We start from the raw sequence: 53,843 nt of genomic DNA, 5'->3' as shown, positions 1-53,843 counted from the left end.
CAGGCGGTCGTGGTGAGCGCCAGGCCGAGGTGGGTGAGCGTCTCGATGACCAGGCCGGCGCGCATCAGCGCGGCGAGGCTGGTGTGCCGGGCCAGCCAGTCGTAGGAGGCGGTGCCGAGGACGCCGCCCACGGCCGTCACCGTCGTCAGCAGCCCGAAGCCGACGGCGCCGAGGCCCAGCCGGTCGGTCGCGTAGAGCACCAGCACCGACCACGCGGCCCCGTAGGTGACGTTGAACGAGACGATCGTCAGCGTCAGGGTGCGCACCGGCCCGTTCCCCCACGTCCAGCGCAGCCCCTCGACGACCTCCCGGCCGACGTGCCGCTCACCGGCCGCGGCGGGCAGCGGCGGCAGCGCCATCCGGGAGACGAGCAGCGCCCCCAGCGCCACGCAGACCGCCTGCACGAGGAACGGCCAGGCCGTGCCGGCGGCGAACAGCACCGCCCCGACCGCCGGGCCGGCCATCTGGTTCATCGTCAGCGCCCCGGCCATGAGCCGGGCGTTGCCGATGCCGAGGTCGGCGCGGCCGACCACCATCGGCAGCAGCGTGCCGGTGGTGGTGTCGGCGAACACCTCCGCCGTCCCCAGCAGGAACATCGCACCCAGGACGACGCCGATGTCCGCCGCCCCGGCGACCAGCACGACGGCGAGGACGGCGAGGACGGCGGTGCGCAGCAGGTTCACCGCGACGACGAGCAGCCGGCGGTCGACCCGGTCGGCGAGCACCCCGGCGTAGAGCCCGAAGAGCAGCCACGGCAGCCGCTGGAGCAGCCCCGCGAGGGCCACCAGGAACGGGTCGGAGGTCTGCGCGGCGACCAGCAGCGGCCCTGCGGCCAGGGCGATGCCGTCGCCGAGGTTGGTCACCCACGAGGAGCCGACCAGCCAGCGGAACGACGTCCCCATGCGGGCCGGCAGCACTGCCTCGACGACCCGGCCCACGAGGAGGGGAGCTTACGGGTGGTTCCCGGCCGGGGCGTCGCCGCGCGCCCGTCCGGGGCTGGTCAGGCGAGCCGGGCGCGCAGGAGCGGTACGCCCTCGCCGTCGAGGCGGTCCAGGGCGGAGGTGCGGCCGGTCATCGCCAGCAGGAGGGCCTCGGCGTCCCCGCGCACGGGCGGGCCGCTGCCGTGCGCCCAGTCGAGGTCGGCCGCCTCGAACCGGAGCCCGCGGAGCGCGCCCTTGCCGACGAAGCCGCCGGCGGCCACGAAGGTCAGCGACGTGCGCAGGCGCGCCTCCGGGATGCGGCGGGGGATGCCCAGCGGCCGGCGGATGTCCAGGCCGTGCACGAGCAGGTCGGTGAGGGGCGCCTCCGGGCCCGCGCCGGGTGGGGTGAACCGCGAGCCGGCCTTCCGGTGCAGCACCTCGACGAGCTCGGCGAAGGGCCGGCGGGCCTGCTCGCGGGTCACCCGGACGTTCGCCCGGTCGAAGTTCCCGCGGCAGGCGAGCATCGCCAGCAGGAACTTCGGGGTGCTCACCTCCAGGGGCACGACCAGGTGCGCGGTGACGTCGTGCACGGTCCACGCGCTGCACAGGCTGGGCGCCGCCTGCTGCTCGGCGCTCAGCCCCGACAGCAGCGCGGCCAGCTCGCGACGCTCCTCGGCGATCTCGGCGAAGGTGTCCACGCGGTGATCATGGCAGCGACCGGGCCGGATCGGGGCCGGCCGCTGCCCGCGCCGGCCGCCCGGCGCGGAGCAGGAGCCACAGGGCCAGCAGCACCTCGCCGACGAAGGTGAACTGCGCGACGGTGGGCCACGAGCCTCCCGAGAGCACCGCGCCGGCGCTGTCGAACGCGTAGCCCAGGCCGGCCACGACGAGGAGCGTGCCCAGCAGCCGCGGGCTCCAGGCCGAGCGGGCGGCCAGCACACCGACGAGCACCAGGTGGACGCCGAACAGCAGCAGGCCGGTGCTCCACACCGCCTCGAACCGGTCGATCTGGGCCGCGCCGAGCACCGGGTCGGTGGCGAGCAGGTCGGCCGCGGCCGCCAGGTGGCCGATCGCGACGAGGAACACCGCCGCGTAGACCAGCCGGAACGTCGCGGCGAGCAGCGACAGCCCGGCGTCGACCGGTGCGAAGAGGCGGTGGAGGGCCCAGGCGACGACGACGTCGAGCGCGACCACCCCGGCCAGGCAGACGATGCCGGCGCGGAACAGGCCCTCGGCGGCGAGGACGTCGGCGGCGGTCCGCGCCGGGTCGCCCGGGGTCACCAGGCCTCCGACGGCTGCGCCGTAACCGACGCCGGCGAGCGCCGCCATCAGCAGGAGGGACGCGCCGGCGACCAGCCCCGCGCGGCGGTCCGGCTCCGGCGGCGCCACCGGGAGCTCCGTCGTCGTCACCGGCCGACCTCCGCGACGTGCAGGAAGTCGACGACGCCGAAGACCCGGTGCATCCGCTGCTCACGCGGCGGGAAGAACCGGTTCGCCTCACTCTCGTCGACCAGCCGCGGTCGCTGCACCTCGACCGACCGGCCCTCGTGCTCGACCGTGGCCGTGCCGGCCGCCAGCACGTTGCGCACCCAGTCGGCGCCGGGGCCGTAGGGAAGGGCGAACACGAACCCGTCGCCGGCGGGCACCGCGACGGCCGGCGTCCGGTAGGCGGTACCGCTGACCCGGCCGCGGTGGTGCACCACCGCCGCGTACGCCCCCGGTCGGCCGGCCGTCGCGAGCTGGCGGGGGTTGGTGACGTCGCGGTTGAAGCGGCGGACGGCGCGCTGCACCGGCCCCCACTTCGCCCGGAACGACTGCACGAACAGCGCAGCCAGCAGCACGACCGCTGCCGCGCTGATCCCGAGGACGTGCATGACCACTCCCTTACGTCGTAAGGCTCCTTACGACGTAAGGTAGCGGGCGGATGGACGGGTGTCCAGACCATCGGGAGCGGGCGCTCAGCCCCGGGCGAGGCGCCGGTCGAGGCCGTCGAGCAGCAGGTCCAGGGCGAACTCGAACTCCGCCTGGTCGTCGCACCAGCCGAGCACGCCGTCGTCCTGGTGCGCGGTGTCGGCGAGCATGCCGGCCAGGTGCGGGTAGGTGCCGGCCAGCTGCTCGAGCGTCGCCATCGCCTCCGCGCCCCCCGTCTCCGGATCGGCCGGGGAGAACAGCTCGCGGGTGAACCCCAGGGCCCGGGAACCGAGGGCGTGCATGCCGTGGTGGGCCAGGTCGTAGGAGAACCCGCCCGCCCGCAGGATGCCGAGCAGCCCGTCGAAGTAGCCGACGATCTCGGCGTTCATGGCGGTCCGCGTCTCGATGACCTCCGGTGCCCAGGGGTGCCGCAGCAGCACCTGGCGGGCGGTGAGGATGCGGGCCCGCAGCGCCCCCTGCCAGTCCTCCGCCGGGTCCGGGCCGACGCCCGCCACTGCGGTGACGATCTCGCCGACCACCACCTCGACGACGCCGTCGAGGACGGCCTCCTTGTTCGCGACGTGGTGGTAGAGCGACATCGCCTCCACCTCGAGCTCCTGGGCCAGCCGGCGCATGGTCAGCGCGGCCAGCCCCTCGCGGTCGGCGAGGTCGACCGCGGCCAGCAGCACCCGGCGGCGGGTCAGCGCCGAGCGGGCGGCGAGGTCGGTACGGGGAGCCATGGACCACCTGTCCGCGGAGGAGTGACCCGTACAGCGTAAGGAGCCTGGGGATTCGGAGCGTTGCCCCTCAGGGGGACATTTCGCCGGCCCGGATGTCCGGTGGAGGAGCAACGCCTGGTCAGGACCGGGCGCGGCCCGCTCACGGCAGGCGCAGGACCCGGGCCTCCCACGGGCGCAGCTCGGCCGGGTCGTCGTCGGGCAGGTTGCCCAGCACCAGCTCCGCCGCCGGCGCCTCGGGGAGCAGCTCGGCCAGCCGGTACGTCGTCCGGCCGACGTTGCAGACGACCAGCAGCGTCTCCCCGGCGAGCGAGCGGGTGAACGCGTAGACCTCGTCGTGGTCGGGGAGCAGCATCGTGAAGTCGCCCAGCGCCACGACGTCGTCGGTGTGCCGCAGGGCGATCAGCCGCCGGTGGTGGGCGAGCACCGAGGTCTCGTCGTCCCGCTGGGCGGCGACGTTCCACTCGGCGTGGTCGGGGTTGACCGCGATCCACGGGGTGCCGGTGGTGAAGCCGGCGTGCGGCGAGTCGTCCCACTGGACCGGGGTGCGGGCGTTGTCCCGGCTCATCGCCCGCAGGCCGGCCAGCACGGAGGCACCGTCCGCCCCCGCGGAGACCGCCTGCACGTGGTGGTTCAGCGACTCGACGTCCCGGAACTGCTCCAGCGCCTCGAACGGGAAGTTCGCCATCCCGATCTCCTCGCCCTGGTACACGTACGGCGTTCCCCGGTGCAGGTGCAGCAGCGTGGCCAGGCAGGTGGCGGAGTCCCGGCGGAACTCGGGGGAGTCGTCGCCGAAGCGGGAGACCGCGCGCGGCTGGTCGTGGTTGTCCCAGTAGAGGGAGTTCCAGCCGACGTCGGCCAGCCCGGCCTGCCAGCGGTTGAACGACGCCTTGAGGTCGCGCAGCCGCAGCGGGTGCAGATCCCACTTCGACGTCCCCTGGTCCAGGCCGACGTGCTCGAACTGGAACACCATGTCCACCTCGCCGCGGGCCGGGTCGGTGAACAGCCGGGCCTGCTCCACGGTCACGCCGGGCATCTCGCCCACGGTGAGCAGGGCGCCGTCGCGGCCGGCGAAGACCTCGCGGTGCATCTCCTGCAGGAACTCGTGGATCCGCGGCCCGCACAGGTAGGACGCCGAGCCGTCGCCCAGCGCGGAGCCCGGCAGCGGCGGCCCGTCGTGCAGGTGGCCGTCCTCGGCCCCGTCCCTGCCTCGGAGGTCCTTGCTGATCATGTTGATGACGTCCATGCGGAAGCCGTCGACCCCGCGGTCGAGCCACCACCGCATCATCTCGTACACCGCCTGCCTGACCTGCGGGTTCTCCCAGTTGAGATCGGGCTGGCGGCGGTCGAACAGGTGCAGGTAGTACTCGCCGCTGGCCTGGTCGAGCTCCCAGACCGGGCCGGAGAAGAACGACTGCCAGTTCGTCGGCTCCGCGCCCGGATCGCCGGGCGCCATGCCCCCGCGCGGCGGCCGCCACCAGTACCAGTCCCGCTTGGGGTCGTCCGTCGACGACCGCGACTCGACGAACCAGGGGTGCGCGTCGCTGGTGTGGTTCACGACCAGGTCCATGAGCAGCTTCATCCCGCGGGCGTGCAGCGCCTCGACCAGCTCGTCGAGCTGCGCCAGCGAGCCGAACAGCGGGTCGATGTCCTGGTAGTCGCTGATGTCGTAGCCGTTGTCGGCCTGCGGCGAGGGGTAGACCGGCGAGAGCCAGACGACGTCGACGCCGAGGTCGGCCAGGTGGTCCAGCCGGAGCAGGAGGCCGCCGAGGTCGCCGATCCCGTCGCCGTCGGAGTCCATGAAGGAGCGCGGGTAGACCTGGTAGACGACGGCGCGGGTCCACCACGCGGGCTGTTCGACGGGCATGGCCCCAGCCCAGCACGCCGGGGCAGCCCCCGCACGGTCAGGGCGCCATCGACGGACGGCGCGGCTACGCCCTCGGGAAAACCGGGAGCGGATCGTCGTACCCGTCGTCGAGGATGGCGGTACGAGACCTGGGAGGAGTTCCATGACCGCCGTGCCGCGGGCACTGTCGCCGCTGCGGCACCCCCACTACCGGTGGCTGGCCACCTCGCTGGCCCTGTCGCTGTTCGGCCACGGGCTCTGGGCGGTCGCGGTGGTGTGGCAGGTGGTGGCCCTCGGTGGCGGCCCGGCGGCGCTGTCGCTGGTCACCGCCCTCTCGGCGGGCGGCATGCTGGTGAGCACGCTGGTCGGCGGGGCGCTGGCCGACCGGCTCCCGCAGCGGCACATCCTGCTGGGGGTGACGCTCACCGAGGGCGTCACCGTCGGGGCCGTCGCGGTGCTGTCGCTCACCGGCGTCCTGGCGCTCGGGCACCTGGCGGCGGTCGGGCTCGCCGGCGGCATCGCCCTGGGCTTCTACTACCCGGCGTACTCCGCGCTGGTGCCGGTGCTCGTCCCGCCCGGCGACCTGCTGGCCGCCAACGGGCTGGAGGGCGTCGTCCGGCCGGTGCTCGCCCATGCCGCCGGGCCGGCCGCGGCCGGTTTCCTGGTCGCCGCGATCTCGCCGGGCGCCGCGCTGGCGGCGGCCGCGCTCGCGGCGTTCGGTGCGGCCGTGTGCGTGACGGGCCTCCCGGTCCGCGCGGCCGTGCCGCGCGACGGGGGAGCCCGCTCGCCCGTGACCGGCCTCCTGGCCGACGTCCGCGAGGGGTTCGGCTACATGGTGCGGACGCCGTGGCTGCTGGCCACCCTGCTGTTCGCCGCCACGATGCTGCTCGCCTTCATCGGGCCCTTCGAGGTGCTCGTCCCGTTCGCCATCCAGGCGGCCGGTGGCGGGCCGACCCAGCACGCCTACGTGCTCGCCGCCTTCGGGATCGGCGGCGCGGTGGGCTCGCTGGTCGTGGCCTCGCTCCGGCTGCCGCGCCGCTACCTCACGGTGATGGTCCTGCTGTGGGGGCTGGGTTGCGTCCCGCTGGTGGTCTTCGGGTTCACCACCGACCTCTGGGTCATGCTCGTGGCCGGTGCGGTCATGGGCGCCACGTTCCAGGCCGGCATGGTCATCTGGGGCACGCTGCTGCAGCGGCGGGTGCCGGCCGGCCTGCTGGGGCGGGTCTCGAGCCTGGACTTCTTCCTGTCGCTGTCCTTCATGCCGCTGTCCATGGCGCTGGCCGGGCCGGTCAGCGAGCTGATCGGGCTCACCGCCACCTTCGTCGTCGGCGGCCTCGCACCGGCGGTGCTCGCCGTCGTCACCATCGTGGTGGCGCGGATGCCGGCCGACGAGCTCGCCCACCCGCTGGACGTCCTCCCGGAGGCGCCGCCGCTCGCGCCGTCGGCCGGAGAGCGGCTCGACCTCGTCTGAGCGGGCTCCGCCGGCCGCTGCTTGGATGGGTGCGGTGCCGGGAGAGCCCCGGCGCGGGGAGGAGAACCGTGGCCGAGTTGACCCGACCGGACGTCGAGCCGCCCACCGGGCCGGCACCCGACGACCTGGTGATCGAGGACCTCGTCGTCGGCGACGGCGCGGAGGCGAAGGCCGGCGACCTGGTGAGCGCCCACTACGTCGGCGTCACCCACGACGGCGGCGAGCAGTTCGACGCCTCCTGGGACCGCGGCGACCCGCTGGAGTTCCGGGTCGGCGTCGGCATGGTCATCCAGGGCTGGGACGAGGGCATCGTCGGCATGAAGGTCGGCGGCCGTCGCCGGCTCACCATCCCGTCGCACAAGGCCTACGGCGAGCGCGGCGCCGGTGGCGTCATCAAGCCCGGCGCGACGCTGGTCTTCGTCGTCGACCTCGTCGGCGTCCGCTGATCCCCTGCGCCGGGGACGGCACGCCGTCCCCGGCGCATGAGCCCGCCGCGACGCCCGGCGACGGCCGGGCCCGCGTCGGCGTCCACCCGCCGGTCAGGTGACGCCGACCGCCGGCGTCAGGCGGTCGTCGGGGCGTAGAACTCGCGGGGGTCGGCGGCCAGTGCGGCCTTGACGCCCCGGCTCCAGTCGTCGACCAGCACCTCCCACGCGCCGGCCTCGACGCCGTCGAGCGCGGCCCGGACGACGTCGGCCGGGGCGGTCATCGGGCCGGTGTAGCCGGCCATCATGTCGGTGTCGGCCGCGCCCAGCACGATCCCGGTGACCGACGTGCCCTGCCCGGTGAGCTCGATCCGGACGCCGTTGGTCAGGCTCCACTCCGCCGCCTTGGCCGCGGCGTAGGCGTTGGCGCCGGCGGTGGAGAACCAGGACAGCGCGGACAGCACGTTGGCGATCGCGCCCCCGCCGTTGCGGGCGAGCACCGGCGCGAACGCCCGGATGACGCCCAGCGTGCCGAAGAAGTGCGTCTCCATCTCCCGCCGGATCTCGGTCAGGTCGCCGGTGACCAGGTTCGAGCCGGTGGTGATGCCGGCGTTGTTGACCAGCAGGGTCACGTCACCGGCGGCCGCGACCGCGGCGGCGACCGACTCCGGGTCGGTGACGTCCAGCGGCAGCACCGCCACCCCGGGGACGTCGACGAGCTCGGGACGGCGGGAGGTCGCGTAGACCTTCGCCGCCCCGCGCTCGAGCAGCTGCTGGGCGAAGGCGCGGCCCAGGCCGCGGTTCGCGCCGGTGACGAGAGCGACCGATCCGGTGATGTCCATGGTTGTTCTCCTTGTGTCCTGGCGGGTCGGCGAGGACGCTAGGACCTGACGTTGACGTCAGAGGCAAGTGTGAGCCCCATGACCCGAGGAGGTCCGGTGCTGCGCATCGGTGAGGTGGCCGCGCGTTCGGGCGTGAGCGTCCGGGCGCTGCGCTACTACGAGGAGCAGGGGCTCCTGGCGGCGCCGCGCAGCCCGAGCGGGCAGCGCAGGTACCCCGAGGACGCCGTCGACCGGGTGCACTTCATCCAGCTGCTCTATGCCGCCGGGTTGACCAGCAAGGACGTCCTCGAACTCCTGCCGTGCGTGCACACGGGCACCGCCACGCCCGCGATGATGGCCCGGCTGCTGGAGCAGCGGGACCGGATCGACGGGCAGATCGCCGAGCTCACCCGGGCCCGGGAGCGGCTGGACGAGGTCATCCGCGTCGGCCGCGAGCACGTCGTCGCCGACGCTTCCTGACGCCCGGAATGCTCGAGAGAGCATGGAGGTTGTCGCGCGGCATGCAGGTAGAGGTGTGGTCCGACGTCGTGTGCCCGTGGTGCTACATCGGCAAGCGCCGCCTGGAGTCCGCGTTGGAGATGTTCCCGCACCGCGACCAGGTCGAGGTCGTGTGGCGCTCCTTCCAGCTCGACCCGTCGGTCCCCGAGGGCGAGACGCACCCGACGCTGCCGGCGCTGGCTGCCAAGTACGGCAGCGGCGTGGAGCAGATGCGCGAGAACATGGCGCAGGTCGAGCAGGTCGCCGCGGGTGAGGGGCTGGAGTACTCCCTGGCCGACGCCGTCAGCGGCAACACGCTGCTCGCCCACGAGCTGCTGCACCTGGCCGCGGAGCACGGCAGGCGGAACGAGCTCAAGGAGCTCCTGCTGCACGCCTACTTCGAGGAGGGTCGCCCGGTCTTCGACGTCGAGTCCCTCGTCCCGTTCGGCGTCCAGGTCGGGCTCGACGAGGCCGAGGTGCGCGCGGCGCTGACCGACCGGCGCTACCTGGCCGCGGTCCGCCAGGACGGCGCCACCGCGCAGGCACTGGGCGCCACCGGCGTCCCGTTCTTCGTCGTGGACCGCAAGTACGGCGCCGCCGGCGCCCAGCCGGCCGAGCTGCTGCTGCAGATACTCGAGCGGGCCTGGGCCGACGCGAACCCGCTGATCACGGTCCCCGCCGCCGAAGGCTGCGCCGACGGCACCTGCTCGGTCTAGCCGAGCAGGGTCGCCACCGCCCGGAGCGCCCCCTCCGCCTCCGCGGTCATCTCCCGGACGACCTCGGTGGCGGAGCGCTCGACGGTGACCAGGCCGACGGCCTCACCGGCGTAGAGCGGCTGCTGCTCGAGGTCGTCGGTGCGCCGCGCCTCGGCCACCCGCGCGCACGCCTCGGGATCGGCGCGCAGCTCCGCCTCCCGGCCGTGCCACGTCCGGGAGAAGTCGTTGACGAGGGCGCGCCCCGGCCACCGCTCGGGCCAGGCCAGCCCCTGCGCCACGTCGAACGCCCGGGTCAGCACCGTCTGCTCACCGGCGGCCGCGCGCACCCGGGCCCGGGCGGCGGGGGAGTTCAGCGCCTCCGGGCAGGCCAGCAGCGCGGTGCCGATCCACACGCCGGCGGCCCCGGCGGCGAGGGCGGCGGCCATGCCGCGCCCGGTCGCGATCCCGCCGGCGGCGACCACCGGCCGGTCGGCGAGGGCCAGCACCTCCTGCAGCAGCGGCAGGGTGGCGCGGTGCCCGGTGTGCCCGCCGGCCTCGCTGCCCTGGGCCACCAGCAGGTCCACCCCCGCCGCCTGGGCGCGGTGCCCGTCGTCGATCGTGTTCACCTGGCCGGCCACGGCGATGCCGGCGTCGCGCAGCGGGCCGACGTAGGGCGCCGGGTCGCCGAACGACACCGACACCAGGTCCGGGCGGGCGGCGATCGTCGCCGCCAGGAGGTCGGGTCGGTCGGGCAGCGCCCACGCCATCAGGCCGACGCCGAAGCGCAGCCCCCGCCCCCGGGGGAGGGCGCACTCCTGCTCCACGAACTCGGCGGTCGCGGCGCTCCCGACGCCGATCATCCCCAGGCCGCCCGCGGCCGAGACCGCGGCGGCGAGCTCGCCTCCCCCCACGCCGGCCATGGGTGCACCGATGACCGGCGTGGTGAGGCCGAAGTGCGAGGTCAGCGGGGTCGAGATCATCCCCGCATCATGGCCCGGCTACTGCCCGGCGGGGCCTGTCCCCTGCGTGACGGCGGACTGCAGCATCGCCGGGACGATCCGGCGGTGGAAGGGGCGGATGAGCGCGAAGTACAGCCGGCCGAGCGGGCCGTGGAAGGTCACCGTCGTCGTGAGCAGCAGGGCGTCGTCCGCATCGTCGGACCGCCGCAGGCGCACGCTGACGCGGAAGTCCAGGTGCCGGTCGTCGAGACCCATGAGCACCTCGTCCTCCCGGCGGCCCAGCACCGGGAAGCCCTCGAGCGGGTCGGACCCGGAGGCCGCGCGCAGCCCCAGGGGGCGTACCAGGAGGTCGCGCAGCCGCAGCAGTCGTCGGACGATCCGCGGTGGGGACGCGAAGATGCGTCGTCGCCAGACCTCGACGTCGGTGGGTGCGCCGGGGTGCAGCGCGACGGCGAACGAGTCGGCGACGTCCGGCGCGAGCCCGGCGAGCAGGCCGTCCGTGGGCGGTGCCACGGCCCGTACGTGGCCGGCGCCGCGGGTGAGGCCGGCCATCCGGCGGAGCAGCCGGACGTAGGGCGACCAGGGTGTGCGCTGCCGTCCGGGCACGAACCGCTCGTGCACGCGGTCGAACGCGTCCTCGACGACGGCGTCGTGGACCGCGCGGATCGCCAACGGCCACAGCAGGCGGGTCGTGCCGACGGTGCGGCCCGTCAGGTCGTGGCGCAGCAGCGCGCCGCCCGGCCGGGGCTGCACGTCGAACGTGTGCGTGCCTTCGATCCCGCAGGCGGGATCGAAGCGGAACACGACGCGGCGGCCGGGCTCGTACGTCTGGACGGCGTAGCGGATGTCGCTGTGCCCGCCCACGGCGCCTTCGCTCAACGGGCGGTCGAGCTCCATCGGCCACCAGTGGTCGCGGGGCCAGATCGCGTCGTCGGCTCCGCCGAGGGTGTCGAGGGCGGCTCCCACCGCTTCGGGCGCAGCCGGGACGAAGCGTTCGTGGACGTTGTGGAGGTGCATGGCGACCGCCTTCCATACGGGACCGTATGGTCCCGTCCGTACGGTACCGTACGGATGTGGTGCGGGAACAGCGGCTCGACCGGGACAGCTGGTCGCGAGCAGCACTGGAGGTCCTCGGTGAGCGCGGCGTGGCGGGGCTTGCCATCGAACCGTTGGCGAAGTCGCTCGGCACCACGAAGGGCAGCTTCTACTGGCACTTCCGCGACCGCGAGGAGCTCATCAGCGCGGCGCTCGAACGGTGGGAGAACGAGGAGACCGACGCCGTCATCGCCATGCTGGGGCCGCTGGCCGGCGGTCGCTCCCGCCTGCGGGAGCTCATCACGGCGATCTTCGTGACGCATGGGGAAGTGCCCGACCGCAGCATCGGGCTGGCTGCCGCCGCCGGTCATCCAGCGGTGGAGGAAGTCCTCGAGAGGGTGACGCGCCGCCGCATCGACTACCTCGCCGAGGAGCTGGTGGCCGCCGGCCTCGGCGAGGGGGAGGCCCGGCACCGCGCGGTCCTGGCGTACACGTCGTACCTCGGGTACTCGACGCTCGTGCGGAGCACTCCGGGCGCGCTTCCCCGGGGAGAGCAGGCCGCGGCGTTCGTCGACTCCATGATGCGCCTGCTCACCAGCTGAGCCGGTCCTCCCGCCCGACAGGTCGGACGGGAGGTGGCTCCGGATGACGCGGGCGCGGCATCCGGAGCCTGGGTCCTACTGGGCCGCCGGGCCCCCCTGCTCGGTGCCCTGCAGGCGGCCGAGGAACTCGTGGCAGCGCCGGGCGCGGGCGGAGTCCTGCTCCATGACCTCGCGGAAGAAGCTCGCCACGTCGTCCAGCCCCGCGTTCTCGGCGTCCCGGACGTACTGGCCGTAGTCGTGCCCGGCCTTCAGCGAGTGGTACTGGACGGAGATGAGGTCGTAGTAGACGTCCTCGAAGCCGGTCTCACCGGTGGCCATGGTGCCTCCTCGCGTCGGGTGGTGCGGTCGCCCTGCCCGCTACCCGGGTCGGACCGATCCGTCACATGACGGTTCAGGGTTTCGGGCCCTCGGAGAACGCGCCGCCGGTGACGTCGCCGCCCCCGGCCTCGTCGGAGAGCGTCCGGCTGGTGGCCAGCTCCTCCTCGCCGGTGGCGGCCGGGTCGTCCACGGTCGACGCCAGGTCGGCGCCCTCGCCGTAGGCGCCGGGGTCGGCCTGGGTGGTGCGCGGATCGTTCAGCGGGTCGGGCACGTCGGGGTCGGTGACGGTCATGCCGCACTCCTTTCCCGTCGCGCGGCGCCCGAACCCCTGGACGAATGCGTAACCCAGGTGTTACGCATTACCCGTGGAGGCGCTGCAGGTGCTCGGGGACGAGACCCGTCGGGAGCTGGTCGCCCTGCTCGCGGCGGGGGAGGTGCCCGCCGGTGAGCTGGCGGCCCGCTTCCCGGTGAGCCGGCCGGCCATCAGCCGGCACCTGCGGGTGCTGCGGGAGGCGGGCCTGGTCCGGGTGCGCAGCGACGGCCGGCAGCGGCTCTACGCGCTGGATCCCCGGCCGCTGCGCGAGCTCGACGAGTGGCTGGAGCCCTACCGCGACCTGTGGGCCCAGCGCCTGGACGCACTGGACACCGAGATCGCCCGCGGTCGGCGGGCGCGACGCAAGGGAGACCCGGCATGACCGAAGACCTGGACACCCGGCGGGGAACCGTCACCACGGAGGCGGACGGGCGGCAGCGGCTGGAGTTCCGCCGCTCCTGGCCCGATCCGATCGAGGACGTGTGGGCGGCCCTCACCGAGCCCGACCGCCTGGCCCGCTGGATCGGCCGGTACGACGGCGTACGGGCCGTCGGCGCGACCGGGACCTTCGTCATGACCCACGAGGAGGGCGAGCCGGTCGGCGAGCCGATGACGATCCTCGAGTGCGACCCGCCCCGCCGGCTGGTGGTCGAGTGGACCCAGCAGGAGACCGAGGACTGGCGGGTGGACCTCGACCTCCGGAGCGAGGACGGGCGGACCCACCTCCGGTTCGTCCAGGTCTTCCCCGCGGATGCCGACGTCACCGACTTCGCCATGGGCTGGCACTGGTACCTGGCGAAGCTCGGTGCCGAGCTGGGCGACCCGCCCCCGCCGCCGGACTGGGACGCCTTTCTCGCCGAGGTCGGCCCCGCCTACGGCCGCGGCTGAGGGCGGGCGAGCACCGCCATCGCGACCGAGCCGGCCCATCCGGCCAGGACGACGGGGGTCTCCACCGGGTCGAAGCCGCCCGGGGTCACCCGTCGCCGGCAGAGCCGCTCGGACAGGTAGCCGCAGACCATCCCCGATCCGAGCAGGCGGAGGACCTGCCGCGCCCGCAGGTCCGCGGGGTCGCGGAGCAGGCGGGCGAGGGCCCAGGCCTGTGCGCCGATCATGTAGGACGGCGCGCTGATCGCCGAGCCGAACCACCAGGAGTCGCGGGCGACGTGGTCCGGGCTGCCGGTCATGAAGGGGACGTCGTAGTGGCGACGCCGGCGGAGCGCGACCACCTGGCCGACCAGGCCGGCGGCGAGCTGGACCGCGGAGACGGCGACGAGCGCGCGACGGTCCTGCGTCACGGCCGCGGAGACCAGCTCCGTCGGCCCCCGTCCAGGGGCCCACGCCGAGCGGGCGAAGGCTGGGGGGAGCGGGGGTCGTCCGTCTGCACCGGGTCGGGCCCGGTCCAGGGCCCCAGCCGGTCGAGCAGCCGGTCGCGGGAGGCCAGCCGCGGCCCGGCCTGCACCGGGTAGGCGTCGTGGCCGCCGGTCAGCTCCCGGATCGCGTGGACGGCGAAGTTCGGGTCGTCCTGGGCCTCGCGCGCCAGGGCGACGAGGTCCGCGTGCCCGTCGGCGACGACCGCCTCGGCCTGCCGCGGGTCGACGATCAGCCCCACCGCCATCGTCGGGATGCCGGCCTCGGTGCGCAGGGTGGCGGCGAAGGGCACCCGGTAGCCGTAGCCGATCGGGTGGTCCCACCCACCGCCGATGCCGCCGCCGGACACGTCCACCGCGTCGATGCCGCGGGCCGCGAGCTCACGGGCGAACGCCACGGTGTCCTCCAGCGTGATCCCGTCGCGGGTGCCGTCGACGGCCGAGACCCGCACGAGCAGCGGCTTCTCCGCCGGCCAGACCGCCCGCACCGCGTCGACGACCTCGAGCGGGAAGCGCATCCGCTCCGGGCGGGAGCCGCCGTACCCGTCGTCGCGCCGGTTGGTCAGCGGGGACAGGAACTGGTGCAGCAGGTACCCGTGCGCGGCGTGCAGCTCCACGACGTCGAACCCCGCCGCGTCGGCCCGCCCGGCCGCGGCGACGAACGCGTCGCGCACCTCGGCGAGGCCCTCGGCGGAGAGCGCGGTGGGGGCCGGCCACCCCTCACCGGCCGGGACGGCGCTCGCCGAGACGGTCGGCCACGGGGCCTCGCCCGGGCGGGCGTTCGCGGCCGTGACCGGTCCGCCGCCGTCCCAGGGGCGCCGGCTGCTGGCCTTGGCGCCGGCGTGCGCCAGCTGGATGCCGGCCGCTGCCCCCTCCGCGTGCAGGAAGTCGACCACCCGCGCCAGCCCGGGCACGTGCTCGTCGGACCACAGGCCGACGTCACCGTGGCTGATCCGGCCCTCCGGCGTCACGCCGGTGGCCTCGACGACCACCAGGCCGAAGCCGCCGAGGGCGAACCGGCCGAGGTGGACCAGGTGGTAGTCGCCGACGAATCCGTCGGTGACGGAGTACTGGCACATGGGGGCGACGACGAGGCGGTTGCGCAGCGTGACGCCACGAAGACGAAGCGGCGCGACCAGGGTGGGAGTGTCCACGGAGAGGAGTGAACGCCGCCGCCGACCAGGGTCTTCCGACCTGAGCGCCAGACGTCCTAGACGTAACATTTCTCTCGGTTACAGACGCATGCCGCGCTTGTAGCCTGGCCCGATCCCGGTCGGCCGCCCCCGCGACCGCGGTACGTACGCACCACCGCCGGAGCGGACTCCGCCCGGCACCCCATGAGGATGGAGACGCCGTGACTTCCGTGGCCACCCCAGGTCTGGAGAACGCCCCCACGACGCACGCCCGGCTGCTCGCCTGGGTGCGGGAGATGGCCGAGCTGACGACGCCGGACCAGGTGGTGTGGGTCGACGGCAGCGACGAGGAGTGGGAGCGGCTCACCCAGAAGCTGGTCGACGCCGGCACGTTCACCCGGCTGGAGAAGAAGCCCAACTCCTTCTGGTGCGCCTCCGACCCCAGTGACGTGGCGCGCGTCGAGGACCGCACCTTCATCTGCTCGGTCCACGAGGCCGACGCGGGGCCCACGAACAACTGGATGGCCCCGGACGAGATGAAGTCGATCATGACGGGCCTGTACCGCGGCTCCATGCGCGGCCGCACGATGTACGTCATCCCGTTCTGCATGGGCCCGGTCGAGGCCGAGAACCCCATGTTCGGCGTGGAGCTCACCGACTCCGAGTACGTCGTGGTCTCCATGCGGGTCATGGCCCGCATCGGCAGCGCCATCCTCGAGGCCATGGGCACCGACCGCCCGTTCGTGCCCGCCATGCACTCCCTCGGCGCCCCGCTCGAGGACGGTCGGGCCGACGTCCCCTGGCCGTGCAGCGACACCAAGTACATCGTGCACTTCCCCGAGGAGCGGGCCATCTGGTCCTACGGCTCCGGATACGGCGGCAACGCGCTGCTGGGCAAGAAGTGCTACTCCCTGCGCATCGCCTCGGCCATGGCCCGCGACGAGGGCTGGCTGGCCGAGCACATGCTCATCCTCAAGCTCACCAACCCGCAGCAGAAGGTCTACTACATCGCCGCCGCCTTCCCCTCGGCCTGCGGGAAGACCAACCTGGCGATGCTCGAGCCGACCATCCCCGGCTGGAAGGTCGAGACCCTCGGCGACGACATCGCCTGGATGCGCTTCGGCGAGGACGGGCGGCTCTACGCGCTGAACCCGGAGTACGGCCTGTTCGGCGTCGCGCCGGGCACCGGCTGGGACACCAACCCCAACGCCATGCGCACGATCGACAAGGGCAACTCGGTCTTCACCAACGTCGCGCTCACCGACGACGGCGACATCTGGTGGGAGGGCATGACCGACGAGCCGCCGGCCCACCTGACCGACTGGAAGGGCCGGGACTGGACGCCGGAGTCCGACGAGCTCTCCAGCCACCCGAACAGCCGGTTCTGCACGCCGATCACCCAGTGCCCGATCCTGGCGCCGGAGTACGACGACCCGAAGGGCGTGCCGATCTCGGCGATCCTGTTCGGCGGCCGTCGCAAGACCACGATCCCGCTGGTCAGCGAGGCGCGGGACTGGAACCACGGCGTCTTCATGGGGGCCACGCTCTCCTCGGAGACCACCGCCGCCGCGACCGGCGCCGTCGGTGTCGTCCGCCGCGACCCCTTCGCGATGCTGCCGTTCATCGGCTACAACGCCGGTGACTACTTCGGCCACTGGGTGAACACCGGCAAGCAGGCCGACGCCACCAAGCTGCCGAAGATCTTCTACGTGAACTGGTTCCGGCGGGACTCCGACGGCGGCTTCCTGTGGCCGGGCTTCGGCGAGAACAGCCGGGTGCTCAAGTGGGTCATCGAGCGCATCGAGGGCACCGCCGCCGCCGTCGAGACGCCGGTCGGGCACGTGCCCACCCCCGACGCGCTCGACGTCTCGGGGCTGGACATGACCCCCGAGCAGGTGGAGAAGGCGCTCGCGGTCGAGCCCGAGGAGTGGCGCGAGGAGATCCCGCAGATCACCGAGTGGTTCGAGAAGTTCGGGGACAAGCTGCCCAGCACCATGTGGGACGAACTGGAGATCCTGAAGAGCCGCCTCAGCTGAACCGACGTCGAGGGCTCGCACCGCAGCCTCGGTGCGGGCCCTCCCCGTCGGTCCCAGCCCCCCGATGATCAGGCGACCTGGTCGTCACGGGTCCTGGCTCACCACCGGTGCTGAGCCAGGACCTCTGTCGATCAGGTGGCCTGATCACGATGGGGCGCGTGGTCCGCGGTCACGGCGGGACGCGACGGTGTCGGTTAGCGTGGCGACGGCCCTTCCTGACTTCCGGAGGCATCTCCGTCCGTGGCGAATCCCTACGTGCAGGTCCTCCGGACCCCGCATGCCCTGCCGATGGTGCTCGCCGCGTTCGTCGGCCGGCTGCCCCTCTCGATGGTCGGGCTCGGCTCGGTCCTCCTGGTCGCGTCGGAGACCGGCTCCTACGGACTCGGCGGCGCCGTGGCCGCCATGGGTGCGGTGACGACGGCGATCGCGGGGCCGCTGCTGGGGCGGTGGGCCGACACGCACGGCCAGCGGCGGGTGCTGCTGCCGGTGCTGGCCGTCTTCGTCGCCTCCGGCGTGGTCTTCCTCTTCTCCGTGCGCGAGGCCTGGCCGCTGTGGATCGTCTTCGCCTCGGCCGGCCTGGCCGGGGCCTGCATCCCGCCGGTCTCCTCGATGATCCGCGTCCGCTGGACCCACCTGCTGCGCGGCAGCCACCGCCTGCACACCGCGCTGTCGATGGAGTCGGTGGTCGACGAGTTCGTCTTCATCGTCGGCCCGGTGCTGGTCACGTTCCTGTCCACCACCGGCCACGCCACCTCCGGGGTGGTCACGGCGTTCACCCTCGCCACCGTGGGCAGCCTGCTGTTCGCCGCCCAGCGCCGCACCGAGCCGGAGCCGCACGGGCACGCGAGCCGGCAGGGCCCCTCGGCGATCCGCACCGCCGGTCTGCGCGTGCTGTTCGTCGTCGGGGCCGCCGTGGGCGCCATCCTCGGCACGCTGGAGATCGCGCTGGTCGCGTTCGCGGACGAGCGTGACGCCATGCCGCTCTCCGGCGTCCTCATCGCCAGCCTGGCGGTCGGGTCGATGGCCAGCGGCATCGGCTGGGGGGCCATCCACTGGCGGCTGCCGCTCCGGCTGCGGCTGGTCGGGGCGCTGAGCCTGCTCACCGTGCTGGTGGTCCCGCTGCTGCTCATCGACGACATCTGGGTGATGGTGCCGTTCGTGATCGTCGCGGGGATCGCGGTCTCGCCGTCGCTGATCAGCTCGTTCACCCTGGCCGAGCTGCTGGTCCCCCGGTCGGCGGTGACGGAGGCGTTCACCTGGATCGGCACCGCGCTGGGCCTGGGCGTGGCGGTGGGCGCCTCGGCCGCGGGCAAGATCGTCGACGTCGCCGGGGCCAACATGGCGTTCGTCGTGGCGGTCGTCGCCGCCGGGGTCGCCGCGATCGTCGTCGCCGTGTTCCAGCGGCTGCTGCACGTGCCCGCCGAGCACGCCGCCGAGCCCGCGCTCGCCGGCTGAGCGGCCGGCCCGTGCAGGAGTACACGATCCCGGGCGCGCACGTCCGCGACCGGTCGGTGCCCGTGCCGCTGCACTGGGACGGCGGCGACGGCGGGACGATCTCGGTGTTCGTGCGGGAGCTGGTCGATCCGGAGCGGCGCGACGAGGACCTCCCGCTGCTGCTCTTCCTGCAGGGCGGCCCGGGCGGGAAGTCGCCGCGGCCCACCCGCGGCGACTGGATCGAGCGCGCGCTCCGCCAGTTCCGGGTGGTGCTGCTCGACCAGCGCGGCACCGGGCGCAGCTCGCGGGTGACCGGCCGGCAGATGGGCACCTTCGCCGACCCCGCCGCCGCCGCGGCGCACCTGCTGGCCTTCCGGGCGGACTCGATCGTCGCCGACGCCGAGCACGTGCGGGCCACCTTCTACGGCGGCCGGCGCTGGACCACCCTGGGCCAGAGCTACGGCGGCTTCATCACCCTCACGTACCTGTCCCGGGCACCCGAGGGGCTGGACCGGTGCCTCGTCACCGGTGGGCTGGCGGGGCTGGCGGCCGACGGCCGGGAGGTCTACCGGCGCACCTATCCGCGGGTGGCCGCCAAGACCCGCCGCTTCTACGAGCGCTACCCCGGCGACGTGGCGCGGGTCGCCGCCGTCGCCGACCGGCTGGCTTCCGGGGAGGCCGTGCTGCCCGACGGGGACCGGCTCTCGGTGCGCCGGCTGCAGACCACCGGCCAGGTCCTGGGCACGCAGGCCGGCGCGGAGGAGCTGCACTGGCTGTTCGAGGAGGCGCTGGACGACGACGGCGAGCTGACCGACACCTTCCTCGACCAGGTCGCCCGGCGGACCTCCTTCTGGGACAACCCGCTCTACGCCGCGCTGCACGAGAGCATCTACGCCGCCGGCCCCGGCCCGATCGGGTGGGCGGCGCAGGACGAGCGCGGCCCCGGGTTCGACGGGAGCCGCCGGCCGCTGCCGTTCACCGGCGAGATGATCTACCCCTGGATGTTCGAGGAGATCGCCGCGCTGCGGCCCTTCGGCCCCGCCGCGCACGCGCTCGCGGAGCACGCGGAGTTCCCCGCGCTGTACGACCCCGCGCGGCTGGCCGCGAACGAGGTGCCGGTGGACGCCGCGGTCTACTTCGACGACATGTACGTCGACGCCGGGCTGTCGCTGGAGACGGCCGAGGCCGTCGGCAACGTGCGGACCTGGGTGACCAACGAGTACGAGCACGACGGCCTGCGGGTCGGCGACGTCCTCGACCGGCTGCTGACCCTCCGGTCCCGGTGACCCGCCCCCGGCCCGCCGCCGGCGGCGGGCGGCAGCTCGGGGTGGCGCCGGAGCGGCTGGGCCGCTGGCTGGACGGCGTCGCCGGGCGGCACGGCGCCTTCACCGAGGTGGCGCCGGCCCCCGACGGGCTCCGGATCACCTGCGCCGACACGACCACCGTCGCGCTGCGCGCCCCCTTCGGCTGGACCCCGGAGACGCCGCTGCTCGGCAGCTTCACCGCCGCCGCGGGCCGGCCCCGCAGGGCCGCGGTGCTGCTGGTCCGCCGCGGCCGGTGGGCGGTCGGCGTCTTCGACGGCGACCAGCTGGTCGTCTCCAAGGTCGACGCCCGGCAGGTCCAGGGCCGGACGGCGGCCGGCGGCTGGTCGCAGCAGCGGTTCGCCCGGCGCCGCGCCAACCAGACCGACGCCGTCGTCGACCACGCGGTGGAGACCGCCGCCCGGGTGCTGCTGCCGCACGCCGGCGAGGTGGTCGCGCTCTTCGCCGGCGGCGACCGGGGGCTGGTGGACGAGGTGCTGGCCGACGCCCGGATGCGCCTGCTGGCCGCCCTGCGCCGCGGCCCGGCGCTGGAGGTCGGGGAGCCGACCAAGGTCGTCCTGCTGGAGACGCCGAAGCAGTTCCGCGCCGTGGACGTCCACATCGTGGAGCCCGGCGACCGGACCTGACCGGCGTCAGCCGACGGCGCTCACGGCCACCGGTGCGCCCGTCACCTCGGGGAACAGCGGGAAACGGCTGCTGATCCCGAGCCGGGCCAGGTCTTCGGCGCCGCCGTCGCCGGCCACCGCGGGGTCCAGCCCGATCCCGACGCCGCCGCCGTCGTTCCCGGGCCAGGCGCTGTGGACCACACCGGCGTGCTCGCGGACCAGGCGGCCGGCCTCCTCGACGAGCTCCGTGGTGCGGAAGCGGGTCTGCTCGATCCGCACGTCGAAACCCGCGCCGCCGGACGCCTCGGCGAGTGCCACCAGCTCGGCCGGTGGTGCCCCGTACCAGCGCAGGATCACCGCCGACCGGTCCAGGGTGATCTCGGACTGCCCCAGGTCGCGGTGCTCGCCCCAGCGCACCCGGACCTCCTCGAGGAGCACCGTCATCTCCTCGGTGACCGGCGGCAGCGAGAGCATCTCCTCCGGGACCGGCTGAGGCAGCGGTTCGGGGAGGACCGGTGGCTCGCCCGGGGGCACGAGCTCGACGCGCATCCCGCCCTCCGGCACCGGCGCCTCGCCCGCCTGCGCCCCGGCGCACGCCGCCAGGACGCCGACGAGGGCGACGAGCAGGGCGCCGCGGGCGGCCCGTCCGGAACTCATGCGGGCAGGTTCGCCCGCGGGCCACCCGCGGCGCAAGGGGTCAGGGCGTGATCACCAGCCGGATGGGGTCGCCCGTCTTGTGCGCCAGTCGCTCCACGCCTTCCGCGGCGTCGGCGAGCGGCAGCGTGCCCGAGATCGACCGCGACAGGTCCAGCCGGTGGTGCCGGATCAGGTCCACCAGCTCCACCACGTGGGCGGGCTCGGAGCCGTAGTGGCCGAGGATCCGCTGGCCGAAGTAGCTGAACTGGGTGCCGTTGCGGATCTCCAGCGGCTGGTCGGTGAGCCCCACCAGCACGAGGGCGCCGTCGCGCTCCAGGCAGCGCACCGCCTGCTCGCGCACCGGCGCGACCCCGGCGAAGTCGAAGGCGAAGGCCAGGCCGGCGCCGCCGGTCAGCTCGCGGACGCGGGCGGCGATGTCGTCGGCCGGGTCGAGCGCGAGGTCGGCGCCGAAGTCCAGCGCCCGCTGCCGGGCGGCCGGCACCGGGTCGACGGCGACGATCGGCGCGGCACCGGCCAGGCGCAGCAGCTGCACCGCGTGCGCGCCGAGGCCGCCGATGCCCCAGACGCCGACGGGCTGGGCGGCCCGCACCTGCGCCGTCCGGACGATCGAGGCCCACGGGGTGGACACCGCGTCGGGCACGATGCAGGCCTGCTCCAGCGGCAGGTCGTCGGGGACCGGGACGACGGTGCCGGCCGTGGCGAGGGCGTACTGCGCCCAGCCGCCGTCGTAGTCGACGCCACGGGTGTGCACCCAGCCGCCCTTCTCCTCCCCGGCCTGCAGCAGCACCCGCTGCCCCTCGGCCAGGCTGGGCACGCCGTCGCCCAGCTCGGCGACGACGCCCGCCACCTCGTGGCCGAGGGTCACCTCGTCGCCGGCGAGGAACAGCGGGGAGAGCTGCCCCTCGATGAGGTGCACGTCGGAGAGGCAGATGCCCGCCGCCTTCACCTCGATCAGCACCTCGCCCGGTCCGGGCGCCGGCTTCGGCACCTCCTTCACGACGAACTCACGGGTGCGCACGTTCAGCCGGCCGGCCAGCATCGAGTCAGGCATCCCCCCCATCCAAACCCGTCGACGCGGGCCCGGCACCCGGCGTAACGTCTCCCGACCGTGTCTCCCTCCACACCCTCCGAGACCACCGTCCCCGATCCCACCCCTGCGGACCCCGTGCTCGCCGCCGAGCGCGCCCACCTGGACCGCGCGGCCGGCTGCCTGGCCGAGATGCGCGTCGCCGCCTCCGCCGTGACCGATGCCGGCGTCGACTCCTGGGCCTCCGAGCGCCTCGGCGCCGCCCGTGCCCGACGGCTGGCCGCCCTGGCCGCCGACCCCGGCGTCCCGCCGTTCTTCGGGCGCACCGACGCGCTGCCCGCCGCCGGCGCCGGCGCCGGCGAGACGTTCCACATCGGCCGCCGGCACGTCCGCGACGCCGCCGGCGACCCGGTGGTCATCGACTGGCGGGCGCCCATGAGCCGGCCGTTCTACCAGGCCAGCGCCACCGATCCGCACGGCCTCGCGCGCCGCCGCCGGTTCGGGTTCTCCGGCGGCGAGCTCACCGGCTACGAGGACGAGGTGCTCGAGGCCGGCGACGGACCGGGGGAGTTCCTCCGGGAGGAACATTCGAGCCGAGTCCTGCTCCGTGAGATCGAGCGACCGCGCAGCGGTCCGATGCGCGACATCGTCGCCACCATCCAGCCCGACCAGGACGACATCGTGCGCGCGCCCCTGGCGGCGTCCCTGTGCGTGCAGGGCGCGCCGGGCACGGGGAAGACCGCGGTCGGCCTGCACCGGGCGGCGTACCTGCTCTACACCCACGGCGGGCAGCTCGCCCGCACCGGCGTCCTGGTCGTCGGGCCGAACCGGGCCTTCCTGCGGTACATCGAGCAGGTGCTGCCGACCCTGGGCGAGGTCGACGTCGCGCAGGCCACCGTCGCCGAGCTGACCGCCCGGGTGCCGGTGCGGGCGGCGGACTCCGCCGCCGCGGGCGAGCTCAAGGGCGACGCGCGCCTGGCGGAGGTGCTGCGCCGGGCGCTGTGGGGGGAGATCGCGAAGCCCGTCGACGACGTCCTGGTCCCGCTGGCCGGGCGGCGGTACCGGGTGCCCGTGGAGCGGCTCAAGCGCGCCGTCGACGACCTGCGCCGGCGCGGCCGGGCGGCCGAGGACCAGCAGCTGCTGCACTACGCGGCCGGCCGCGAGCGCCTGGCCATGCTGCTCGCCGAGGACGCGCGGCGGCAGAAGGAGGCCGCCGGCGGCAGCCCGACCGACGCCGAGACGCGGCGCGGCGCGCGCAGCGCCGAGGTGCGGGAGTTCTGCGACCGCGTGTGGCCGGCCTGGGACGCCGCGGGCCTGCTCTTCGCGCTGTGGAGCGACGCCGACCGGCTGGCCCGGGCCGCCCGGGGGGTGCTGGACGCCGACGAGCAGGCGCTGCTGCGCTGGCCGGTGGTGCCCCGGTCGGTGCGCAGCGCGCCGTGGACGCCGGCCGACGCGGTGCTGGCCGACGAGCTGGCCGGGCTGCTGGAGCGCACCGCGGGCCACGGGCACGTGGTCGTCGACGAGGCGCAGGACCTCTCGCCCATGCAGTGCCGGGCGATCGCCCGGCGGCTGGGGGCCGGTTCGCTCACCGTGCTCGGCGACCTGGCCCAGGGCACCAGCCCCTGGTCGCCCGCCGACTGGGCCCGGACGCTGGCCGACCTCGGCCGGCCCGCCGCCGCGGTCACCCCCCTGACCACCGGCTACCGGGTGCCGGCGGAGGTGCTCGACTTCGCCAACCGGCTCCTCCCGGTGATCGCGCCCGGGCTGCCGGCGGCGACCGCGGTGCGCAGCGAGCCGGGATCCCTCGCCGTCCGGCCGGTGGCGGCGCTCGCCGGGCCGCTGGCCGACGTGGTCGCAGACCTGGTGGAGCGGCCCGGATCGATCGGTGTGGTCTGCGCCGACGCCGTCGCCGACGAGGTGGTCGCGCTGCTCGGCGCCGCCGGCCTGCCCGCCGCCCGGCTCACCGACGACGGCGAGGACCCCGGGCGGGTGGCCGTCGTCCCCGCCACGCTGGCCAAGGGGCTGGAGTTCGACGCGGTCGTCGTGGCCGACCCCGCCGCCATCGTCGCCGCCGAGCGCCGCGGGCTGCACCGGCTGTACGTCGTCCTGACCCGGGCCGTGAGCACCCTGGTCGTCCTGCACCGCGGCGACCTCCCCGCACCGCTGTCGCGGGACGCCGGACAGCCGGTGTGACGGGCGGGTCGGCGGTGACGGACGGTGCGGTTCCGGTTGCCCGCCCGCCGCGCGGGTGATTGTGGTCGGTGATCTTTCCTGCTGAGCTGGCCGCCCAGCTCGGGAGGAGGGTCATGGCGTCGCGCAGGGCACCGGGTCGCACGCTGTTCGCCCTCGCCTGCTCGATCGTGGTCGCCGGCGCCCTGCTGGCCGGGCTGCTCCTGCCCTGGGTGGGCGGGCCGGCGCTGGCGGCGCGGCAGTCCTCCGCGCTGCTCGGTGAGCCGCCGCGCGAGTTCACCCTCGACGTGCCGCCCGGCAACACCGTCCTGCTCGCCGCCGACGGCGAGGTGATCACCTCCTTCTACCGGGAGAACCGGGCGCCGGTCCCGCTCGATCAGGTCGCCGAGGTCATGCGGCAGGCGCTGGTCGCCGTCGAGGACGCCCGCTTCTACGACCACGGCGGCCTGGACGTGCAGGGCACCGCCCGGGCCCTGGTCACCAACCTCGCCGCCGGGGAGGTCGAGGAGGGCGGCTCCACGCTCACCCAGCAGCTGGTCAAGCAGACCCTGCTGCAGGCCGCCACCACCCAGGCCGAGCGCGACGCCGCCACCGAGAAGACGTTCGGCCGCAAGCTGCGCGAGGCCCGGCTGGCCCTGGCCCTGGAGGCCGACTACAGCAAGGACGACCTGCTCGCCCGCTACCTCAACATCGTCTACTTCGGCCAGAACGCCTACGGGGTGCAGGCCGCCGCGCAGGCGTTCTTCGGCGTCGACGCCGCGGCGCTGGCGCTGCCGCAGGCGGCCCTGCTGGCCGGGCTGGTGCAGAACCCCCTGGAGCACGACCCGTTCGGTGACCCGGAGGGCGCGACGGTCCGGCGCAACCAGGTGCTGGCCCGCATGGCCGAGCAGGGCTACATCGACCAGGTCCAGCTGGCCGAGGCGTCGGCGGCGCCGCTCGGGCTGGCGCCGGCCCCCGCCCCGCCGCGCGGCTGCGCCGAGGCTCCCGTCGGGGCCTACGTCTGCGACTACGTGCAGACCTACCTGGAACGGGAGTTCGGGCTCACCCAGCGGGACCTCGAGCGCAACGGCTACGTCGTGCAGACCACGCTGGACCCGGCCCTGCAGCGGGCCGGCGACGCCGCGGTGGTGGCCAACCAGCCGCTGGAGAGCTCGCTGGCCGCGACCTTCACCGCCGTCCAGCCCGGCACCGGGCACCTGCTCGCGATGAGCGTCAACCGGCTGTTCGGCCACGACGAGAACGACCGCCGGCAGGAGTCGGTCAACCTCAACGCCGCGCCCAGCCGCGGCGCCGGGTCGACGTACAAGGTGTTCGTCGCCGCCGCGGCGCTGGCCCGCGGCTACTCCACCGGGTACACCCTGACGACGCCGAGCCGCTACTACTCCCGGGTCTACAAGGAGGCCGGCGGGCCCTACGACGTCCGCAACGCCGGCACCTACCGCGGCACGCTGGACCTCACCACCGCGCTCTACCAGTCCTCGAACACCTACTTCCTGGCGCTGGAGGATGCGCTGGGCAGCGTGGCCGAGCCGGTGCGGATGGCCGAGCGCATGGGCCTGTTCGCGCACGGGCCGGCGGGGCTGGCCCAGCGGACGATCGAGGGCAACAACGGCTCCTTCGCCTTCGGCCCGGAGGCCACCAGCCCGCTGGACCTGGCCAACGCCTACGCGACGCTGGGCGCGAGCGGCACCCGCTGCGACGTCGTCCCGGTGACCGCGCTGCTGGACCGCACCGGGAAACCGGTGCTCGGCGACGACGGCCGCCCGCTGGTCGACGGCGACCGGTGCACCCCCGACGCCGTCCCGGCCGGGGTGGCGAACACGCTCAACCAGATGCTCCGCCAGGACGTCGAGCCCGGTTACGGCGGGCAGACCGGCTGGCGCGCGTACGTGCCCGGCCACCAGATCGCCGGCAAGACCGGGACCACCCAGCAGAACGTCTCGGTGGCCTTCGTGGGCTACACCCCCGAGATCGCCGCGAGCGTCATGGTGTTCAACCCCAAGGAGGCCGAGGACGTCGGCGGCTTCGGTGGCGGCAAGGGCGCCACCATCTGGCACGACGCCATGGCGCCGATCCTCACCGCCCGGGGCAGCACCCCGTTCCCGCCGGCGGATCCGGCCGTCGTCCGGGGGAACACCGTGCCCATGCCCCGGTGCAGCACGCCGGCGAACTGCGCGCAGGTGCTCGGCGACGCCGGCTTCGTCGACCAGGTGCTGCGGGTCGACAGCGACCTGCCCGACGGCTCGCTGGTCGGGACCAGCCCGGCGGCGGGCGCCCGGGCGGTGCCCGGCCAGGTGGTGACCGTGCTGGTCAGCAACGGCGCGCGGTACGTGCCGCCGCCCCCTCCGCCACCACCCGCGCCGACGCCTCCGCCGGCCGCGCCGGTCGCACCACCCGTTCCCGCCCCGCCGCCGCCCGATCCCGGCCCGGTGCCGCCGGACGAGGGCCCCGTCCCGGCGGAGGGCTCATGGGGTGTCGCCTCGTGGCTCGACCGCTTCCCCGGCCGGCCGGCCGGCCGCTGACCGCGGGTCGAGGAGCTGGTCCACGGCCTGGGTGACCAGCCAGCCGCACAGCAGCACCAGGTGCAGGACGAACAGCCACAGCCCGATCGCCACCACCCCGCCGACGACGTCGAGGCCGCCGAAGGGGGCGCCGAGGTCCAGGGGGAGGGCCAGGAAGAGCACGAAGCCCTGGAGGAAGCCCGACAGGCAGGCGGCGGTGAACAGCGCGCCCACCGTCAGCGCCGGCCAGCGCACCCGGCCACCGCCGACCACCCGGAAGCCCCAGGCCAGCGGCAGCGTCAGGGCGATCAGGACCGAGTAGAAGCCCACGGCCACCTGCCCCACCGTCGCGGCGAACCCGCCCCGGTCGGCCAGCTCGGCCATGAGGCCGGTGGCCAGCAGCAGGGGGTAGAGCAGGACGGGTGCGACCACCAGCAGCGGCAGGGCGGCCAGCCGGCCGCGCCAGCCCGTGAGCCCCTCGGAGCGGGAGCTGAAGCGCAGCAGCGCCCGGCGCAGCCCCTCGCCGTAGAGCGACATGGGCAGCAGCGCCAGCAGCGCCCCGATCACGTCCAGCCCGGCGCCGGCCTCCACCAGCCGGGCGACCGCGTCGGGTGCACCGAGCTCGCCGGGCAGCAGCCCGGCGAGCTGCCGGCCGAGCTCGGCCACCCGTTCCGGGGAGGTGAGCCACGCGGTGAGCCCGAAGGCCAGCACGACGAGCGGCACGACGGCGATGCCGGCGTAGAAGGTGAGCCCGGCGGCGATGAGCGCGAGGTCCCGGCCCACCAGCCGCTCGCGGGCGAGCGGGACGACGCCGCGGGCGACGGCCCGCAGCCGACCGCTCCGCTCCATCCATGGGTAGTGGTCCCGCGGCGCGGCTGCGAAACCGGACCCCGGCCGGTGGGCCGGGCGCGGGGTGGGCCCGGCGGTACGCTGGCGGGGCCGGAGTGCCGCGGTGGGGCTGGTGTGACAGCCGCGGGCGGAATTACACGAATGTCATTCAGGGCATTGTCACGGGCCGGTCACGACGCTTACCGTGAGTACGTCCTTCGGGGCGTTCCGTCACTGCCGAGTGACGCCAGGCGCCGTCGAACCGCCCGCCGATCGAGACGGCACCAGCACCAGATCGGAGAGCCGCCGCACCATGGCGACCCCCCTGCGCCCCTCCGCCCGCCGCACCCGCCGGGCCGGCCTGGCCCTCGTCGGCACCGTCGGCATCCTGCTCGCCGCGGTCCCCGCCTCCGCCGAGCCCGGTGCGCCGGCCACCTCGGCCGAGGCCGCGCAGCTCGTCGCCGAACGCGGCCACCAGCTCGAGGTCGTGACCGAGCAGTTCAACGAGGCGCGGGACGCGCTCGCCACCCAGCAGGCCGCCGCCACCGCCGCCGCTGCCGAGCTCGAGAAGGCCACCGCCGCGCTGGCCCAGGCGCAGGAGTCGGTGCGCGGCATCGCCCGCAGCGCCTACACCGGCGACAGCGTCGGCGGCTTCCACGCCCTCCTGACCAGCGGCTCCGCGGAGGAGTTCGTCACCCGCGTCGCCACGCTGGAGACCATCGCCGGGCACCAGGCCGTCGTCCTCGACCAGGCCGCGCAGGCCGGCGTCGCCGCCGCGCAGGCCCAGGCCACCGCCCAGCAGGCCGCGACCGACGCCCAGGCGACCTTCGACCGGGTCTCCGGCCAGCAGGCCGAGCTCGAGCAGCAGATCGCCGACTACCGCGCGCAGTACGACCGGCTCAGCGCCGAGGAGCGCCAGGCCGTGCTCGCCTCCCACGGCGCGCCCGAGGAGAGCGCCGAGCCCGAGCGCGCCAGCCGGGACGAGCGGGAGGCCCCCGCGGCCGCCGGGCCCGTCGTCGCCGACAGCGCGGCCGCGCAGACCGCCGTCGACATCGCCATGGCCCAGCGCGGCAAGCCCTACGTGTGGGCCGCCTCGGGCCCCGGATCCTTCGACTGCTCCGGCCTGGTCCAGTTCGCCTACCGGGCCGCCGGGCTCAGCCTGCCGCACTCCAGCCGCAGCCAGTCCTCGATGGGCACGCAGGTGTCCCGGGGCGAAGCGCGCGCCGGTGACCTGGTCGCCTTCTACAGCCCGGTCAGCCACATCGGGATCTACCTGGGCAACGGGCAGATGGTGCACGCGCCGACGTCCGGCGACGTGGTGAAGGTGGCCAGCGTCGACAGCATGGGCGCGACGCCGAAGTTCAACCGCATCGCCGGCTGACGCCCGGCCGGGTCACGGCCGCTGCACCTGCTGGAGCAACCCCCAGACGAACAGCGCGCGCACGTCGCCGGGCAGGTGGACCGCCCAGCGGGTCACCACCCCCGGGTCGACGCCCCGGGCTCCCGGCAGGCCGACGACGTCGTCGAGGACGTGCTCCCAGACCAGCAGCCGCCCCGCCGACGCGGCCGGCACCGGCGACCCGGGCGCCCGCACCAGGTGCTCGTTGAGCACCGTGCCGCCGGGACCGCTGAGCACCTCCCACCACAGGTGCGGCCACAGCGGCAGCGGCCAGCGGCGGACCTGCACGTCCAGGTCGCCGAAGCGCCGGTCCTCCAGCTCCTCCGGCGGCCCGAGGACGGCGCTGCGCAACGCCAGCCCGCGCGGCGCCCGGGGGGAGTGCTGCAGCGCCTGCCACCGGGTGTGCGCGGCGTGCGCCTCCGCGCGGGTCGCCCCCAGCCGGGGCAGCGCCGCCGCGGTCAGGTCGGGGCGGACGTCGGCCATGCGGCGCAGCAGGACCAGGCAGAACTCCCGCCGGGCCAGTCCGCGCACCCTCCCGACCCTGCCACTGCAGCGGAGGTCACAAGCCGGGCGGGGACCTGGCGGGCGGCCCGATCGTCGAAGATGGGGAGACCGCACCCGACCCGAGGACGTCCGTTGAACCCGCGCACCGTGTCCACCGCCTTCCGCGTCGTCGCCGTCGCCGAGGCGCTGTCCTGGCTCGGCCTCCTGGCCGGGATGTTCGTGAAGCGGGTCCTCGACTCCTCCGAGCTCGGTGTCCAGGTGTTCGGGCCGATCCACGGCGGCGTCTTCGTGCTCTACGTCGTGGTCGCCCTGGCCGCCGCCCGGACGCTGCGCTGGTCACGGGGCACCACGCTGCTGGCGCTCGCCGCCTCGATCCCGCCGCTGGCCACGATCTGGTTCGAGCGGCGGGCCACCCGCAGCGGTGAGCTGCCCGCCCGCGGGGCGCTGACCGCCTGAGCCACGGGCGGGTCCGGGTCGCTACGGTCGCCGGCATGCCCGAACCCGTCCTGCCCAGCACCGCCCGCCTGCTGCTCGCCCGCACCGCGCGCGTCCAGCGCGACGGCCGCGCCCCCAGCCTGGTCGCCGGCGTGGTGCGCGACGGCGGCCTGGCCTGGTCCACCGGCCGGGGCGAGGTCCCCGGGCCGCACGCCGACGTCCAGTACCGGCTGGGGTCGATCAGCAAGACCGTGACGGCGGTCGTGGTGATGCGGCTGCGCGACGAGGGGCGGCTGCACCTCGACGACCCGCTGGACCGCCACCTGCCCGGCACCCCGCTCGGCGATCGGACGATCGGCCAGCTGCTGTCCCACCTGGCCGGCGCGTCGGCGGAGAGCCCCGGCGGCTGGTGGGAGCGCACGCCGGGCGGCTCGCTGCCCGACCTCGGGCTCGCGGACACCGACGTCGTCCTGGGCGCGGCCCGCCGCTTCCACTACTCCAACCTCGGCTTCGGCCTGCTCGGCGAGCTGGTCGCCCGCCAGCGCGGGAGCTCCTGGGAGGAGGCGGTGACCGCCGAGGTGCTCGCCCCGCTGGGCATGGCCCGCACCACGCCCCGCCCGTCGGGGACGGCGGCCGCGGGGCTCGCGGTGCACCCGTGGGCCGACGTCGTCCTCCCCGAGCCCGAGCACCACGCCGGTGTGATGGCCGCCGCCGGGCAGCTGTGGGCGACGCTGACCGACCTGGGCCGGTTCGCCGCCTTCCTGCTCGGGGACACCGCCGGCGTGCTCGACCCGGCGACGCTGGAGGAGATGACCGTGCCGGCCGGCGTGGACTCCTCCGCGCCCGGGTGGTCGGCCTACGGGCTGGGCGTGCAGGTGCTGCGGGTCGAGGGCCGGACGCTGGTGGGCCACGGCGGCTCCATGCCCGGCTTCCTCGCCGGGGTCTTCGTCGACCGGGAGGAGCAGACCGGCGCCGTCTCGCTGGCCAACACCACCAGCGGGCTGGACCCGCTGGTCTTCGGCCTCCTGGCCGACCTGCGGGGCGCCGAGCCGCGCGTCGTCGAGCCGTGGTCGCCCTCGCCGTCGCCGGTTCCGCTGGAGAGCCTGGGCGTGTGGTTCTGGGGGCCGGCGCCGTACGTGCTGCGCTCGGTGGCCGGTGGCCTGCTGCACCTCGGCCCGCTGCCCGGCCGCAGCGGTCGGGCCAGCCGGTTCACCCGCCGCGACGACGGCACCTGGCTGGGGCTGGACGGCTACTTCGCCGGGGAGACCCTGCGCCTCGCCGCCGACCACCTGGACCTGGACACGTTCGTGTTCACCCGCACGCCCTACGACCCGCAGGCGCCCGTGCCGGGCGGGGTGGACGAGGGCGGCTGGCGCTGACCCGGGCATAGGAAGCTTTACCTACGGTTCGGGGCCCGAATCCGTAGGTAAAGCTTCCTATGCCTGTCAGGGGGTCGGGTAGAGGCCGGCCGAGTAGGAGGCGCCGGCGTAGTAGCGCTCCAGCGCCTCCAACGGCTCGTCCTTCCGCTCCAGCGCGTGCGCGATCCGCGCCCGGGTCGGGACCGCCTCGGGCCGCCAGCTGGCGGGGTCCCAGAGCTGCGACCGCAGGAATGCCTTGCCGCAGTGGTGGAAGACCTGCTCGACGTCGACCACGACGGCCAGGACGGGGCGGTGGCCCTTGACGACCATGCGGTCCAGCAGCGCCGGGTCGGTGACCAGGCGGGCGCGGCCGTTGATCCGCAGGGTGTCGGTGCGGCCGGGCAGCAGGTAGATCAGCCCGACGTGCGGGTTGGCCAGGATGTTGCGGTAGCCGTCGGCCCTGCGGTTGCCGGCCCGCTCGGGCAGCGCGATGGTGCGGTCGTCCAGGACGAGGGTGAACCCGGGCGGGTCACCCTTCGGTGAGACGTCGCAGCTGCCGTCGGCGGCGCTGGTCGCGACCAGGCAGAACGGCGAGGCGGCCAGCCACTCCCGGTCCAGGTCGGCCAGCGCCGTCCGCTCCTTGGCCAGGGCCGCCGGGGCCGGGTCGCCGAGCAGCTCGCGGAGCTGGTCCTCGCTGGTGATCTCGTGCACGCGGGCAGTCTGCCCGGTCCGGCGGCGCTCAGGGGCGGTCGAAGGCGTCGATGGTGTTCTTCACGACGACGCCGTAGGCCAGGTGCGGCACCAGGTCGCTGAGCCAGTCGGCCGCCGACCAGGTGCGCGGATCGGTGACGCCGAGCGCGGTCATCGGCCCGTTCGCCGCGACCATCGCGCCCAGCCCGGTCAGCAGGATCCCGACCGGCTTCGCCGAGAGCAGGCCCGACGCCCGGGCCAGCCCGCCGACCACGCCCACCCCGACGCCGGCCACCAGCCCGGTCAGCGGGCCGAGGCCCTCGACGCGGTTCCGGCGCGTCGCGTCGTCCCCGGGGATGGGCAGGTGCGCGGAGTCGGCGAGCCGCTCCACCGTCCGCTCGGGGGTGGAGCTGGCGCCCCGGCCGCGCACCACCATGTCCAGGTACGTGACGGCGTTGAGCGCCGTGGTCCCGGCCGCACCCGCGGCCGCCCCGCGCAGTGCCCACCCCAGGGTGCTGATCCCGCGCTTGCCCTTGCCGGCCACGCCGAGCCTCGTCCGCTTCATCCTCCGGCGGTACCCGGGACCGGCCCGGCGGCACACGCCACCGCTGGCGTGCCCGGCGCCGTCCGGGCACGCTGCGCGGGTGGACGACGTCGCCGCCGCGCTGGAGCGCACCATCGGCGAGCTGCTCGCCGGCCGCCGTCCCGAGGCCTCGATCTGCCCCTCCGAGGCCGCCCGCGCCGTCGATCCGGCCGGCTGGCGGGAGCTGATGCCCGAGGCGCGCGCCGCCGCCGGCCGGCTGGCGGACGCGGGGGTGGTGGAGGTGACCCAGGGCGGCGAGGTGGTGGACGTCGGGACCGCCCGGGGCCCGGTGCGGATCCGCCGGCCCCGCTAGGTGGTGCCGGCCGCCCGGTCCACCAGCGGGGCGCAGGTGCTCGGGACGTAGGTCGGTGTCGGACTCGACCGGAGTCCCGAACACTTCCGGGTGGGGGATGCCATGAAGAGCGGATCCATCGGCGCCGGGGCCTGGGTGACTGCAGCCGTCCTCATGGCCCTTGCCCCCGGGGCGGCGGTCCCCGGGTGGGCTGCTGCCACGTCCGGGGTGGCCGCGCCCCTGCTCGCGCCGGCCGATCCCGACCCGAACGACCCCGACCCGAACGACCCCGACCCGAACGACCCCGACCCGAACGACCCCGACCCGGCCGACTCCGACCCCGACCCCGCGGAGCCGACCGCGGACGAGCCGGACGACGAGGTCGAGGTCGAGGAAGGCGCTGGGCAGGAGGGCGGGGAGCCGGCCGGGCCGACGCTCGACGTCACCCCTCCGTGGACGGTGGCCGGATCGACCGTCGTGCTCTCCGGCGGCTGCAGTCCGGGCACCAGGGAGGCGGAGCTGGACCTTCCCCCGGGGTGGCAGGCGGAAGGCGCGACGGTGCAGACGCAGGCGGAGTCCGCGTCCGCTCGCCTCCCGGTGCCGCCCGACGCATCCGGGGGCACCTACACGGTGACGCTGACGTGCGACGGGATCACGGTGAGCACGGACCTGGAGGTCCTCGCCGCCCCCGACCTCCGGCTCGACCCCGTCTCGGGATCGCCCGGCTCCGAGGGCGTGGCGACGGGCACCTGCCTCGGCACCTTCGACGGGAGGCGGGTGGAGGTCTACTTCGCCGACGAGGAGGCCCCCCTCGGCGCGGGCGCGCTGGACCGGTCCGGTCTGTTCGTGGCCACGTTCGTGGTGCCGGAGACGGCGGCCCTGGGTCCGCAGGTCCTCAGGACGTCGTGCGATGGTCGGTCGACCTTCACGGTGCGGCAGGCGGCGCTGACGCCTGGTGGCCCGTCGACGGGAGACCCCGTGGTCCCGGGTGGGCCGACGTCCGGCCGACCGGCCCCCCCGGGCGAGGAGGTTCCGCCGGGCGGTACCTCCGACGAGGAGCGCGTCGTCGTCCCCGATCTCCGTGGGCTCACCGAGGACGAGGCGGCTGCCGCGCTCACCGGGACCGCGTTGCGGCTGGCGAATCCGTCGAGCGCGGAGGGGACCGTGGTGCAGCAGGACCCGCTCCCCGGGACGGAGGTGCCCGCGGACAGCCCGGTGGCGGTCGTGCTGGCAGCCGCCGTGGTGGCCGAACCCCAGGCGGCCTCCTCCTCGCTCAGCCCGGTGGCCGTGGGCGCTCCGCTGGCCGTGCTGGTGGTGGGCGGCGCGGCGGCGGCGGTCGCGCGTCTCCGGCGGCGGTGGCGGGAACGGCGATGGGTCGATCAGCAGGTCGCCGTGCTGTTCGGCGACCCGACGCCCACGTACGGCAGCTTCCCGGACGCGACCGCGCCCGGCTTCGGCGTCCGCCTCGAGGTCCGTCGGGACCCCGCGGCCCGGCTCCAGGAGGTCCGGCATGGCGACGGTTGAGCTGACGTGTCCCACGACGCTGTGGGATCTCGCCCGCGGGGAGGCGGACCGCGACGCGGTCGTCGCCACGATGGAGCACCGGCTGCCGCCGGACGGGCTGGCGGCGCCGGCCATGCCCCGTCGCTACCGTCTCACCGCCGCGACGCTCCGGCTGCTGGACAGCCGCATCCTCCGGGCCGCCCTCGAGATCCTCGACCTGGACGTCGCCGCACCCGTCCTCCGAGGGCTGACCGGCTATCAACGGGTGGCCGACGCGGCGCGCGAGACCGGTCCCCCGACCGGGAGCGGTGAAGTCACCGCTGTGCTCCTCCAGCCCCATCCGTTGCCGTGGACGGAAGAGTTCGAGGTGGGACTGCACGTGGAGGGACACCGTGTCGCCACGTTCGCGTTCCGGCTGGAGGTCGTGGTGGAGGTCGGGGAGACCGCGGTCGTGGTCCGGGGCGGCGCGATCGACCGGGTGACGTGCGAGGCGGCCTCGGTGACGGCGTCGCTGACCTTCGTGGGCTGGCCGGAACCGCTGTGGGCGCCGGAGCCGAGGACCGTCCCGATGAGCCTCGTGGTCCGTCCGCCGCTGCCGGTCCCGGTCCGGCGGTCGGGGGTGGCGCCGGCCGTCCCCGAACCGCGCGGCACGGCCGACAGCCGGCCGGCGTCCGTCACGGACGACGGGCGCCGCCTCGAGCACCCGGGCGGAGCCGGGGACCGGGCGAGGGGCTAGCGGCGGACGTCGTCCCCCGCTGTCCGCGCCAGCAGCGGGCGGGTACGCCGCTCCACGAAGCGGCGCATGGCCAGGGCGGTGTCCACCCGCTGCACGCCGGGGATGGCGAGGACGGCCTCGGTGATCCGCCAGAGGTGGTCGGCGTCGGTGGCCACCACGTGGACCAGGAGGTCGGTGGCCCCGGACAGGCCGGTGACCTCCAGGACCTCCGGGAGGTCGGCCAGCGCGTCGCTGACCTCGCCGAGCCCGCGCTGGGCCACCTGCACCGACATGTAGGCGCCGAGGCGGTAGCCGAGCGCCTCGGGGCGGACCCGCTGGTCCAGGGGTGCCAGGACCCCGTTGCCCTCCAGCCGCGTCAGGCGGGCCTGCACCGTGCCACGGGCGAGGCCGAGCCGCTGCGACAGCGCCATCACGCTCGCGCGGGGGTCCTCGGTCAGGGCGAGCAGGAGCCGGGCGTCGGTGGCGTCGAGCTCGGGCACGTTGGGCAGTCTGGCAGCTCCAGGCCCACCGCGTACAGCTATCTGCACAGCGTGGACTTCCGGCCCTGAGCAGATCGTGGCCCGACGGGGCTGGTCACCGGCCCGTCCGGCGTGCCAGGATGGTTGTGAGCGCCGCCACACCCGGCGGCGCCCACGTCCAGCCCCACCGATCCGGCGGTGACCCCGCGGCGGTGGCCGACGGCGAGGAGCGCCCCGTGACAGCGTTGCCCGAGACCAGGGAGATGGTCGACCCGGTACCGGGGGCCGGAGCGCCCCACCTGCCGCAGCGCACGCAGCTGGTCCAGCTGCTCACCCCCGAGGGCGACCGGGTCGAGCACCCGGAGTACTCGCTGGAGATCTCCGACGAGGAGCTGCGCGGGCTGTACCGCGACCTCGCCCTGGTCCGGCGCTGGGACGTCGAGGCCACCGCCCTGCAGCGCCAGGGCGAGCTGGGCATCTGGGCCTCGCTGCTGGGCCAGGAGGCCGCGCAGATCGGCGCCGGGCGCGCGATGGCCGAGACCGACATGGCCTTCCCGACGTACCGGGAGCACGGCGTCGCCTGGGCCCGAGGCGTCGACCCGCTGCACGTGATCAGCCTGTTCCGGGGCGTGGACAACGGCGGCTGGGACCCGGTGGCCCGGGGCTTCAACCTCTACACCGTGGTCATCGGCGCGCAGACCCTGCACGCCACCGGCTACGCCATGGGCGTCCAGCGCGACGGCGCCGAGCAGGCGGTGCTCGCCTTCCTCGGCGACGGCGCCACCAGCCAGGGCGAGGTCAACGAGGCGATGATCTGGGCGGCCAGCTTCTCCGCGCCCGTGGTCTTCTTCTGCCAGAACAACCAGTACGCGATCAGCGTCCCCCTGGAGCGCCAGTCGCGGGTGCCGCTGTACCAGCGGGCAGCCGGCTTCGGCTTCCCCGGCGTCCGGGTCGACGGCAACGACGTCCTCGCCGTCCTGGCAGTGACGCGGCAGGCCCTGCAGGCCGCCCGCGAGGGCCAGGGCCCGACGTTCATCGAGGCGTTCACCTACCGCATGGGCGCGCACACCACCTCCGACGACCCCACCCGCTACCGGCTGGCCAGCGAGCTGGAGGAGTGGAAGCTGCGGGATCCGATCGCCCGGCTCAAGGCCCACCTGTCGCGCAGCTCGATCGCCGACGCCGCGTTCTTCGACTCGGTCGAGGCCGAGGCCGACGAGCTGGCCGCCCGCATCCGCAGCGGCACGCTGGAGATGCCCGATCCGACCCCGACGTCGATGTTCGACTCCGTCTACGCCGAGCAGACCCCGCAGCTGGCGCAGCAGCGGGCCGACTTCGTCGCCTACCGGGCATCGTTCGAGGAGGACGGCGAGTGACCGCCCAGACGCTCACCATCGGCAAGGCGCTCAACCTGGGCCTGCGCAAGGCCATGGAGGACGACGCGAAGGTCGTCCTCATGGGCGAGGACATCGGCAAGCTGGGCGGGGTCTTCCGGATCACCGACGGCCTGCAGAAGGACTTCGGCGAGGCCCGCGTCGTCGACACTCCCCTCGCCGAGGCCGGCATCCTCGGCACCGCTGTGGGCCTGGCCATGCGCGGCTACCGGCCGGTCTGCGAGATCCAGTTCGACGGCTTCGTGTTCCCGGCCTACAACCAGATCGTCACCCAGGTCGCCAAGATGCACGCCCGGTCCCGCGGCACGCTGCCGATGCCGATCGTCATCCGCATCCCCTTCGGCGGCGGCATCGGCGCGGTCGAGCACCACAGCGAGAGCCCGGAGGCCTACTTCGCACACACGGCCGGGCTCAAGGTGGTCGCCGTCAGCAACCCGGTCGACGCCTACTGGGGCATCCAGCAGGCGATCGCCGCTCCCGACCCGATCGTCTTCCTCGAGCCCAAGCGCCGGTACTGGGAGAAGGCCGAGGTCGACGTCGACGCCACCCCCGACCCGCTGTTCGCCTCCCGGGTGGTCCGCGGCGGCGACGACGTCACCGTGCTCGCCTACGGCCCGATGGTGAAGACGGCCCTGCAGGCCGCCGAGGCCGCGGCGGAGGAGGGGCGGTCGGTGGAGGTCGTCGACCTGCGCACCGTCTCGCCGCTGGACCTCGACCCCGTGTACGAGTCGGTGCGGCGCACCGGCCGGTGCGTCGTGGTGCACGAGGCCCCGGTGACCCTCGGCCTCGGTGCCGAGATCGCCGCCCGGGTGACCGAGACCTGCTTCCACTCCCTGGAGGCGCCGGTGCTGCGGGTCGGGGGCTACGACACCCCCTACCCGCCGTCGAAGCTGGAGGAGGAGTACCTCCCCGACCTCGACCGGGTGCTGGACGCCGTCGACCGCGCGATGGAGTTCTGACCGATGCCGACCCTGCGCCAGTTCAAGCTCCCCGACGTCGGTGAGGGCCTCACCGAGGGCGAGATCCTGCAGTGGCTGGTCGCCGTCGGCGACACGGTCACGGTCAACCAGCCGCTGTGCGAGGTGGAGACGGCCAAGGCCGCCGTCGAGCTGCCCTCGCCGTTCGCGGGCACGGTGACCGAGCTGCTCTTCGAGGCCGGGACGATGGTCGACGTCGGCACGCCGATCATCACCATCGACACCGACGCCGGAGGCGCCGGAGGCAGCGCGCCGGCCGCGGACGCCGAGCCGGCGGAGGCCGCCGACGGCGAACCCGCCGCCGGCCTGATCGGCGGCTCCGCCCCGGGCGGGCGGACCGCGGTGCTCGTCGGCTACGGCCCGCGCACCACCGAGGCGCGCCGCCGGCCGCGGCGCTCGGGCAGCGCCGCCGCCGCCCGGGCCACCGCGCTGCCCGGGGCCGACTACGGCTCCGGTGGCACCGACCAGCCGCCGCTGCTGGCCACCGCGCCGGACATGCGCAGCAAGCCGGTGCGCCACGGCGGGCTCGAGGTCGGCCGGCAGGCCGAGGCGGCCGCCCTCCGGGACGACGCCGCGCCCGCACGGGGCGTCGCGCCCGGCCGTCGCGGCCCGCGCCCGCTGGCCAAGCCGCCGGTGCGCAAGTACGCCAAGGACCTCGGGGTCGACCTCACCACGCTGACCGGCTCGGGCACCGACGGCTGCATCACCCGGGCCGACGTCGACGCCGCCGTCGCCGCCCGCACCGCCGCCCCGGCGCAGCCGGCCGCCCCGGCCGGCGCCGGCACGGAGCAGCGGATCCCGGTCAAGGGAGTGCGCAAGGCGACCGCGGCCGCCATGGTGGCCAGCGCCTTCACCGCGCCGCACGTGACGGAGTTCCTCACCGTCGACGTCACCCGCATGATGAAGCTGCGGGCCCGGCTGGCCGCCCGGCCCGAGCTCGCCGGCGTGAAGGTCAGCCCGCTGCTGTTCGTGGCGAAGGCCGTGCTGCTGGCCGCTGCGCGGCACCCGATGGTGAACAGTTCCTGGGACGAGGCGGCGCAGGAGATCGTCGTCCACGGGCAGGTGAACCTCGGCATCGCCGCGGCCACCCCGCGGGGGCTCGTCGTGCCCAACGTCAAGGACGCCGGCCGGCTCTCGCTGGCCGAGCTCGCGGGCGCGCTGGCCGAGCTCACCGAGACCGCGCGCGCCGGGCGCACCTCGCCCGCCGACATGACCGGCGGCACGCTGACGATCACCAACGTCGGGGTGTTCGGGGTGGACACCGGGACGCCGATCCTCAACCCGGGGGAGTCGGCGATCCTCGCCTTCGGCGCCGTCCGGGAGATGCCGTGGGTGCACAAGGGGAAGGTGCGGGTGCGGCAGGTGACCCAGCTCGCGCTCTCCTTCGACCACCGGATCATCGACGGCGAGCTGGGCAGCCGGTTCCTCGCCGACGTCGGCGCGCTGCTGCACGACCCGGGGAGCGCCCTGGCGTTCTGACCGGACGCCCGGGAAGCTGACCGCCGTGGAACCGCGCCGGCTCGCCCTGTACGCGCTGCTCGCCTTCGTCGTGCTCACCGGCGCCTCGATCGTGGTCAGCGGCTCCCGCTCGGGCGCCGACCAGGGTGCGGAGCCGTGGCTCCTCCAGGTCGTGGGCTACCTGTTCGCCCTCGCCGCGGGCGTGCGGCTGGCCGCGCACGGCCGGGACGGCGAGCGCTGGACCGGCTTCGTCGTCCTCGGCGCCCTCGTGGTGCTGGTGCTCGTCGACGCCGTCACCTGGGACGACGGCGGGGCGAACATCGGGCTGGGCCTGCTCCGGGTCGTGTGCCTCGCCGTGCTCGCGGGCGCGGCGCTCCAGCTCGTCACGCGACCGCGGCCGGTGCGGCGCTGACCTGCGGCTACCGAGGTGTCGCGCGCGCCCGTCGCGGGTAGGTGGTGCGCGACCGAACGAGCGAGACCGAGGAGCTGAGATCGTGGCCAGCGTGCAGGAGTCCGTCGACGTCGACGTCCCGATCCGGGTCGCCTACGACCAGTGGACGCAGTTCGAGAGCTTTCCCCAGTTCATGGGCGGGGTCGAGAAGATCACCCAGATCGACGCGACCCACACCCACTGGGTCACCAGCATCGACGGGGTGAAGCGGGAGTTCGACGCCGAGATCACCGAGCAGCACCCCGAGGAGCGGGTGGCCTGGACCAGCACGAGCGGCGAGGCCAAGCACGCCGGTGTGGTCACCTTCCACCGGCTCGACGACGCCAAGACCCGCGTGATGATCCAGATCGACTGGGAGCCCGAGGGCCTGGTCGAGAAGGCCGGCGCGGCGCTCGGCGTCGACGACCGCCAGGTCAAGGCCGACGCCAAGAAGTTCAAGGAGTTCATCGAGAGCCGGGGCACCGAGACCGGTGCCTGGCGCGGGGACGTGCAGCGTCCCAGCTAGGCCTCCGCAGCCGATGACGGCGCTCGTCCTCTCCGGGGGGCGGGCGCCGTCGTCGTTCCCGGGGTGGCGCGCCGGTGCCGGCGTGACGACTCTCACCCGAACGGATGAGGAACCTTCGGCAATGCCTCAGGTTGACCGACGTTTCGTCGGATTAGAGTGGTGTACGCCTGCGTTACTACGGCTGTAGGCGATCAACTCCGACGAAAGAGGCACCAACGATGAGCAGCGTGACGACCAGCTGGCGGCAGCGTCGGCAGGTGGCGCGTACCCGCCGGGCGCTCGACCGCGCCCTGGCGCGCAGCAGCAGCCCGGCCATGCGGGACGAGCTCCTGACGATTGCGAACGGCAGCGCCTTCCTGGGCCGCTGACCTCCGGCCGCCCCGTGCGGTCCGCGACTCCCGACCCCGGTCTCTGCCGAGACCGGGGTCGTCCACGTTCGGCACCTGCGCCGCGGGGGTACCGCGGCCGGGCGTCGGTCCTCAGTCGCGCAGGCGGGCGCGCAGCGCCGCCTGCTCCTCGGCCCCGAAACCGTGCGTCGTCAGCCAGCCGGCCGGGCCACCGAAGCGCTCGTCCAGCAGCGACAGGACCCGCTCCATGGTCTCCGCCCGCGGGGTGTGGCTGGCCACGTCGCGGGTCTCCATGTCCTCGGCGTAGGTCGGGGATGCGGCCAGCTTGGCGACCAGTGCGTCGATGATCTCGGCCGTGAGCGCGTAGTCGGCGACGATCTCCTCGTTCGGGACGCCGGCGACGGCCAGCGCGAGGGCGCAGACCACGCCGGTGCGGTCCTTGCCCGCGGCGCAGTGGACCACCGAGGCGCCGTCCCCGGCCTCGGTGAGCGCCCGCAGCGCCGCGACGACGTTCTCTCCCCGCTGGCCGAGGTAGCCGAGGTAGGAGCGCACCGCCGGCGGCTCGCCCTCGTCGTGCGCGGCCACCTGGCGCGGCAGCAGCGACTCGGCCCACCCGGCGGCCGGGAGCTCGACCTGCGGGTCGTCCTCCTCCACCGCGAACACGTCGGTGTGGTGGCCGCGCTCGGGGAGCAGGGTGAAGTGCCGGTGGACGACGTCCGGCAGGCCCCGCAGCGGACCGCGGCCCTCCAGCAGGATCTCCGCCGTGGTGCGCAGGTCGATGACCTGGCGCAGGCCGATCTCGTCGACCAGCCGCGCGATGTCCGCGTCGCTGAGCGTCTGCAGGTTGTCGCTGCGCAGGATCCGTCCCGGCAGCGTGCGCCCGCCGTCGGTCGTGGGGAGGCCGCCGAGGTCGCGGGTGTTCGTGGTGCCGTCCAGGCGGATCCAGCGGTCGGTGCTCGTCGCGGTCACGGCTCCGACCGTACGGCCTGGGGCACCTCCGTCGACGCGCCGGCCGGGCCCAGCAGCTGGTCGCAGAGCTCCACGAGCCGCTGCCGGAGACCGGCGCCGCGCTGGGCGAACCCGCGCTGGGCCGCCACGTACTCGGCCTTCCCCTCGGGGGTCTCGATGGGGACGGCGGGGTAGCCGTGGCCGGCGAGGTCGTACGGGGAGGCGCGCATGTCCAGCGCGCGGATGTCCACCGCCAGCTCGAAGCAGTCCGCCACGAGGTCACCGGGCGTTGCGGGGGCGAGCTTGTAGGCCCACTTGTAGAGGTCCATCCCGGCGTGCAGGCAGCCCGGCTGCTCCAGCTCGTGCTGGTTCTCGCGGGTCGGCCGCAGCCGGTTGCGGGGCGCGGCCTCCGGCGTGAAGAAGCGGAACGCGTCGATGTGGCTGCAGCGGATGGGGTGCGCCTCGACGACGGCGTCGGTGCCCTCCGGGCCCAGCCGCAGCGGCAGCGCGTGCCGGGTCGCGCGGTCGCGGTAGACCATCGCCCACTCGTGCAGCCCGAAGCAGCCGGTGAACGCGGGCCGGGAGGCGGTCGCCACGAGCAGCCGGCGGACGAACCGGACGGTGTCGGTCCGCCCGGTCAGGAAGGCTGCGGTGTCCAGTCGGACGACGCCCTGCCCGTCGACGGCGTACCAGCGCCGGCCGGCGTGCGGTGCCGGCTCGCCGGCCGCGGGTGCCAGGGCCACTCCGGGGCCGGGGTGCCAGCGGCGCAGCCGGCCGGGCGTCTCGGAGTAGTAGGTGAAGAGGAAGTCCAGGACCGGGTGCGGCTGCCCACGGCGGCGGCGCTCCCGGTGCGGCGCGACCCACCGGTCGACGCGGGCCTCGTGGGCGGCGGCCCGTGCCCTCCACTCGTCGGCCGCGAGCAGCCGTCCGGAAGCTGGGGCCGGGTGCACGGGGCCAGGGTATGCGGCCGGGCCGCGCCGACCGGGCGGGCCGGTGCGCAGCCGGCGCGGGGAGCTCCACCGGTGGCGGCTCCGGCCGCCCGCGCCCGGGGGAGGGGTCAGTGCGCGCTCCACCCGCCGTCCATGACCAGGGACGTGCCGGTGACCGACGTCGCGGCGGGCGAGCACAGCCAGGCCACCGCGTCGGCTACCTCGGCCGGCTCGATGAGCCGCTTGAGGGCCGCAGGCGCCAGCATGACCCGCTCCACGACCTCGTCCTCCGACATGCCGTGGGCCCGGGCCTGGTCGGCGATCTGCCCCTCCACCAGCGGGGTGCGCACGTAGGCGGGGTTCACGCAGTTCGACGTGACGCCGCGACCGGCCGCCTCCAAGGCGACGACCTTGGACAGGCCCTCGAGGCCGTGCTTGGCCGTCACGTACGCCGACTTGTACGGCGAGGCGCGCAGGCCGTGCACCGAGCTGATGTTGACCACGCGGCCCCAGCCCTGGTCGTACATGTGCGGCAGCGCGCCACGGATCAGCCGGAAGGGCGCCTCCAGCATGAGCCGCAGGATGTAGGAGAACCGGTCGACCGGGAACTCGTGCAGCGGGGCGACGTGCTGCAGCCCGGCGTTGTTGACCAGGACGTCCACGGCGAGGTCCAGGCTGTCCACCGCGGCGAGGTCGGAGAGGTCGACCGTCACCGCCGTGCCGCCCACCTCCTCGGCCACCACCCGCGCGGCCCCGGCGTCCCGGTCGACGATCACGACCGCGGCACCATCGGCGGCCAGCCGGACGGCGCAGGCCCGCCCGATGCCCGACGCCCCACCGGTGACGAGTGCCCGACGTCCGGCGAGGGGACCGTTGACCGCCATGGTCGGGATGGTAGAGCGCGACCGGGAGACCTGCCCCACGTCCGCCGGCGGGTCGGGATCGGGACGACGGTGTGGCCCTTGACACATCCGGCACCATGCTGACTGTGCGCTTAGTCACCGCACGCGACGACCGCCCGAGGGAGCACCATGACGATCAGCACGCGATCCGGTACCGCCACCCTGCTGGCTGCCGCGGTGGTCGTCGCCGCGGGGGGTTGCAGCACCAAGGCCCCCGGCGGAGACTCCGGCGCGGCCGGGGGCGGGGGTGGTGACGTCGCCACCGACATCGGCGTCGACGGCGAAACCATCACCCTGGGCGTGCTCACCGACCTGACCGGGGTGTTCGCCGCCTCTGGCAACGACCAGACCAACGGCCACACCATGTTCTGGAAGACCAACCAGGTCTGCGACACCTACGACGTCGAGCTGGAGGTCCAGGACACCGGCTACGTCCCGCAGCAGGGCGTCCAGCTCTACAGCGCCATGGAGGGCGACGTCCTGGCGATGCAGCAGACGATCGGGTCGCCGATCAACACCGCCCTGGCCCCGGACTACGAGGCCGACTCGATCGTGAACATCCCCTCGGCGTGGGCCGAGACCCTCACCCAGATCCCCGGCACCGGCGTCCCGGGCGCGACCTACCAGGTCGAGCTCTCGAACGGCTACGACTACATGTTCGACCAGGGGCTGCTGCAGGAGGGCGACACCGTCGGCCACATCTACTTCGAGGGCGAGTTCGGATCGAGCGGCCTGGCCGGCACCGAGGCGGTGGCGGCGAAGAAGGACCTCGAGGTCATCCCGGCGCAGATCAAGGCGACCGACCAGGACATGAGTGCCCAGATCACCCAGTTCAAGGCGGCCGGGGTCGACCTGATCGCGCTCACCGTGGCCCCGGGCCAGCTGGCGTCCGCCGCGGTCGCGATGGAGGCGCAGGGCCTGGACGTGCCGATCCTCGGCAGCAACCCGGTGTTCGCCCCCGGCCTGCTGGACGGCCCGGCGGCGGAGAAGATCAAGCAGGACCTGTACTTCGCCACGCCGGTCTCCGCGTTCGACCAGCACCCCGAGCTGCTGGAGCAGTACGCGGCGGACTACGAGGGGACGTCGCCCAGCCTCCAGGTGCTCGTGGGCTACGGCATGGCTGCGATCATGAAGCAGGTGCTCGACCAGGCCTGCGAGAACGGTGACCTCACCCGCGAGGGCGTGCTGAGCGCGTTCGACGAGCTCGAGGAGGTCGACAGCGGCGGCGTCGTCGTCCCGATCCGCGGCTTCGAGCTGGGCACGTCGCCCAGCCTGGAGAGCTTCATCCTCCAGCCGGCCGACGTGCCCGGCGGTGCGAAGGTCCTGCAGGAGGCCTTCGAGGGCGAGTTCGCGGCCGACATCGCCGGCTGACCCAGCCGCACGGGCACGACGGCGCCCCCTCCCGTGCGGGAGGGGGCGCCGTCGTGCCTGCGAGCGGGCTAGTCGGACTCGTTGCCGGGGCGGGCCACCGAGTCCTCCCGCTGGGCGTCCTCGTCGGTGGTCAGGGCCACGTCGTCGTCGCGGCGCTCCTCGGTGCTGCCGTCGCCGGTCGTGTCGGGGGACTCGCGGTAGCCGGTCGGCTGGGACTCGCTCATCGCCCGTCGTCCCCGGACCGGTCGGTGGGGGAGTCGACCTCGCCGGAGGCCCCGGCGCGGGTGGCGCGGGCGATGTCGCCGTCGGCGCGCGCCGGGAGGTCGTCGCCCTGCGCGTCGTCCCGCGCGATGGCCTCGTCGGCGGTCAGGGGGACGTCGTCGAAGGACGAGCCCAGGTCGCTGTTGGCGCCGGTTCCCGACGCGGTCGGGATGTCCTGCTGGATGCGGTCACTGCCCTGCGGATCGGTCATGCCGGCCTCCTGTCCGTCGGCTGTCCTCCCGGCCATGCCCGTACCGCCGCCCCCGAAACGGCCGAGGGCCGCCTCCCCGGCGGGAGGCGGCCCTCGGTGGACCGGTCGCGGGGCCCGGAGGGTCCCCGGCCGGGACACGGGCAGCGGCTCCGTGCCGGTCGGGGACGGCTCCTGGCCGCGGTGTCGTCCGGAGGACGACGATCCATTCAGAAGCAGGCCTCGTCGATCTCCATGAGCGCGTTGTCGGTGTTCTCGACGATGAACCGCTCGGAGGTCAGCCGCGGGAGCACCTGGGTCGCGAAGAACCGGGTGGCGGCCAGCTTGCCCTCGTAGAAGAGCCGGTCCCGCTCGCTCACCTCGCCGGCGAGCGCGCCCAGGGCCACCTCCGCCTGGCGGACGAGCAGCCAGCCGGTGATCAGGTCGCCCGCGGCCAGGAGCAGCCGGGAGGTGCTCTGCGCGACCTTGTAGAGCGAGGTCATGTCGTCCTGGGCCTCGGTCAGGTGGCCGAACATCGCGGTGAGCATGCCCTGCACGTCGGACAGTGCGGTGCCGAGCAGCGCCCGCTCCTCCTTGAGCCGGCCGTCGCCCGCCGCGCCGTCCACCGTGGCCTGGATCTGCCCGGCGAGCCAGGTCAGCGCGACCCCGCCGTCCTTGACGATCTTCCGGAAGAAGAAGTCCTGGCCCTGGATCGCCGTGGTGCCCTCGTAGAGGGTGTCGATCTTGGAGTCGCGGATGTACTGCTCGATCGGGTAGTCCTGCAGGAAGCCCGAGCCGCCGAGCGTCTGCAGCGACTCCTGGGTGAGCAGCTGGGTGGCGCGCTCGGAGCCGAAGCCCTTCACGATCGGCAGCAGCAGGTCGTTGACCTTGGCGGCCAGGACGGCCGGCTCGCTGTCCGCGGTGCCCTCCGCCTCGGCGGCGGTGATCTGGTCGCGGAAGCTGGCCGCGTACAGGTACAGCGCCCGCATCCCCTCGGCGTAGGACTTCTGGAGCATCAGCGAGCGGCGCACGTCGGGGTGGTGGGTGATGGTGACCCGCGGGGCGTCCTTCGACGTCGCGGTGAGGTCGGCGCCCTGGACGCGGGTCTTCGCGTAGTCGAGGGCCACCTGGTAGCCGGCCGACAGCGTGGCGATGGCCTTGGCGCCGACGAACATGCGCGCGTGCTCGATGACCTTGAACATCTGGGCGATGCCGTCGTGCACCTCGCCGACCAGCCAGCCCTGGGCCGGGACGGGCCCGTCGCCGAAGGTGAGCTCGCAGGTGGTGGAGACCTTGAGCCCCATCTTCTTCTCGACGTTGGTGACGTAGGCGCCGTTGCGCTCGCCCAGCTCACCCGTCTCCAGGTCCACGTGGAACTTGGGGACGACGAACAGCGACAGCCCCTTGGTGCCGGCCTTCGCGCCCTCGGGGCGGGCCAGGACCAGGTGGACGATGTTGTCCGAGAGGTCGTGCTCGGCGGAGGTGATGAACCGCTTCACGCCGGTGATGTGCCACGAGCCGTCGGGCTGCTGCACGGCCTTGGTCGTGCCCGCCCCGACGTCGGAGCCGGCGTCGGGCTCGGTGAGCACCATGGTGGCGCCCCACTTGTGCTCCAGCATCAGCTCGGCCAGGCGCTTCTGGTCCGGCGTGCCCAGCTCGTCGAGGATCGCGGCGAACGCGGCGCCCGAGCCGTACATGAAGACCGCCGGGTTGGCGCCCAGGATCATCTCGAAGGCGGCCCAGGTCAGGACGTGCGGTGCGCCGAAGCCGCCGAGGTGTTCGGGCAGGTCGAGGCGGTACCACTCGCCGTCCTCCACCGCCTTGACCGACTTCTTGAACGACTCGGGCAGCGTCACCGAGTGCGTGGCGGGGTCGAAGACCGGGGGGTTGCGGTCGGCGTCGGTGAAGGAGGCCGCGATCGGGCCCTCGGCCAGCCGCCGGATCTCGGTCAGCACACCGCGCGCCGTCTCGGCGTCCATCTGCTCGAACGGGCCGGTGCCGAAGCGCTCCCGGGTGTCGAGGAACTCGAAGAGGTTGAACTCGAGGTCCCGCAGGTTGGCGGTGTAGTGGCTCATGCGCTGTGGGCTCCGTTGCTCCGTACCAGTGGTCCGGCGAGCTGCCTACTCGCCGGTAACAAACGTTATTACTGGTCGGTAGAACGGAGCAAGCTCTTGAGCCGGCACCCTCCGCGGGGTGAGCCGGGACGCCCGGCCGGGCCGCCGCGGGGCGCGGGCCGGCCGGGCGGTGGTCAGCGGCGGCGGCGCCGGGCCCGCGTGACCAGGCCGGCCAGCCACACCAGTAGCCCGCCGAGGGCCGCCGCGATGAGGAGGGCGAGGACCAGCGGGGCCTCGACGTCGGTGAAGACCAGGCTGATCTGCACCGTCTGGCCGTTGAACACGACGAACAGCACCAGCAGGACGGTGACGAAGATCAGCAGCGCGAGCGCCAGCGTCCGGCCGATCGCCCGTCCGGCATGCCGTTCGCGGGGTGGCTCCGGGGGTGCGGCGGCGGGCTCCGGCTCCGGCTCAGCCGCAGGGCGCGTGGGCTCGCCGAGGCCGACGTCCAGCGGGTCCCGCGCCGGTTCGCCGGTGGTCCGGCCGTCGGGGCTGCTCACTTCGCGTCCGGCTCGGTGTCGGCCGGCGGGTAGGCCGGGCCGGCGATGCCGTCGGCCGGGCCCTCGGTGGCGCCGAGGGAGTCGCGGTCCTCCCCGGGGGCCTTCTGGGCGCCCAGCGGCTGGGCCTCGCGGTCGGAGCCTGCGTCGTTTCCGTCGGGCATGGTCATCGCGACATTGTCGCCCTCCGGGCTCCACCGCGGCCAGTTGCCGTGCCCCGGCTGCGCGGAGCCGCCGCCCGTGTCCCGGTCGGGGAGCCTCCGGCCCCCGCGACCGGTCCACCTCGACGGATGCGGCCCGGCGGTCTCAGTCGGCGAGCGCGGGGCCCGCCTCGTGGGCGGGGTGGCCCTGGGTGCGTTCGCGCTGCTTCATGCGCGCCTCGAACACGTGCCGGTCGCCGCCGGCCAGCTCGTCGCGGGCGCGCTGGTCGTAGGCGCGGAACGTCCCCCAGTAGTTCTCGTCGAAGTCCTCGACGATCTGGAAGGTCCAGCGGTCGGCGATGACGTTGCGCCCGACGAGGTCCCGTCGCAGGTCCGCGGCCAGGCCGCCGGCCCCCGCCGCGTCGAACAACTCGACCGACTCCTGCAGCAGCCGGTCGGCCTTGCCGGTGAGCTGGTGGAACGCGTAGAGGAAGCCGCGGGCCTGGTCGACGGTCTCCAGGGCCTCGGAGAGCTTCCCCAGCGCCTCCACGGTGGCGTCGTCGAGGTCGGGTCGGGTGCGGTCGTCGCTCACCCGCCCATCCTGCGGTCAGCCGCGGGCGACCGCGATCTCGATCAGCCGCTCGGCGAGCTGCCGGCCGTGCGCGGCGGGGCCGTCGGGACCGAGCAGGCCGCCGGACAGGTACATCCCGTCGATGATGAGGTGGATCTGGGCCGCCAGGTCGTCGCCGTTGCCGGGCACGATCTCGTCGGCCAGCCGCTCGAGCCGGGTGTGCAGCTCGAACTTGTAGTCGGCCGCGGCGCTGCGCGCCGGGTGCTGGGGGTCGTCGTACTCGCTGCTCACGTTGGTGAACGGGCAGCCGCGGAAGCCGGTGCGGGTGACGTCCCGCTCGACGGCGTCGACGACCGACAGCAGCGCGGCGCGCGGATCGCCCTGGAGCCGGTCCAGCTCGGCGTCGATGAAGGCCAGCACCGTGGCGGCCTTGCGGGCCAGGTAGGCCCCGACGAGGTCGTCCTTGCTCTTGAACAGCCGGTAGACCGTCATCTTGCCCAGGCCGGTCTCGCGCACCAGCTCGTCCATGCCGACGCTGCGCGAGCTGCGGCTGGAGAACAGGCGGTCGGCGGTGTCCAGGACGATCGCCTGCCGCTCGGCGCGGCTGCGGCGGACCGGTGCCGAGAGGTCGTCGGCGGCGAGAGGCAGAGCGGCGGCGGTCACGTCAGCGATGGTGCACGAGGTCGTGACGGAGCAGTTCGCGGCACGCCGCTCTGGTCGCTCTGGGTGACGAGGGGCAGCCGGGCAGGCCGTGGCGCGGGGGAACGATGGGAACGCTGTGGCGACGCACCGTCACCGTCGGTGCCCGACCAGGCCTCCTGCGGGCCGCGCGGGGTGGCGGTCCCCCGTCAGTCCCGGCGGGTGCGCCGCGGATTGGCCAGCAGCCGCGCGACCGCCCGGCTCGCGCTCTCCGCCGGAGAGCTGTCGCGGACTCCGCCGGACGACCCGTCGGTGCCCTGGTGCTGGCTGGCGCGGTGCGGCTGCACGGTCTCCTCCATGGAACCGACCCTGCCCGGAGGTCGCACCGTGAAACCGCCGCGCGGCGTCCGGGCGTGAGACCTCGCTCACGGACCCGGCCGCCGTCGATCAGACGTCGGGGGTGTCGGCGCCGCCGTCGGCGGTGTCCGAGCGGCCCTCGGCCGGCTCCTCCGGGTGCGGCGTGCGGCCACCCGATTCCTCGGCCGAGTCCCGGCCGCCCTCGGCCGGCTCCTCCGGGTGGGGCGTGCGCTGCGGTTCGCTCATCTCGGCTCCTCCTCGGTGATCCTGGCAGGGAGCCTGTGCCCGGTCCTCCGCCCGGTGAACCGCAGGTCAGCCCACCGGGACGGCGGTGGGGACGCGGGACATCCCGGTCCGGACGGCGTCGTCGTCCGGCAGGGCGCCGCGGGCGCCCGGTCCGGTCGTGGAGAGCGCGGCGGCCGCGACGGCGTACCGGACGGCGCCGGCCTGGCCGGCCCCGGCGGCCAGCGCCTGCGCCAGCGCCCCGCAGAAGCAGTCGCCCGCCCCGGTCGTGTCGACGGCGGTGACCGGAGGTGGCTCCTGGAGCAGCGCCGGGCCGCCGTCCCTGGGCACGAGCAGCGCTCCACGCCCCCCGAGGGTGACGACGACGGAGCCGGGCGTGACCGCTCGGGCCAGCGCCACCAGCTCGGCCGCCGAGCGGTCGGCCGGCTGCGCGCCGGCGAGCTGGACCAGCTCGTGCTCGTTGGGCACCAGGAGGCCGACCCGGTCGAGCAGGTCGGCCGGGAGCGGCTGCGGCGGCGCGGGGGTGAGGACCACGGTGCCCGTCGCGCGCTCCGCCGCCGCCCGGACCGTGGCCAGCGGCACCTCCAGCTGCAGCCACAGCACGCGGGCGTCCCGCACGGACGGGACGTCGACGTCGGCCGGCGCCAGCCGCGCGTTCGCGCCGGGGACCACGACGATCAGGTTCTCCCCGGTGCCGTCCTCCACCGGGATCGTGGCGGAGCCCGTGGGCACGCCCGCGGTGCGCAGCACGCGGCCGACGTTCACCCTGGACGCGGCCAGCGCGGCCAGCTGGCGGGCGCCCGCCGGGTCGTCCCCGACCCGGCCGACCATGTGCACGCCCGGACCCAGCAGCCCCGCGGCCGCGGCCTGGTTCGCCCCCTTGCCGCCGGGTGCCAGCGTGGCGGTGCGGGCGATGACGGTCTGCCCGCGCCCGGGCAGCCGGTCGACGGCGACGAGCACGTCCTCGTTCAGGCTGCCGACGACGGTGACGGACACGCGGACCTCCGGGGGTGCGGGGCGGGGCGGGGCACCAGCAGTACCAGACGCCGGTTTCCGCCTGCCCGTGCCGCGGTACGGGGGGACGACGAGCGACTGGAGGACCGATGACCGACGAGGACCCCGACGACGTCCGCCGCGACTTCGGCGAGGCGGTGAACATGACCGCGGGCGAGCTGGAGGAGTGGCTGGGGACCGAGGAGTCACAGGCCGTCGGTCAGAAGGACGGCGGCGACGAGTCCACCGGCCACGCCTCGGGTCGCCGGATCGTGGAGCTGCTGCGCACGAAGAAGGACGACCTGACCGCCGAAGACCTGGCCCACATGCGGAAGGTGCACGGCTACGTGGCGCGGCACCTGGCACAGCAACCGGCGAAGGAGGACGTCGAGACCTCCCGCTGGCGGTACTCCCTGATGAACTGGGGGCACGATCCGCTCAAGAAGGGCTAGGTCCCGGCGTGCGACGCACCGTCCTCCCGCGCAACGATCCCGCGCAGTACGACCAGCTCGCCGACCAGTGGTGGCAGCCCTCCGGGGGGTTCGCGGCGCTGCACTGGCTGGCGGCCTCGCGGGCCGAGCACATCCCGCCGGCCGCGGCTGCCGGATCGCTGCTGGTCGACCTCGCCTGCGGGGGTGGGCTGATGGCCCCGCACGCGGCCCGCCTCGGCTACCGGCACGTGGGCGTGGACCTCGGGATGGGCGGCCTGCGGACGGCGCGCGGCCACGGTGTCCTCGCGGTCCGCGGCTCGGTGCTCGCCGTCCCGCTGGCCGACGGCTGCGCCGACGTGGTCGTGGCCGGCGAGATCCTCGAGCACGTCGAGGACGACGTCGCCGTGCTCGCCGAGTGCGCCCGGCTGCTCCGGCCGGGGGGAACGCTGGTCATCGACGCCCTGGCGGCCACCGCGATCGGGCGCTTCCTCATGGTGACCGTCGCCGAGCGGCTGCCGGGCGGGCCGCCCCCGGGCATCCACGACCCGGCGCTGTTCGTCGACCGCGCCCGGCTGCTCGCCGCCGCCGACCGGCTCGGCCTGGACCTCCGCCTGGTCGGCCTGCGCCCCTCGGTGCGCGACGCGGTCGCCTGGCGGCTGGGCCGCCGCGCGGGGGTGCGGATGAAGCCGGTCCGGTCGACGGCGGTCGTCTTCGCCGGATACGGGCGGAAGCGGTGAGCGGGCACGGGCGCAGGCGCGCACGTACCGTCGGGCGCATGATCCCGAGCAGGTCCGCCGTGGAGTGCCGCCCGTGACCGCGGCGGTGCTGACCGGCGCCGGAGCGGCGCTGCCCACCACGCTCGACCAGGAGGCGGCCTGGGACGGCTTCTTCGCCGAGCACTACGCGGGGGTGCGCGCCGCCCGCCGGATCTTCCTCGGCGCGGGGGTGCGCCGCCGGCACGCCGTCGCCAACCCGCTGGACGAGGACCTCAGCGGCTGGAGCACCGGCGCGCGGATGGCGCGCTACATCCAGGAGGCGCTGCCGCTCGGCAAGCAGGCCGTGGCCGGCGCCCTGGACTCCGCGGGCCTCGCGCCGGGGGACGTCGGGCTGTTCGCGGTCGCCACCTGCACCGGCTACGCCACCCCCGGGCTGGACATCCGGCTGGCCAGCGACCTCGGCATGCCGCCGGGCCTGCAGCGGCTGCTCGTCGGGCACATGGGCTGCTATGCCGCGATCCCGGGGCTCGCGGCCGTCGGCGACTTCGTCACGGCGCGCTCGCGGCCGGCCGTGCTGCTGTGCTGCGAGCTGACCAGCCTGCACGTGCAGCCGGCCCAGAACGACCTCGAGCAGGTGGTCGCGCACGCGCTCTTCTCCGACGCGGCCGCGGCCGTCGTCGTCGAGCCCGGCGCCGGGCGGGGCCACCGGCTGGCCGCCATCGTCGCGCGCACCGACGCCTCCACCTCCGATCACATGACCTGGGACGTCACCGACCTCGGCTTCCGCATGGGGCTGTCCCCGCGGGTGCCCGACGTGCTGTCCCGCCACGTCGGGGACGTCGTCGACGAGCTGCTGGCCGGCGCCGGGCTCCGGGTCGAGGACGTCGCCGGCTGGGCCGTGCACCCCGGTGGCCCGCGGATCATCGACGTGGTGCGCGACGAGCTGGGGCTCGCCGAGGAGCAGGTCGGCGCCTCCCGGCGGGTGCTCGCCGAGCACGGCAACTGCTCGTCGGCCACGGTGCTCCTGGTGCTGCAGGAGCTCGGCGACGTCGACGGGCCGATCGTGGCGATGGCCTTCGGCCCCGGGCTCACCCTCTACGCCGCGCTGCTCCTGCCCGCCTGACGACTGTCGGGGCGCCCCGGTCGGCCCTACGCTGTGTGACGACCGTCACAGTGCGTTGGGAGGGGTGCCCGTGGACACCGCGACCCCGCGCGTGCGGGTGTTCCTCGTGGACGACCACGAGGTGGTGCGTCGCGGTGTGGCCGAGGTGCTGGAGGACGATCCGGGCCTCACGGTGGTCGGGGAGGCCGGAACCGTCGCCGAGGCGCGGGCGCGGGTGCCGGCCGTGCGCCCCGACGTCGTGGTGCTGGACATGCGGCTGCCCGACGGCAACGGCGCCGCGCTGTGCCGGGAGCTGCGCGCCGCGATCCCCGGGCTGCGCTGCATCGTGCTCACCAGCTATGCCGACGACGAGGCCCGCGACGCGGCGTTCCGGGCCGGCGCCGCCGGGTTCCTGCTCAAGCAGGTGCGGGGATCGGCCCTCGTGCAGGCGGTGCGCAGCGTGGCGGCCGGAGGCACCGTGCCGGCGGAGGCGACCCAGCTGCACCCGCGTCCCCGGACCGACCGGCTGGCGGCGCTGACCGCCCAGGAGCGGATCGTCCTGCGGCTGATCGGCGAGGGCCTGACCAACCGGCAGATCGGCGAGCGCATGGGGCTGGCCGAGAAGACGGTGAAGAACTACACCAGCCACGTGCTCGCCAAGCTCGGCCTCGAGCGCCGCACCCAGGCCGCGATCCTCGCCA

Annotated in this window: 63 protein-coding genes (2 of these 63 only partly in view); 30 read left to right on the top strand and 33 right to left on the bottom strand. The window is 74.8% G+C overall.

Annotated features, from left to right (window positions below):
• The 6 genes from BD833_RS09700 to BD833_RS09675 form a co-directional block, all read right to left on the bottom strand.
• A protein-coding gene (locus BD833_RS09700) for an MFS transporter (protein WP_166532925.1) crosses the window boundary here: on the bottom strand, positions 1-938 show its 5' portion. It extends 301 nt beyond the left edge of the window; 938 of the gene's 1,239 nt are visible here — the first part of the coding sequence; the start codon lies at positions 936-938; its stop codon lies beyond the left edge, outside the window.
• Positions 939-1,000: 62 nt separating this feature from the next.
• A complete protein-coding gene (locus BD833_RS09695; protein WP_208092522.1) occupies positions 1,001-1,618 on the bottom strand; it encodes a maleylpyruvate isomerase family mycothiol-dependent enzyme in 618 nt (205 codons plus the stop codon).
• A gap of 7 nt (positions 1,619-1,625) precedes the next feature.
• Positions 1,626-2,330 carry a DUF4386 domain-containing protein gene (locus tag BD833_RS09690; protein ID WP_208092507.1) on the bottom strand — a complete coding sequence of 235 codons (705 nt, stop codon included), beginning with the start codon at positions 2,328-2,330 and terminating at the stop codon, positions 1,626-1,628.
• A complete protein-coding gene (locus tag BD833_RS09685; RefSeq protein WP_166532924.1) occupies positions 2,327-2,794 on the bottom strand; it encodes a nitroreductase family deazaflavin-dependent oxidoreductase in 468 nt (155 codons plus the stop codon). The genes BD833_RS09690 and BD833_RS09685 overlap by 4 nt, the downstream gene beginning before the upstream one ends.
• An 84-nt stretch (positions 2,795-2,878) precedes the next feature.
• The gene (locus BD833_RS09680; RefSeq protein WP_166532923.1) at positions 2,879-3,571 is read right to left on the bottom strand and encodes a TetR/AcrR family transcriptional regulator C-terminal domain-containing protein; all 693 of its coding nucleotides are present in this window, start codon (positions 3,569-3,571) and stop codon (positions 2,879-2,881) included.
• A gap of 139 nt (positions 3,572-3,710) precedes the next feature.
• Positions 3,711-5,435, bottom strand: a complete 1,725-nt coding sequence (locus BD833_RS09675) for a glycoside hydrolase family 13 protein (RefSeq protein ID WP_166532922.1) — start codon at positions 5,433-5,435, stop codon at positions 3,711-3,713.
• Positions 5,436-5,577: 142 nt separating this feature from the next.
• Between BD833_RS09675 and BD833_RS09670 the strand changes: the two genes are divergently transcribed.
• Both BD833_RS09670 and BD833_RS09665 read left to right on the top strand, forming a co-directional pair.
• The gene (locus BD833_RS09670; protein ID WP_166532921.1) at positions 5,578-6,885 is read left to right on the top strand and encodes an MFS transporter; all 1,308 of its coding nucleotides are present in this window, start codon (positions 5,578-5,580) and stop codon (positions 6,883-6,885) included.
• A 68-nt stretch (positions 6,886-6,953) separates the two neighbouring features.
• Positions 6,954-7,331 (top strand): FKBP-type peptidyl-prolyl cis-trans isomerase, encoded by a 378-nt coding sequence (locus BD833_RS09665; protein ID WP_166532920.1) that lies wholly within the window; start codon positions 6,954-6,956, stop codon positions 7,329-7,331.
• A gap of 116 nt (positions 7,332-7,447) precedes the next feature.
• Here the strand turns inward: BD833_RS09665 and BD833_RS09660 are convergent, their stop codons facing one another.
• Complete coding sequence (locus BD833_RS09660) at positions 7,448-8,152, bottom strand: SDR family oxidoreductase (RefSeq protein WP_166532919.1); 705 nt, start codon at positions 8,150-8,152, stop codon at positions 7,448-7,450.
• A gap of 78 nt (positions 8,153-8,230) precedes the next feature.
• On the opposite strand from BD833_RS09660, the gene BD833_RS09655 reads away from it, so the two are divergent.
• Complete coding sequence (locus BD833_RS09655) at positions 8,231-8,611, top strand: MerR family transcriptional regulator (protein WP_243737563.1); 381 nt, start codon at positions 8,231-8,233, stop codon at positions 8,609-8,611.
• A 41-nt stretch (positions 8,612-8,652) separates the two neighbouring features.
• A complete protein-coding gene (locus BD833_RS09650; protein ID WP_166532918.1) occupies positions 8,653-9,345 on the top strand; it encodes a DsbA family oxidoreductase in 693 nt (230 codons plus the stop codon).
• Here BD833_RS09650 and BD833_RS09645 read toward each other — a convergent pair.
• Complete coding sequence (locus BD833_RS09645; RefSeq protein WP_166532917.1) at positions 9,342-10,304, bottom strand: NAD(P)H-dependent flavin oxidoreductase; 963 nt, start codon at positions 10,302-10,304, stop codon at positions 9,342-9,344. The two genes, BD833_RS09650 and BD833_RS09645, sit on opposite strands and share 4 nt — an antisense overlap.
• Positions 10,305-10,322: 18 nt before the next feature.
• A complete protein-coding gene (locus BD833_RS09640; protein ID WP_166532916.1) occupies positions 10,323-11,300 on the bottom strand; it encodes a DUF2867 domain-containing protein in 978 nt (325 codons plus the stop codon).
• Between the two features lie 56 nt (positions 11,301-11,356).
• Between BD833_RS09640 and BD833_RS09635 the strand changes: the two genes are divergently transcribed.
• A complete protein-coding gene (locus tag BD833_RS09635) occupies positions 11,357-11,920 on the top strand; it encodes a TetR/AcrR family transcriptional regulator (RefSeq protein ID WP_208092503.1) in 564 nt (187 codons plus the stop codon).
• 75 nt (positions 11,921-11,995) lie between these two features.
• Here BD833_RS09635 and BD833_RS09630 read toward each other — a convergent pair whose 3' ends face one another.
• Together BD833_RS09630 and BD833_RS09625 are read right to left on the bottom strand one after the other, a co-directional pair.
• Positions 11,996-12,238 (bottom strand): acyl carrier protein, encoded by a 243-nt coding sequence (locus tag BD833_RS09630; protein ID WP_166532914.1) that lies wholly within the window; start codon positions 12,236-12,238, stop codon positions 11,996-11,998.
• 73 nt (positions 12,239-12,311) lie between these two features.
• Positions 12,312-12,530: a hypothetical protein gene (locus tag BD833_RS09625; RefSeq protein ID WP_166532913.1), complete on the bottom strand. Its 219-nt coding sequence runs from the start codon at positions 12,528-12,530 to the stop codon at positions 12,312-12,314.
• Between the two features lie 73 nt (positions 12,531-12,603).
• On the opposite strand from BD833_RS09625, the gene BD833_RS09620 reads away from it, so the two are divergent.
• Complete coding sequence (locus BD833_RS09620; protein ID WP_166532912.1) at positions 12,604-12,933, top strand: ArsR/SmtB family transcription factor; 330 nt, start codon at positions 12,604-12,606, stop codon at positions 12,931-12,933.
• The gene (locus tag BD833_RS09615; protein ID WP_166532911.1) at positions 12,930-13,439 is read left to right on the top strand and encodes an SRPBCC domain-containing protein; all 510 of its coding nucleotides are present in this window, start codon (positions 12,930-12,932) and stop codon (positions 13,437-13,439) included. Before BD833_RS09620 ends, BD833_RS09615 begins: the two co-directional genes overlap by 4 nt.
• Here the strand turns inward: BD833_RS09615 and BD833_RS09610 are convergent.
• On the bottom strand, positions 13,424-13,846 hold the full coding sequence (locus tag BD833_RS09610; protein ID WP_166532910.1) for a hypothetical protein: 423 nt from the start codon (positions 13,844-13,846) through the stop codon (positions 13,424-13,426). The two genes, BD833_RS09615 and BD833_RS09610, sit on opposite strands and share 16 nt — an antisense overlap.
• Positions 13,843-15,072 (bottom strand): NADH:flavin oxidoreductase/NADH oxidase, encoded by a 1,230-nt coding sequence (locus BD833_RS09605; RefSeq protein ID WP_243737562.1) that lies wholly within the window; start codon positions 15,070-15,072, stop codon positions 13,843-13,845. Before BD833_RS09605 ends, BD833_RS09610 begins: the two co-directional genes overlap by 4 nt.
• A gap of 200 nt (positions 15,073-15,272) precedes the next feature.
• Between BD833_RS09605 and BD833_RS09600 the strand changes: the two genes are divergently transcribed.
• From BD833_RS09600 to BD833_RS09585, 4 genes are all read left to right on the top strand, one after another.
• Positions 15,273-17,087, top strand: a complete 1,815-nt coding sequence (locus BD833_RS09600) for a phosphoenolpyruvate carboxykinase (GTP) (protein ID WP_166532908.1) — start codon at positions 15,273-15,275, stop codon at positions 17,085-17,087.
• A 240-nt stretch (positions 17,088-17,327) separates the two neighbouring features.
• Complete coding sequence (locus BD833_RS09595) at positions 17,328-18,542, top strand: MFS transporter (RefSeq protein ID WP_166532907.1); 1,215 nt, start codon at positions 17,328-17,330, stop codon at positions 18,540-18,542.
• An 11-nt stretch (positions 18,543-18,553) separates the two neighbouring features.
• The gene (locus BD833_RS09590) at positions 18,554-19,807 is read left to right on the top strand and encodes an alpha/beta fold hydrolase (protein ID WP_166532906.1); all 1,254 of its coding nucleotides are present in this window, start codon (positions 18,554-18,556) and stop codon (positions 19,805-19,807) included.
• Positions 19,804-20,469: an acVLRF1 family peptidyl-tRNA hydrolase gene (locus tag BD833_RS09585; protein WP_166532905.1), complete on the top strand. Its 666-nt coding sequence runs from the start codon at positions 19,804-19,806 to the stop codon at positions 20,467-20,469. The genes BD833_RS09590 and BD833_RS09585 overlap by 4 nt, the downstream gene beginning before the upstream one ends.
• 6 nt (positions 20,470-20,475) lie before the next feature.
• On the opposite strand, the gene BD833_RS09580 is transcribed toward BD833_RS09585, so the two are convergent.
• Positions 20,476-21,105, bottom strand: coding sequence for a hypothetical protein (locus BD833_RS09580; protein WP_166532904.1), 630 nt, complete (start codon positions 21,103-21,105; stop codon positions 20,476-20,478).
• Between the two features lie 40 nt (positions 21,106-21,145).
• The gene (locus BD833_RS09575; protein ID WP_166532903.1) at positions 21,146-22,156 is read right to left on the bottom strand and encodes a zinc-binding dehydrogenase; all 1,011 of its coding nucleotides are present in this window, start codon (positions 22,154-22,156) and stop codon (positions 21,146-21,148) included.
• Positions 22,157-22,213: 57 nt separating this feature from the next.
• Between BD833_RS09575 and BD833_RS09570 the strand changes: the two genes are divergently transcribed.
• Complete coding sequence (locus BD833_RS09570; RefSeq protein WP_243737561.1) at positions 22,214-24,325, top strand: HelD family protein; 2,112 nt, start codon at positions 22,214-22,216, stop codon at positions 24,323-24,325.
• A gap of 113 nt (positions 24,326-24,438) precedes the next feature.
• A complete protein-coding gene (locus tag BD833_RS09565; RefSeq protein ID WP_166532902.1) occupies positions 24,439-26,844 on the top strand; it encodes a penicillin-binding protein in 2,406 nt (801 codons plus the stop codon).
• Here BD833_RS09565 and BD833_RS09560 read toward each other — a convergent pair.
• On the bottom strand, positions 26,788-27,672 hold the full coding sequence (locus BD833_RS09560) for a YihY/virulence factor BrkB family protein (RefSeq protein WP_166532901.1): 885 nt from the start codon (positions 27,670-27,672) through the stop codon (positions 26,788-26,790). The two genes, BD833_RS09565 and BD833_RS09560, sit on opposite strands and share 57 nt — an antisense overlap.
• A 292-nt stretch (positions 27,673-27,964) precedes the next feature.
• On the opposite strand from BD833_RS09560, the gene BD833_RS09555 reads away from it, so the two are divergent.
• Positions 27,965-29,032, top strand: a complete 1,068-nt coding sequence (locus BD833_RS09555; protein ID WP_166532900.1) for a C40 family peptidase — start codon at positions 27,965-27,967, stop codon at positions 29,030-29,032.
• 12 nt (positions 29,033-29,044) lie between these two features.
• On the opposite strand, the gene BD833_RS09550 is transcribed toward BD833_RS09555, so the two are convergent.
• Positions 29,045-29,581, bottom strand: coding sequence for a hypothetical protein (locus BD833_RS09550; protein ID WP_166532899.1), 537 nt, complete (start codon positions 29,579-29,581; stop codon positions 29,045-29,047).
• Positions 29,582-29,686: 105 nt separating this feature from the next.
• Here BD833_RS09550 and BD833_RS09545 point away from each other — a divergent pair, with 105 nt between their 5' ends.
• Together BD833_RS09545 and BD833_RS09540 are read left to right on the top strand one after the other, a co-directional pair.
• Positions 29,687-30,010, top strand: coding sequence for a DUF3817 domain-containing protein (locus BD833_RS09545; protein ID WP_243737560.1), 324 nt, complete (start codon positions 29,687-29,689; stop codon positions 30,008-30,010).
• Between the two features lie 35 nt (positions 30,011-30,045).
• A complete protein-coding gene (locus tag BD833_RS09540; RefSeq protein WP_166532897.1) occupies positions 30,046-31,368 on the top strand; it encodes a serine hydrolase domain-containing protein in 1,323 nt (440 codons plus the stop codon).
• 66 nt (positions 31,369-31,434) lie between these two features.
• On the opposite strand, the gene BD833_RS09535 is transcribed toward BD833_RS09540, so the two are convergent.
• Positions 31,435-32,058: a pyridoxamine 5'-phosphate oxidase family protein gene (locus tag BD833_RS09535; protein ID WP_166532896.1), complete on the bottom strand. Its 624-nt coding sequence runs from the start codon at positions 32,056-32,058 to the stop codon at positions 31,435-31,437.
• Between the two features lie 28 nt (positions 32,059-32,086).
• On the bottom strand, positions 32,087-32,602 hold the full coding sequence (locus BD833_RS09530; RefSeq protein ID WP_166532895.1) for a hypothetical protein: 516 nt from the start codon (positions 32,600-32,602) through the stop codon (positions 32,087-32,089).
• Between the two features lie 79 nt (positions 32,603-32,681).
• On the opposite strand from BD833_RS09530, the gene BD833_RS09525 reads away from it, so the two are divergent.
• The 3 genes from BD833_RS09525 (at position 32,682) to BD833_RS09515 (ending at position 35,151) form a co-directional block, all read left to right on the top strand.
• Positions 32,682-32,933 carry a DUF3253 domain-containing protein gene (locus BD833_RS09525; protein WP_166532894.1) on the top strand — a complete coding sequence of 84 codons (252 nt, stop codon included), beginning with the start codon at positions 32,682-32,684 and terminating at the stop codon, positions 32,931-32,933.
• Positions 32,934-33,035: 102 nt separating this feature from the next.
• Positions 33,036-34,436 carry a PASTA domain-containing protein gene (locus BD833_RS09520; RefSeq protein ID WP_166532893.1) on the top strand — a complete coding sequence of 467 codons (1,401 nt, stop codon included), beginning with the start codon at positions 33,036-33,038 and terminating at the stop codon, positions 34,434-34,436.
• Positions 34,423-35,151, top strand: coding sequence for a hypothetical protein (locus BD833_RS09515; RefSeq protein ID WP_166532892.1), 729 nt, complete (start codon positions 34,423-34,425; stop codon positions 35,149-35,151). Before BD833_RS09520 ends, BD833_RS09515 begins: the two co-directional genes overlap by 14 nt.
• Here the strand turns inward: BD833_RS09515 and BD833_RS09510 are convergent.
• Positions 35,148-35,630, bottom strand: a complete 483-nt coding sequence (locus BD833_RS09510) for an Lrp/AsnC family transcriptional regulator (protein ID WP_166532891.1) — start codon at positions 35,628-35,630, stop codon at positions 35,148-35,150. The two genes, BD833_RS09515 and BD833_RS09510, sit on opposite strands and share 4 nt — an antisense overlap.
• 215 nt (positions 35,631-35,845) lie before the next feature.
• Between BD833_RS09510 and pdhA the strand changes: the two genes are divergently transcribed.
• From pdhA to BD833_RS09480, 6 genes are all read left to right on the top strand, one after another.
• Complete coding sequence (gene pdhA / locus BD833_RS09505; protein WP_166532890.1) at positions 35,846-36,985, top strand: pyruvate dehydrogenase (acetyl-transferring) E1 component subunit alpha; 1,140 nt, start codon at positions 35,846-35,848, stop codon at positions 36,983-36,985.
• Positions 36,982-37,962, top strand: coding sequence for an alpha-ketoacid dehydrogenase subunit beta (locus BD833_RS09500; RefSeq protein ID WP_166532889.1), 981 nt, complete (start codon positions 36,982-36,984; stop codon positions 37,960-37,962). The genes pdhA and BD833_RS09500 overlap by 4 nt, the downstream gene beginning before the upstream one ends.
• Before the next feature lie 3 nt (positions 37,963-37,965).
• Positions 37,966-39,459, top strand: coding sequence for a dihydrolipoamide acetyltransferase family protein (locus BD833_RS09495; protein ID WP_166532888.1), 1,494 nt, complete (start codon positions 37,966-37,968; stop codon positions 39,457-39,459).
• 25 nt (positions 39,460-39,484) lie between these two features.
• Positions 39,485-39,850: a hypothetical protein gene (locus tag BD833_RS09490; protein ID WP_166532887.1), complete on the top strand. Its 366-nt coding sequence runs from the start codon at positions 39,485-39,487 to the stop codon at positions 39,848-39,850.
• A gap of 82 nt (positions 39,851-39,932) precedes the next feature.
• Positions 39,933-40,394: an SRPBCC family protein gene (locus BD833_RS09485; RefSeq protein WP_166532886.1), complete on the top strand. Its 462-nt coding sequence runs from the start codon at positions 39,933-39,935 to the stop codon at positions 40,392-40,394.
• A 218-nt stretch (positions 40,395-40,612) separates the two neighbouring features.
• Complete coding sequence (locus BD833_RS09480) at positions 40,613-40,762, top strand: hypothetical protein (protein WP_166532885.1); 150 nt, start codon at positions 40,613-40,615, stop codon at positions 40,760-40,762.
• A gap of 111 nt (positions 40,763-40,873) precedes the next feature.
• On the opposite strand, the gene BD833_RS09475 is transcribed toward BD833_RS09480, so the two are convergent.
• The 3 genes from BD833_RS09475 to BD833_RS09465 all read right to left on the bottom strand — a co-directional run bounded on the left by BD833_RS09475 (position 40,874) and on the right by BD833_RS09465 (position 43,502).
• Complete coding sequence (locus tag BD833_RS09475; RefSeq protein ID WP_166532884.1) at positions 40,874-41,710, bottom strand: tyrosine-protein phosphatase; 837 nt, start codon at positions 41,708-41,710, stop codon at positions 40,874-40,876.
• Positions 41,707-42,639: a 3-methyladenine DNA glycosylase gene (locus tag BD833_RS09470; protein ID WP_166532883.1), complete on the bottom strand. Its 933-nt coding sequence runs from the start codon at positions 42,637-42,639 to the stop codon at positions 41,707-41,709. Before BD833_RS09470 ends, BD833_RS09475 begins: the two co-directional genes overlap by 4 nt.
• A 107-nt stretch (positions 42,640-42,746) precedes the next feature.
• Positions 42,747-43,502 (bottom strand): 3-hydroxybutyrate dehydrogenase, encoded by a 756-nt coding sequence (locus BD833_RS09465; protein WP_166532882.1) that lies wholly within the window; start codon positions 43,500-43,502, stop codon positions 42,747-42,749.
• A gap of 147 nt (positions 43,503-43,649) precedes the next feature.
• Here BD833_RS09465 and BD833_RS09460 point away from each other — a divergent pair, with 147 nt between their 5' ends.
• A complete protein-coding gene (locus BD833_RS09460; RefSeq protein WP_166532881.1) occupies positions 43,650-44,891 on the top strand; it encodes an ABC transporter substrate-binding protein in 1,242 nt (413 codons plus the stop codon).
• Positions 44,892-44,959: 68 nt separating this feature from the next.
• On the opposite strand, the gene BD833_RS09455 is transcribed toward BD833_RS09460, so the two are convergent.
• From BD833_RS09455 to BD833_RS09410, 10 genes are all read right to left on the bottom strand, one after another.
• Positions 44,960-45,115, bottom strand: coding sequence for a hypothetical protein (locus BD833_RS09455; protein WP_166532880.1), 156 nt, complete (start codon positions 45,113-45,115; stop codon positions 44,960-44,962).
• The gene (locus BD833_RS09450) at positions 45,112-45,363 is read right to left on the bottom strand and encodes a hypothetical protein (RefSeq protein WP_166532879.1); all 252 of its coding nucleotides are present in this window, start codon (positions 45,361-45,363) and stop codon (positions 45,112-45,114) included. Before BD833_RS09450 ends, BD833_RS09455 begins: the two co-directional genes overlap by 4 nt.
• A gap of 206 nt (positions 45,364-45,569) precedes the next feature.
• The gene (locus tag BD833_RS09445) at positions 45,570-47,414 is read right to left on the bottom strand and encodes an acyl-CoA dehydrogenase (RefSeq protein WP_166532878.1); all 1,845 of its coding nucleotides are present in this window, start codon (positions 47,412-47,414) and stop codon (positions 45,570-45,572) included.
• Between the two features lie 173 nt (positions 47,415-47,587).
• On the bottom strand, positions 47,588-47,953 hold the full coding sequence (locus BD833_RS09440) for a lipopolysaccharide assembly protein LapA domain-containing protein (protein WP_243737559.1): 366 nt from the start codon (positions 47,951-47,953) through the stop codon (positions 47,588-47,590).
• Complete coding sequence (locus BD833_RS09435; RefSeq protein ID WP_166532877.1) at positions 47,950-48,120, bottom strand: hypothetical protein; 171 nt, start codon at positions 48,118-48,120, stop codon at positions 47,950-47,952. Before BD833_RS09435 ends, BD833_RS09440 begins: the two co-directional genes overlap by 4 nt.
• 136 nt (positions 48,121-48,256) lie before the next feature.
• The gene (locus BD833_RS09430) at positions 48,257-48,682 is read right to left on the bottom strand and encodes a hypothetical protein (RefSeq protein ID WP_166532876.1); all 426 of its coding nucleotides are present in this window, start codon (positions 48,680-48,682) and stop codon (positions 48,257-48,259) included.
• Positions 48,683-48,697: 15 nt separating this feature from the next.
• Positions 48,698-49,324, bottom strand: a complete 627-nt coding sequence (locus BD833_RS09425) for a TetR/AcrR family transcriptional regulator (RefSeq protein WP_166532875.1) — start codon at positions 49,322-49,324, stop codon at positions 48,698-48,700.
• A 185-nt stretch (positions 49,325-49,509) separates the two neighbouring features.
• Positions 49,510-49,659: a hypothetical protein gene (locus BD833_RS09420; protein WP_166532874.1), complete on the bottom strand. Its 150-nt coding sequence runs from the start codon at positions 49,657-49,659 to the stop codon at positions 49,510-49,512.
• 88 nt (positions 49,660-49,747) lie between these two features.
• Positions 49,748-49,903 (bottom strand): hypothetical protein, encoded by a 156-nt coding sequence (locus tag BD833_RS09415; RefSeq protein WP_166532873.1) that lies wholly within the window; start codon positions 49,901-49,903, stop codon positions 49,748-49,750.
• Between the two features lie 66 nt (positions 49,904-49,969).
• Positions 49,970-50,896, bottom strand: a complete 927-nt coding sequence (locus BD833_RS09410; protein ID WP_166532872.1) for a ribokinase — start codon at positions 50,894-50,896, stop codon at positions 49,970-49,972.
• A gap of 107 nt (positions 50,897-51,003) precedes the next feature.
• Here BD833_RS09410 and BD833_RS09405 point away from each other — a divergent pair, with 107 nt between their 5' ends.
• The 4 genes from BD833_RS09405 to BD833_RS09390 form a co-directional block, all read left to right on the top strand.
• Positions 51,004-51,345, top strand: coding sequence for a DUF3140 domain-containing protein (locus BD833_RS09405; protein WP_166532871.1), 342 nt, complete (start codon positions 51,004-51,006; stop codon positions 51,343-51,345).
• Between the two features lie 8 nt (positions 51,346-51,353).
• Positions 51,354-52,061, top strand: coding sequence for a methyltransferase domain-containing protein (locus BD833_RS09400; protein ID WP_166532870.1), 708 nt, complete (start codon positions 51,354-51,356; stop codon positions 52,059-52,061).
• Between the two features lie 73 nt (positions 52,062-52,134).
• Positions 52,135-53,163, top strand: a complete 1,029-nt coding sequence (locus BD833_RS09395) for a type III polyketide synthase (protein WP_166532869.1) — start codon at positions 52,135-52,137, stop codon at positions 53,161-53,163.
• 70 nt (positions 53,164-53,233) lie between these two features.
• Positions 53,234-53,843: the 5' portion of a response regulator gene (locus BD833_RS09390; protein WP_279536007.1), read on the top strand. 29 nt of this gene lie beyond the right edge of the window; 610 of the gene's 639 nt are visible here — the first part of the coding sequence; the start codon lies at positions 53,234-53,236; its stop codon lies off the right edge, out of view.

The sequence above is a fragment of the Blastococcus xanthinilyticus genome, assembly GCF_008124835.1.
Taxonomy (GTDB): Bacteria; Actinomycetota; Actinomycetes; order Mycobacteriales; family Geodermatophilaceae; genus Blastococcus; species Blastococcus xanthinilyticus.
Note: the sequence above shows the minus strand (reverse complement) of the source record. Positions and strands in the feature narration are given on the sequence as shown.

What these genes read in the sequence shown, in the direction of transcription:
- BD833_RS09685 (WP_166532924.1), bottom strand. Translation starts at nt 2,794, where the DNA reads ATGCACGTCCTCGGGATCAGCGCGGCAGCGGTCGTGCTGCTGGCTGCG.
- BD833_RS09680 (WP_166532923.1), bottom strand. Translation starts at nt 3,571, where the DNA reads ATGGCTCCCCGTACCGACCTCGCCGCCCGCTCGGCGCTGACCCGCCGC.
- BD833_RS09675 (WP_166532922.1), bottom strand. Translation starts at nt 5,435, where the DNA reads ATGCCCGTCGAACAGCCCGCGTGGTGGACCCGCGCCGTCGTCTACCAG.
- BD833_RS09670 (WP_166532921.1), top strand. Translation starts at nt 5,578, where the DNA reads ATGACCGCCGTGCCGCGGGCACTGTCGCCGCTGCGGCACCCCCACTAC.
- BD833_RS09660 (WP_166532919.1), bottom strand. Translation starts at nt 8,152, where the DNA reads ATGGACATCACCGGATCGGTCGCTCTCGTCACCGGCGCGAACCGCGGC.
- BD833_RS09655 (WP_243737563.1), top strand. Translation starts at nt 8,231, where the DNA reads ATGACCCGAGGAGGTCCGGTGCTGCGCATCGGTGAGGTGGCCGCGCGT.
- BD833_RS09650 (WP_166532918.1), top strand. Translation starts at nt 8,653, where the DNA reads ATGCAGGTAGAGGTGTGGTCCGACGTCGTGTGCCCGTGGTGCTACATC.
- BD833_RS09645 (WP_166532917.1), bottom strand. Translation starts at nt 10,304, where the DNA reads ATGATCTCGACCCCGCTGACCTCGCACTTCGGCCTCACCACGCCGGTC.
- BD833_RS09640 (WP_166532916.1), bottom strand. Translation starts at nt 11,300, where the DNA reads ATGCACCTCCACAACGTCCACGAACGCTTCGTCCCGGCTGCGCCCGAA.
- BD833_RS09630 (WP_166532914.1), bottom strand. Translation starts at nt 12,238, where the DNA reads ATGGCCACCGGTGAGACCGGCTTCGAGGACGTCTACTACGACCTCATC.
- BD833_RS09625 (WP_166532913.1), bottom strand. Translation starts at nt 12,530, where the DNA reads ATGACCGTCACCGACCCCGACGTGCCCGACCCGCTGAACGATCCGCGC.
- BD833_RS09615 (WP_166532911.1), top strand. Translation starts at nt 12,930, where the DNA reads ATGACCGAAGACCTGGACACCCGGCGGGGAACCGTCACCACGGAGGCG.
- BD833_RS09580 (WP_166532904.1), bottom strand. Translation starts at nt 21,105, where the DNA reads ATGAGTTCCGGACGGGCCGCCCGCGGCGCCCTGCTCGTCGCCCTCGTC.
- BD833_RS09575 (WP_166532903.1), bottom strand. Translation starts at nt 22,156, where the DNA reads ATGCCTGACTCGATGCTGGCCGGCCGGCTGAACGTGCGCACCCGTGAG.
- BD833_RS09565 (WP_166532902.1), top strand. Translation starts at nt 24,439, where the DNA reads ATGGCGTCGCGCAGGGCACCGGGTCGCACGCTGTTCGCCCTCGCCTGC.
- BD833_RS09560 (WP_166532901.1), bottom strand. Translation starts at nt 27,672, where the DNA reads ATGGAGCGGAGCGGTCGGCTGCGGGCCGTCGCCCGCGGCGTCGTCCCG.
- BD833_RS09555 (WP_166532900.1), top strand. Translation starts at nt 27,965, where the DNA reads ATGGCGACCCCCCTGCGCCCCTCCGCCCGCCGCACCCGCCGGGCCGGC.
- BD833_RS09540 (WP_166532897.1), top strand. Translation starts at nt 30,046, where the DNA reads ATGCCCGAACCCGTCCTGCCCAGCACCGCCCGCCTGCTGCTCGCCCGC.
- BD833_RS09530 (WP_166532895.1), bottom strand. Translation starts at nt 32,602, where the DNA reads ATGAAGCGGACGAGGCTCGGCGTGGCCGGCAAGGGCAAGCGCGGGATC.
- BD833_RS09520 (WP_166532893.1), top strand. Translation starts at nt 33,036, where the DNA reads ATGAAGAGCGGATCCATCGGCGCCGGGGCCTGGGTGACTGCAGCCGTC.
- BD833_RS09515 (WP_166532892.1), top strand. Translation starts at nt 34,423, where the DNA reads ATGGCGACGGTTGAGCTGACGTGTCCCACGACGCTGTGGGATCTCGCC.
- BD833_RS09495 (WP_166532888.1), top strand. Translation starts at nt 37,966, where the DNA reads ATGCCGACCCTGCGCCAGTTCAAGCTCCCCGACGTCGGTGAGGGCCTC.
- BD833_RS09480 (WP_166532885.1), top strand. Translation starts at nt 40,613, where the DNA reads ATGAGCAGCGTGACGACCAGCTGGCGGCAGCGTCGGCAGGTGGCGCGT.
- BD833_RS09465 (WP_166532882.1), bottom strand. Translation starts at nt 43,502, where the DNA reads ATGGCGGTCAACGGTCCCCTCGCCGGACGTCGGGCACTCGTCACCGGT.
- BD833_RS09460 (WP_166532881.1), top strand. Translation starts at nt 43,650, where the DNA reads ATGACGATCAGCACGCGATCCGGTACCGCCACCCTGCTGGCTGCCGCG.
- BD833_RS09455 (WP_166532880.1), bottom strand. Translation starts at nt 45,115, where the DNA reads ATGAGCGAGTCCCAGCCGACCGGCTACCGCGAGTCCCCCGACACGACC.
- BD833_RS09450 (WP_166532879.1), bottom strand. Translation starts at nt 45,363, where the DNA reads ATGACCGATCCGCAGGGCAGTGACCGCATCCAGCAGGACATCCCGACC.
- BD833_RS09445 (WP_166532878.1), bottom strand. Translation starts at nt 47,414, where the DNA reads ATGAGCCACTACACCGCCAACCTGCGGGACCTCGAGTTCAACCTCTTC.
- BD833_RS09435 (WP_166532877.1), bottom strand. Translation starts at nt 48,120, where the DNA reads ATGACCATGCCCGACGGAAACGACGCAGGCTCCGACCGCGAGGCCCAG.
- BD833_RS09420 (WP_166532874.1), bottom strand. Translation starts at nt 49,659, where the DNA reads ATGGAGGAGACCGTGCAGCCGCACCGCGCCAGCCAGCACCAGGGCACC.
- BD833_RS09415 (WP_166532873.1), bottom strand. Translation starts at nt 49,903, where the DNA reads ATGAGCGAACCGCAGCGCACGCCCCACCCGGAGGAGCCGGCCGAGGGC.
- BD833_RS09405 (WP_166532871.1), top strand. Translation starts at nt 51,004, where the DNA reads ATGACCGACGAGGACCCCGACGACGTCCGCCGCGACTTCGGCGAGGCG.